The sequence below is a fragment of the Candidatus Nitrotoga fabula genome (assembly GCF_905221025.1).
Lineage (GTDB): Bacteria > Pseudomonadota > Gammaproteobacteria > Burkholderiales > Gallionellaceae > Nitrotoga > Nitrotoga fabula.
On record NZ_CAJNBL010000040.1, the window covers coordinates 56,480 to 114,150 of the forward strand.

A 57,671-nucleotide genomic window follows, 5' to 3' on the forward strand; every position below is an offset into this window, starting at 1 on the left:
TTGCGTCCACGAACTCGGCACAGGCAAATTTTACTCAGGAAGTTAGGGACCAAAACGGGCAGCGCATCCAGTCGGCCTCCGGTACCATGTTGTTCGTCCGGCCCGGGAAATTCCGTTGGGTCTATCAGAAGCCGTATGAACAGCTGATTCTTGGGGATGGCGAAAAATTTTGGATGTATGACAAGGAACTGAATCAGGTCACTGTCAAAAAAATGGATGCAGCTCTAGGCAGCAGTCCCGCAGCCCTGCTTTCCGGAAATAATGAAATCGAACGCGGATTCCGGCTGAAAGATACGGGAACCAAGGATGGTTTGGAATGGCTCGAGGCGACGCCCCGTAATCAGGACACCAGTTTCGAGAAAATTCTCATGGCTTTCGATGCGCAGTCCGCCCTGGTGGTCATGGAGCTGCAGGATTCTTTCGGCCATACCACATTGCTCCGCCTTTCCAGGCTACAGCGCAATCCGCAGCTGGCGGCACATCTGTTCAAGTTTGTTCCTCCAAAAGGGGCGGATGTCCTGGGTGAATAATCCTTTTGTGCTAACCCATTTTCCCGGGGGCGGCACCATGCAAATGCAGGATCATGGCGCTTACCCGGGATAGCCTTTTCGGTCCGACCGACCCCGTAGTTCCGCTCGCCGAGCGGCTCCGGCCCAAGCATATCGACCAGATTGTCGGACAATTTCATTTACTGGGGCCGGGGCGGCCGCTGCGCCTTGCGTTTGAATCCGGAAAGCCGCACTCCATGATTCTGTGGGGGCCGCCCGGGGTAGGAAAAACCACGTTGGCAAGGCTGATGGCCACGGCATTTGATGCTGAATTTGTTCCGCTTTCTGCGGTATTGTCGGGGGTGAAAGACATCCGTGATGCGATTGCCCATGCGCAGCATATCTTGCAGCAAAGCGGGCGCCACACCATATTGTTTGTGGATGAAGTGCACCGCTTCAACAAAGCCCAGCAGGATGCCTTTCTGCCCTTTGTCGAACAGGGCCTGGTTACTTTTATTGGTGCGACTACCGAGAATCCGTCGTTTGAAGTAAATAGCGCCCTATTGTCCCGTGCCCAGGTGTACGTACTCCATGCTCTGGCCGAGGAAGATCTGCGTCAGCTGTTGAAGCGCACGCAACAGGATATTCTGGCTGACCTGGAATTTGACGATGCGGTATGTGATCGTATCATCGGCTATGCAGACGGCGATGCGCGCCGCCTGTTGAATGTCATGGAGCAGCTGCATACCGCAGCCCGGACCGCCCGGATCAAAAGCGTAGACACCGGTTTTCTGGACAACACGCTGGCGCAAAATTTGCGCTGCTTTGATAAGGGGGGTGAAGCATTCTACGACCAGATATCCGCCCTGCATAAATCCGTCCGGGGCTCCAATCCGGATGCCGCTCTGTACTGGTTGGTGCGTATGCTTGATGGCGGGGCGGATCCACGTTATCTGTCACGGCGCATTGTGCGCATGGCATGGGAAGACATAGGCCTGGCGGATCCCCGGGCGATCCAGCTGGCGTTGGATGCTGCCCGGACTTATGACCAGCTGGGTTCACCCGAAGGCGAGCTGGCCCTGGCGCAGGCGGTTCTTTACCTGGCGGCGGCAGCCAAGTCGAATGCCGGTTATGTCGCGTATAATGCCGCCCGCGCCCTGATTGCCAGGGAAGGGTCGCGCCCCGTGCCGCTGCATTTGCGCAATGCGCCGACACGGTTGATGAAACAGCTGGGATATGGCAAGGATTATCGTTATGCGCATGACGAAAACGAGGCCTATGCAGCCGGGGAAAGCTATTTCCCCGACAACATGCAGGAGGTCAGTTTCTATCATCCGACCGGGCGGGGGCTGGAAGCAAAAATTGCAGAGAAACTGGCCCACCTTCGTGCGCTGGATGCTGCGGCAAAAAAAATGAAAAATGATTAGCGCATGCACCCCGGCCAGGGGTGTATGACGTGGGAGGAATGCATGTTAGACATACAGGTTTTACGAAATGATTTAGCCGGTGTTGCGGCGCGACTGGAGACACGGGGTTATCGGCTGGATACCGCACGCTTCGGACAGATGGAAAGCGCACGCAAGGACATTCAAACCCGCACACAGGAATTGCAAGCCAAGCGGAACACCACCTCCAGGCAGATTGGCCAAGCCAAGGCCAGGGGCGAGGATGTGGCGGCAATTATGGCAGAAGTTGCTGGGCTGGGCGAAGAGTTGAAAGCGCTGGAAGGGCAGCTCGAGCAAATCCAGCAGGAACTGCAGACCTTTCTTGCGGTGATCCCGAATATGCCGCATGCCAGTGTGCCCGTGGGCAGGACCGAGGCGGAAAATGCAGAAATCCGCCGCATAGGCAATCCGCCGGTACTGGATTTCGAAGTCAGGGATCATGTCAGCGTGGGGGAACATCTTGGCGGGCTGGATTTCGAAACTGCCACCCGGATCAGTGGCGCACGTTTCTCGTTGTTGAAGGGGCCGATGGCGCGCCTGCACCGCGCGCTGGTGCAGTTCATGCTGGATCTGCATACCGGCCAGCATGGCTATACCGAAGTGTATGTCCCGTATCTGGTCAATGCCGAATCGATGCATGGCACTGGCCAGTTGCCAAAGTTTGAGGAGGATCTGTTCGTCGTCAGCGCAGGCTCCGGGGACACCGAGCGAATGCACTCAGGGGAAGGGGTGGCCCCGGAAGGGATGGAAGGCCGGGCAGTTCATTCAAGCGGGAAGTCACAGCCCAGATTTTATCTGATCCCTACTGCCGAAGTGCCGGTTACCAATCTGGTGCGGGATAGCATTGTCCCGTTGGAGACGCTGCCGCTGAAATATGTGGCTCATACCCCGTGCTTCCGGAGCGAGGCCGGTTCCTATGGCCGGGATACGCGCGGCATGATCCGCCAGCACCAGTTTGACAAGGTGGAACTGGTGCAGATCGTGCATCCTGAACAATCTTATTCTGCACTGGAACAGCTGCTGACACATGCCGAAACGGTCTTGCAGGAACTGGACCTTCCTTACCGGGTTGTCAAACTGTGCACGGGAGACATGGGCTTTTCCGCAGCGCTAACGTACGATATTGAAGTCTGGCTGCCAGCCCAGAATACATACCGCGAGATTTCTTCCTGCTCGAATTTCGAAACCTTCCAGTCGCGGCGCATGCATGCCCGTTTCCGCAACGCACAAGGAAAGCCCGAACTGCCGCATACCCTGAACGGATCAGGCCTGGCCGTGGGGCGCACCCTGGTCGCTCTGCTGGAAAATTATCAGCAGGCCGACGGCAGCGTTGTGATACCGGAAGTGTTAAGGCCTTACATGGGAAATCTGGAGCGCATCCGCAAATCCTGACGGGTCTGGTTATCCGGCTGGACCGGACGAAATTTAGTGAATAACCAGTGTTGATGTGTCCACTTTGTGTTATAAATCGCGATTTGGTTTTCATGTCGGATTTAATGGAATATCTGCCGGATAGGCAGATATTGTTGTATTGAATAAGGAGATAGAAATGGAATTGTCGGGAATTTCTGCATTGAGCGCCATTTTGAAACGCCCTGTAGAGCCTAGAAACGATGCTCTTGCCCAACGCAGGGAATTATCGGCCGAGTTGCAGACCAGCTGCCAGCAGCTGGTGATATTGTTGAAAGATTCCTTTTACAGGTTTGTCCCGCAAATGAGCGAGGCGGACTTTCAGTTTTCTGAAAAGAAAATCATGGATCTCAAGGCGGATTGCCAGCATACGGATGGTCCGCTGCAGGAAGACGACAGCCCGATTCTGCGGCACCTGTCGATTGATATGCGGTTCAAGGATTTCGTGCAGAGTACTCTGGATTTTTACAAGTTGGCGCAACGACTGAAGCCGACCCTTAATGAATATGTACCCGACGCAGCTGCCCTTCAGGCACTGTCCAAATCGGAAGATCCGACAAAATTTATCCGGGTGTTGCAGGGCGAACTGGAGAACAAACTGGATCGGGTCAATCAGGAATACATGAAGGTCATGGCGCTGAAATTCTCCTGGTAAGGCAAATCCTGGTTCGGCACGGGATGCCGGCTGGGGTCAGAAAGCCTGCGTCCTTTGGGTTTTCCGGGCTGGACCGTTGCCAGGTGTTTTGAGGGGCGCAAGGGGTGCAGGCGAACTGGGAATTTCATCCGGAAAAACCCTGGGCCTGAGTCTATTTCAGTTTTTTCAGGGCAATGCCGGAGTCGTGCGGCGGGATCAGTCGCGGCACGGTGCCGACTGGCAGATTGTGCAGCATGTCGTGGTGCATGCGCACCGTTTCCACCAGAACAACCGCTTCCCCGCCACGGGCATAGCCGTGCCGGACTTTTTTGAAGTACGCGGGCTGTGCCAGAAGCGGCATTACCTTTTTCACGCCTATCCATCTATCCTGGTTGTATCCTTGTTGCTTTGCCAGTACGCGCGCGTCTTCCAGATGCCCTAGCCCCTGGTTGTAGGCAGCCAGTGCCATCCAGGTACGATCCGGTTCGCGGATGCGGAGCGGCAATTTTTCTTTCAATTGCATTAGGTACCTGGCGCCACCGATAATGCTCTGGCGTGCGTCCAGCCGGTTGGTCACTCCCATGCGATCGGCCGTCTGCTCGGTCAGCATCATCATTCCACGGACATTGGTAGGCGAAGTGGCCAGTGGATCCCAGTGCGATTCATGATAGGCGAGGGCAGCGAGCAACTGCCATTCCAGCCCGGTCAGCGTGGCCGCCTCTTCAAACAAGCCGCGGATATGGGGCAATACCGTGCGCGTACGGGTGATGAATGCAACCGCGTCACCCGACTCCAGACGCTTGCTGTGCCCGTAATACCGATCCAGGATGCGATTCAGGGTGCCATCCTGCTTGATCCGGGCGAAAAATTTCTCTGCTTCTGCCAGTAGTTCAGGGGCGGCGCCCGGGGAAAATGCCCATGCCAGTCTGGAAGGGGTGGCAATCTCCAGCGCGGAATCCAGATCGGGATAGTAATTGCGCGCCAATGCAAGCTGCTCCGAATTGGCGATGGTGCATTCCAGCCTGCCTTCAGCAACCTCTCCCAGCAGCCGGGAGACGGTCAGATTTTCGCTGATGTGCCAGTGCAGTGCGGGGGTGCTTTTTTGCGCCTCGTTCAGGGCGGCTTCCTGTGCAGAGCCGGAAACTACGGCGATGTTTTTCTTGAGAAGTGTTTTCATGTTGCGTACCGGGACGCCATTGCATACTGCCTGTTCACGGACGGTTTGATACACCGGGCCAAACTGTACGTGATCAGTTCCGGTGCTGCGCAGCCCGGCTGCGGCAAAATGCGCTTTCCTGTCCAGAAGGGATGGCATCACCTGGCCGGAGGGCAAAGGCATGAATTGCACCTGTACGTGCAACTGTTCGGCAAAAAGTGTGACAAGGTGTCGCTCGAAGCGCTGATCCGTATCATTTCCGTCCGGCAGCACGATCACCGCCAGTTCTTCCCGCCAGGGTTTCAGCGGGGGCTGGTCAGGGGTGCAGGCCGGCAGTAGCAGGCTACCTAGCACTGCCGGAACCAGGAATTTGTTCCGGGCAGCGGCTGCAATCAATAAGCACATGAACTTGAACATGGGAACATTTTGCCTGATTTTACGGGTTGGTGGTAAAATCAGATCGTCGGAGAGGTGGCAGAGAGGTCGAATGCGGCAGACTCGAAATCTGTTGTACGGATTTCTCCGTACCGTGGGTTCGAATCCCACCCTCTCCGCCAGTTATTAAAACAACTAATTGATTTAAATTGGTTATTTTTTAATCATGGTTTTTAACTATCAAATTGACTATCAACCTTAACAAAAATTTATAGTCTTTCAGATACTGAGAATTTTCCAGTAACAAGCCGCAATCGAGCAGAATTAGCTTGATCTTTTGCTAATTGCCAGAGAATGAAGCTTGACGGGGGGCAGGGCCCAAAGGTTTTGTGCCGTAGTTAGGGTGCGCCCACGAGAAATTTTTATTTTTTTGTAAACATCTAGCACTTCCTGGTTTAAAAAACGATTCCAGCCAATGATCGCAGGGTAAACCGGGGTTAATTTTTCTTTGGCTTCCAGACACGTGCAGTAGCTTGAGCATTCGCGCGCTGCTGTAAGGTCAAATTCTTTTCAATCAAGTCTCGATTTGTCACTGCTATCTCATTACCTTGTGCGCTTGCCAGTAAATACCAGAAATAGGCCGTTTCCTCGTCCTTAGTGACGCCTATGCCTGTGTCGTATTTGAACCCAAGATTATTTTGTGCACCTGCATCCCCCTGTTTCGCAGCTTTGCGATACCAGTGCACAGCTTGTGCATCATCTTTAGGTACGCCTATACCGTTAGCGTACATCACCCCAAGATTAAATTGCGCTCTTGCTCTCCCCTGATCGGCGGCCTTGCGAAACCAATACACGGCTTGTGCAGCGTCTTTAGGAATGCCTTCACCGTCGGTGTACATTACTCCAAGATTAAATTGCGCTCTTGCATCCCCCTGTTCCGCAGCTTTGCGATACCAGTGCACAGCTTGTGCATCATCTTTAGGAATGCCTTCACCTCTGTCATACATTCCTCCAAGATTAAATTGCGCACCTGCATGCCCTTGTTCAGCGGCCTTGCGAAACCAATGTACAGCTTCGGCTTTAGGCACACCTTCGCTAAAAAAATACATCTCACCCAACAAATTTTGAGCCATTGTATTACCTTGTGCGGCAGCCTTACCAAACCAGAAGTAAGCTTGCACATGATCTTCGGGTACGCCTTTACCTTCGAAGTACATCACTCCCAGCTCATATTGCGCATTTGCATTGCCTTGTTCAGCTTGTTCAGAAGCTTTCCTGTACTGCCTATATTGTGCAGCAAGTAATTGTTTTTGTTCCGCAGTAAATTCTTTCTGCTGGTATTCTTCCCAAGGTTTAGCAGTAGTAATAACTTGTTTTTGCTCATCAGTGAATTCTGCCGAATCCGCCACATTCTGATTAGACAAATCTGCATAAGCACTTCCGGAAAAGAGAGTGAACATTAGCAATAGTGAATGAATCAGGGTTTTCATGGCAGTAATTTGTTTTTGATTATTAGGTAAATACTATGGCGTATTTCTACAACTAATTGAATTGCATTTTATAATATCATGCAGAATTTTTTTATTGGGTGCATAATTCAAGCTATGCCTTAATGCCATATATTTTAAGTAATAAATGAAATATTCCACTTTATTTTCCGTCTTTATTTTTATTCTGAGTTCCATTTCTGGTTGTGCCACAACTGACACCCTGCAACCTGGCACAGGTGGGTCTTCGTTCGAGGTTCGCGGTAAAACTTATGATGAAATATGGAAAGCCATAGTGCGGAGCGCTGGCCGCAGTCTTACGATTGTTGAAAGCAATAAAGAAACGGGCACTCTCAAGGCAGAAAACGGTGCTGGAATGGCTACATGGGGTGAGGTCGTCGGTGTTTTTGTTCGTCCAGCGAGTAACGGTGCTTCAATGTATACAATTGAAGTGCAAAGCTTAAAGCGTTCGAGAATTCAATTAACTGGCCAAGATTGGACAACAACCATGATTACTGGAATCAAGACTGAACTTGACCAATGACATGCCTTTCTTTCCAAAAGAATCGGTAAATTGAAATTAAGATATTAATTTATTACAGGTTGTTTGGTACATTCACTGGTTTACCACCCAACTACGCGCGTGATAATCAGCCAGTTTTATAGAAAAGCAATGGGTGCCCTGCCTACAAAAACTACAGAAACTGGTTTTTGTAGTTTTTGTAGGTACCTTGTGGCCTTATTGGTTAGCAATGACCATTTATTCAGTTTTCAGGCGGCTCGAATTCAATAATATTGCATACCCTTTGCTGTGCCTCGGCCAATGCAGCGGTAACGCTTATTTGAGTTGCAGTAACTGATACATCCACGCGGTCGCCGTAAGTACGAGGCTTTAATTTGGAAGCAGCCCATTTCCTTACATCAATCTGCACCCGCAATCGTTGCACCCACGCGGATGCAGCAGGGCCATCCAGCCCTTCGGGTATCGGTGTATCCGCCAGTTCGATTAATTCTTCTGCCAAGCGGTCTGCACGATCTTCCACGGCCTGCTGATACCGGGCTTTAAGTTCAGGGTTGTACCTTAAACAATCTTTAGCCCACCAGTAAGACGGCGCGGGACTTAAACGACGAAGAGCCGCGGTCAGGGAATCTCCGTTTGCAATGTTATTAAGAATGATAGGCCATAAAGCTTCCCCGAACGATATTCGGTCCAGATCAGATAATTTCTGCTGTTCGCTCAGCGTTTGTGCCATGCCAAACAATCGTAATTGATTTAATTGCTGGTGTTCCGTTTACGGGGCATGTGCGCTTCTTGAAGCGTTTACACAAGCACGCCTGCTGAATCTTAAGTGGTATGACCTGGCAGACGGATATTCTCGAATCGTTGCAATATTATTTATGTAATATTTGCATTTTGTTCTAATTAGTACTAATATGGTTCGCGTTAGTACTAAATGAGGGGCATATGAGATTTTTACCTGTATTGCGGAAACTGGCTCAGGCCTACCAGTCCTTTGAGCATTATTCAGCCAGTCATCTGAAATCCATCGGGTTGACGATGACCCAGTTCGACATTATTGCAACCCTGGGCAACCAGCCACCAATGACGTGCAAGGAACTAGGGGAAAAAACTCTGGTTACCAAGGGAACGCTGACTGGTGTCCTGGAACGGCTGGAAGGGAAAGGGATAATCCGCCGTGAAACCAATCGGGAGGATGCCCGCAGCCAGATGGTCAGCCTGACGCAGGATGGTCAGCAGCTATTTGAAAAGGTGTTTCCAGAGCATGTTACTTATCTGGGCCGGGCATTTTGCAAGTTAACTGCCAGGGAGGTGGAAGAATTATCCGGCTCTCTGGAAAAGTTAAGAAGTATTTTTTAAGTTTACCCACTAAGAAAGGAAATAATGATGAACCAACTTTCCAACCCACTGGCACTGATAGCAAGAATATTGATGGCAGCCATGTTTGTCATGGCAGGATTTTCGAAGATTGGCGGGTTTGAGGGAACCGTCGGCTATATCGCATCCAAAGGGTTGCCGCTTGCCTCTGTAGTTGCCGTTCTGACGATCATTCTGGAAATTGCCGGAGGTCTGGCGATCATGGTCGGATACAAGGCCCGGATTGCTGCTTTTCTGTTGGGAGGATTTACGCTGCTGGCGGCGCTTATTTTCCATAATTTCTGGGCTGCTCCCGCTGAGCAGGCTTTTGTCCAGAACATGCTGTTCATGAAAAACATCAGCATTGCAGGGGGGCTGTTTTTGCTGGCGGCCTTGGGTAGCGGTTCGTGTTCCATTGACGGTAAAAGCCAGTGATTCAGCGGTAAGAACTTGAATGTATCGGTGCATTGCTCTTTGGTGCATTGCTCTTTTCGGTAAGAGACGGAGCGCGGCAATCTCTGTCCTTGCCGGCAGGATGCGCAAACCGGCCGATTTATGCTGCCGCCGGGATGAGGCTTCCATCAATGGGCTTCAATGCATTCATACACGGTAATAAATGTAATATCTACAGGAGATTGCACATGAAACAAGTGCTTGGCGTGTATAGCGCCCCACAGCAACATTGGGTAGGGGATGGTTTTCCGGTTCGTTCACTGTTTTCATACCAGAGTCACGGGAAGGAGCTGAGCCCGTTTCTGCTGCTTGATCGGGCCGGGCCTGCCGAATTTACGCCAGCCGCCAGGCCCAGAGGGGTTGGCCAGCATCCGCACCGGGGATTTGAGACGGTTACCATTGTTTATAAAGGGGAGGTTGCGCATCGCGACTCTACCGGAAAAAGCGGTGTAATCGGCCCCGGCGATGTGCAGTGGATGACCGCCGCCTCTGGCATTCTGCACGAAGAATTCCATTCCGAAGCGTTCACGCGGTCGGGCGGCATTCTGGATATGGTGCAACTCTGGGTAAACCTGCCTGCAAAAGACAAGATGGCTGCCCCGGGGTATCAGGCCATCCTGAATGCGGATATTCCTGCCGTCCCGCTTGCTGGCGGGGCAGGATCCGTGCGGATCATCGCAGGGAATTATGCCGGGCATACCGGGCCGGCGCGTACTTTTACGCCCATGAACGTCTGGGATATACAACTGAAAGCCGGGCATCAGGTTGATTTACCCGCCGTAGAAGGCTGGAATACGGCAGTGATCGTGCTGCATGGAACGGCCAGGGTGTGTGGTGATGCCACGGCCCATGAGGCCCAGATGGTGCTGCTGGGCAGCGGGGGGGAGCATTTTACCGTTGAAGCCAGTAGCGATGCTGTGATGCTGCTGTTGGGCGGCGAACCCATAGAGGAACCCATAGCCGGCCATGGCCCTTTTGTCATGAATACGCAAGATGAGATCATCCAGGCCATCCAGGATTTCAACAGCGGATATTTTGACAGATCGGCAGTTGAATTGTTTTACGGCCTTCAATATTGCTTTACTGGAGGATGCTGCGGCGATAGCCGCCATGGGATTGGCATAAGCTGTGGTTCGTATTTTTAGATCAAAATGAAAGGAACAATATGTCGTCTATTCTGTTTACCCCGACTACACTTGGCAATCTTCAGCTGAAGAATCGCCTGGTCATGGCCCCCATGACGCGTTCCCGCGCTATTGGCAATGTGCCGAACGAACGGATGGAAAAATATTATCAGTTGCGCGCGGCAGCTGGACTGATCATCACGGAAGGCACTGCTCCTTCGCCGAACGGGCTTGGCTATGCGCGGATTCCGGGCATGTTCAGCGATGCCCAGGTGCAAGGCTGGCGGCGTGTGACTGACAGCGTGCATCGGGCAGGAGGAAAGATCTTTGTGCAGCTGATGCATACCGGGCGGGTAGGCCATCCGTTGAACCTGCCTGCCGGCGCACGATTGCTCGCCCCTTCCGCCATTGCTGCGCCAGGGGAGATGTGGACAGACAACAATGGCAAGCAGCCGCACCCGGTTCCCATCCCGATGAGCGAGGCCGATATCAACGAAGCGATCGGCGAATATGCAGCCGCTTCAGGCAGGGCGATGGAAGCAGGATTTGACGGGGTTGAACTGCATGGAGCAAACGGGTATCTGATTGACCAGTTTTTAAACACGGCTTCCAACCATCGTACAGACCGCTGGGGCGGCAGCATCGAAAACCGGATTCGCTTCGCCGTGGAAACGGCCAGGGCTGCCGTGGATGCCATTGGAGCAGATCGCGTTGGCTTGCGACTTTCGCCTTATGGAGTGTCGGTTGGTATGGCCCCAGATCCTAAAATGGACCGTCTTTATGAACAATTGATCGTGGAGTTAAACCCTATTGGTCTGGTGTATATTCATATAGCCGATCACAGTTCAATGGGTGCGCCGGAAGTCAGCCCTGCGCTGAAGGCAAGGTTGCGCGCTACTTTTAGCGGAAAATATATTCTGTCGGGCGGTTATGACCTGGCCCGCGCAGAAGCCGATCTTGCACAGAACCGAGGTGATCTTGTCGCATTCGGACGCCCTTTCATATCCAATCCCGATCTGGTGGAGAAGCTGCGCAGTGCAATCCCGCTCACGGCGCCAGATCCAGCCACGTTCTACACTGCGGGCGCAGAGGGATACATTGATTATTGATTGCGTGCCCATTTTGCATGGGGCCGGATGGTGATCCCATCGGCCCAGGAGTCCCATTTTCATGCGTTCCTGGTATGTCCGGGTAGTGAACAATTGCTAAAATAAACATTAAAAATATATATTATATACATTTTTAATGTTTATGCATCCTGGTTTTCCATGAGCAGAAACAAAGTAGGAAGATTTCAGAAATTTATCTTTAATTATCCACTTTAAGCTGCCACGTCGAGTGGCAGGCAACACATTTTTCCAGTGTACTGGATAGCATGCCCAAAATTTCCTGTGCGGCCATTTTGTTTTCTGCGGCATTTGCTATGGCATCCATATCGCGATGAACGCTCATGCCCATGGTTTTTAATTCAAGCGGCAGTTTTGCCATCAGAATAGGGGTTGCATCGGCAGCAACCGCCATGCCAGCGGCACTTGCGGCTTCCTTAACCTGTTTCATGTCGCCCCGGCTCACACCTGCGATGATTCCCTGGGTAGAAGATAGCAGGTGGCGCATTTCGGACAGGATCAGATCGCGTTCGCTGGCCTGCAGTAGAATTGCAGTTCTGCCATCGGTTCCCGAAGTGGTGTTTCCCCGGATAAAAAACCATGCAAATACGGAAATGGTGAGAGTCCAGAGAAGAAGGGCAAGCAGTGCAAGTTTATTGGATTTCATTTTTTTTAATAGAAATGGTATGTTATTTTTTGGTTAAATCGTATGGTCAGTATCAGGATTTTCCGGTCTATGGATTGTCTCATCGGATGTGATCCTTTTCAGGCGAATACTAATACGAAAGGGGATATCCGGGTCGAAAATTTCCGGAGTATAACCGGCTGTATGGTGTGGGTCTGTTGGCATTAGGGATCGCTCCGCTCCTCTTTCTTTATTTGATCTGGTCGCCGTTTGCGTCCAATATCCGGACCTCGATGGGAATTCCCTGCCGTACGCTCTGCGTAACTGTACAGAAGGATTCGAACTGATCCAGTGCACGTTCAAGATGCTCTAGCTCAGAAGCTTTTGTACCCAGAGTGATTTCGGCAATTATTTTCAGTACCCGTATGCGTCCTTCAGGATTCCTTCCGGTGATGGCCTGCACTTGCGTGCGAACCGGTTCCGGTGACTGTTTGAATTTGCGCAGGGCGAACAACAGCGAATCGCTCAGGCAGTTGCCGACGGCGGCTGCCAGTAGTTGCACCGGGGAGGGACCTGTACTCCCCCCAAGTGGGGAAGGCTCGTCTCCAAAAATGGAGGGAACCGGTTCGCCGAATTCAATCAGAAAGCGATAATCCTGTTGCTGGATCAGTTTCACGGTGATGCCGGAGTCGTTCATGACGCATGTCTTTTCGCGGATGAGTTCGGGAGCTTAAACCTATTCAGGTGGACAGTTCAATAGGATTGCAAAAAATCATGAAAGCCGGCTGCATCTGAAGTTACCGATAGCCTGCTGGAACGACCCACAATAATTGGCATGTCTTAATGTAATTGCATCATGGAATGATGGAGTGCAAATCCACTTTTCCAGAGCTGTGATCATATTCTTACCTAATACCGGATTGGACTGTTTTGTGACGGTGTTTGCAGGCTTGTGCAGGTGAAATTTCCTTCATGCGACAATTTGTCGCATTCCAACAGGGCATGGATTTGGTTAACCTTGCGTCCGGATTTTGCTGGGAGAAACGGGTATTTTGATTTTATATGAACAATGAATATTCGGAATGATTTGTTTCGTATGACATTTTTTCTGTATGAGCGCTCCACTGCAACCCGGAGTAGGGCCATAAATCAAATAACCAGTCAAACATGCGGTAACGAAATGACTGTGCAGATCATTCCTGTAAAGTAATTGCCGGTGTTTGGGATGATCGCAGGCACAAAAATTTTGGCAGAAATCCCAGTGGATGGAAGCCACAGCATGAGCCAAAGGCCTGCATGGCAACCTGTATCGGGGAGATTTTTTGAAGTGAAATTTTGTATGATAAATCATGGAAATACAGTTATGACTTACGCTTGCCGATTGCTGTGTTGGTTCGTTCTGGCCGCGATTCCCGGGCTCGCACGTGCGGATCATATCGTTATTGACCCGGATTCCATGCTGCCTGAAATCAGTGTTTCTGCAAAACGTGATGAACTGGGTGCGTCAATGACGCAACCGGATATCAAGCGAGCAATCCGCGAAATTAATCAAACACCCGGTGGCGTGACCATTGTGGATGCTGAAAAGGTTCGCGAGGGCAGGGTATCCAATTTTAACGATACCCTTGGTCTGGCTACCGGGGTTTTTGCACAATCACGCTTTGGTGCGGAAGAAACGCGGTTGTCCATACGCGGGTCAGGTTTGCAGCGCACCTTCCATGGCCGCGGAATCAAGCTGATGCAGGACGGAATCCCGGTCAACCAGACCGACGGCAGTTTTGATTTTCAGGCAATCGAGCCGATGGCTACCCGGTACATGGAAGTTTATCGCGGGGCCAATGCGCTCCGGTATGGATCGACCACCCTGGGTGGTGCGGTCAATTTTGTTTCACCTACGGGGTACGATAGCCCCAGATTTGAAGCTCGTGGGGAAATCGGAAGTTTTGATTATAAGCGTCTGGGCCTTTCTACGGGTGGCGTGAAAGGGGACATGGATTATTTTGTCAATGTCAGCACATTCAGCCAGGACGGTTTCAGGGATCATGCCAGACAGGATGCAAAGCGGGCAAATACGAATATTGGTTATCGAATCAACGCGGATCTGGAAACCAGGTTTTATTTAGGATATGCAAACAGCGAATCCGATTTGCCTGGCAATCTGACCAAAGCCCAGTTGAGGTCTGATCCCAGTCAGGCCATTCTTAGCCCGTTCACCCTACAACAGAAGCGGGATATTGAGGTCGTGCGCATAGCCAACAAGACCACTCTGCGTATGGACAAAACCCGTCTTGAAGTAGGGGTTTTTTATGCCGAGAAAAACCTGTTTCACCCAATTTTTCAGGTAATCGATCAGGATAATCAGGATTACGGATTGGAGGCCCGCCTGATACAGGATGGCCAGCTATTGGGTTATAAAAATGAATTTGTGCTTGGTTTTACTCCCACCCGGGGGGTGACCAATGAAGACCGCTGGGTAAACAACCAGGGTAGCCGTGGCGCGCGCACTAACCAGTCTGACCAGGTTGCCACCAATATGGGACTGTATGCGGAGAACCGGTTGTATGTGTTGCCCAAGCTTGCAGTAATCGCTGGCCTGCAATATACGAAATCCAAGCGCGAATATATGGATAAGTTTTTCGCTACACCAGATCAGAACGAAAGTTTCAAGCAAAGCTATACACAGGCCAGCCCGAAAATCGGATTGTTATATAGCCCGCTCCCTAGTGTCCAGCATTATGCGAATATCTCGCGGAGCTTTGAACCTCCTTCTTTCGGGGAGCTGGCTGGAGGCCTTAAACCTAATATTGTACGGGCGCAGAGCGGCACTACTTTTGAGGTGGGCACCCGGGGCAACAGTGCAAAAGTTGACTGGGATTTTTCCGCGTATCATGCAAAATTGGATGACGAATTATTGCAGATAGCCGTTTTTGCCGGCGGGAATAACCCGATTCCTGCAGCACAGACTACCAATGCTTCCCGGACCGTGCATGCGGGCATTGAAATGGGGATGACCGCGCGCTTGCCATACAATCTGGAATGGCGCCACAATCTGCTGCTCAATGATTTTCGTTTCGATAATGATCCGGTTTTCGGTAATCGCCGCCTGCCGGGTATTCCAAGGACATTTCTGCGCGGGGAGCTGCTGTACCGTGCAAACAATTTCTACGCGGGTCCGACCATCGAATTTTCGCCTCAACGGTATGCAGTGGATTTTGCAGAAACGGTTTACGCAGACGGATATACAATCTTTGGGCTGAAAATGGGCCAGAAACTGACAAGAGAACTTTCATGGTTCATTGAGGGGCGCAATCTTGCCGACCGCAAGTATGTGGCGACCACCAGTGTGGTGCTGAACCAGCGTGGAGCGGATGGTCCACTTTATCTTCCGGGGGATGGGCGTTCGGTTTACGCCGGCCTGCAATGGAGGTATTAGTGGCCGATCATCCGTGGCAATATCCTGTCTAACCCCCCCTGGGTGGGCTGGCACGCCGGTTAAAGGATCAAATGGACTAAGACGGGGTTACTGCCGTGCAGCGGGGTTTCCCAGAACCCGCCACTACATTCGGCGACGAGTCTGGGCTGGGCAGCAGGATTCCGGCAGCAGGCATCCCCCTTTCTGACAGCACTCAGTAGCCAGAAAATTCTTCCGTGCGGATGTTGTCCTCATCGACTCCTGCCTCGCCCAGTAATGTCTGCATTGCAATCACCATTGCAGGCGGACCATCGATATAATAGATCGGGAGGGTCATGTCTCCGATGTATTTCTGGAGCATGGCCTTGCTGATGTGCCCTGTTTCTCCATCCCAGTTACTGCTGGATTTTTCTGTCTGTGTCATTGTAGCGATGAAGGTATAGTCCAGACTGGTTTCGCGGAGTTCCCTCAGTTCGTTCAGGAATGCGGCATCTTCCGGCCTGCGGTTGGAATAGAATACTAGAATCCGGCGTGGTACATTTTCGTGCATGGCTTGAAGGACGATGCTTCTCACAGGGGTAATGCCGATCCCGGCGGTAAGAAAAACAGCTGGAATGTTTACATTGTTGTGAAGCTTGAATGAACCATAGGGTGCATCCAGGTTGAGTTCGGCACCCGGCGCCATTGTTTTCAATGCTCTTTTGAAAGCCGTGTCACGCATCCTTGTGGCCAGGATCAGGTCGCTTTCATAAGGAGCGCTGGCAAATGAAAATGCTCTTGAATCGCCTTCGGAATCTGTCTCAGATGGGGCGATCAGGGTGCAATCCGCGAATTGCCCCGCTTTATAGATAAAACCATCTGGCTTTTCAAAATGAAATGCCATCGTACCTTCTGCGATTTCTGTTTTATTTTTTAATTTGACTTTGTAATTGGGCATGGCATTTTCCTCGTTCTTGTTAAAATATTGTGCGTCCGGCAGGGTTGAGTATTGTGGCTGAATGTGTGGCTCAGGCAATCTCTTGCCGGACTGCATCTCTATTAGTGCGCTTTTGTTCTTTCGTCAATAGAAGCGTCATTCCTTAAAAATAATACTGGTTTATTGGTTTGTATGGGAAATTGCCAGGTATTCCATGGAATTTTTTCTCATGGTTAATCAATGTTATGCTGCTTGTGTGCTTTGTAATGCATTTTCAATGATAATATGCACCGGATATGCATTTTAAATGGCATGGCTGAAGGTTGCCAGTATTCCCGGAGCTGCCTGGGTATTGCGTGTGGTATTGCAAGCTGGTGATCATAAGGCAGGGATATGCCAACTTACATAAAATATTCCATCTTGAAAACCGGCAGGCGTGTTGTGTGGCAACACAGTTTCGATAATTGCGCATGACCATTTCATCCGGGTACATGCATGCCCTATGTTTATAGGGGGTCTGGCAGTATCTATTGCTGTTATTGTTCAGGTATTAATCGAAGGAGTACCATGATAAACATACTGAATGTTTTGCTTTTGACGATATTTTTAAATCCTACGGCAGAAGCGGCATCACCGAATATGCTGGAATACAGTAAGGAAGGGGTAATTCCGAGCGAAGTGGAATACCGCCCTAAAATGGTGAAATCTGATAAGCCGGATCAAAGGCCGGAAGAAAAGATATTCTGGCAGAAAAATAAAAATAAACTTATTTACGTAGGAAGTACACCGGGCGTTTATAGAATTTGCCGGGAGGCCGGTCTGGTATCTCAGGATGATATTCTTATCTATGCCGATAAAGTCCTGGTTTCCAGGCTGGCTGCTACGGACGGCATAAGAAACTGTATTGATGTGGGAGGTAAAAAAATTGAGATACAGAGAAAAAATGCGGTCGGTGTTTATAATGGAGAGACCTTCCAGAGATTGTAGTCTGCCTGTTTTTTCCGGGGGGTGATGGAAAGAGCATGGCGGAAGAAAATTTCAGCAGAACCGATGTTGAAACCCGCTGGGAAGCACCGGAATCCAGGGCCAATGTCGGTTCGGAAATGGGTGACCCGCGTTCAAGTGGGGCGGGACCACGGGGCAAAGTGGTTGACGCTAGGTATAAGGAAAACAGATAAAACAAGGAGTATCTCTTGATCCCATTTATTTGAATGGATCGGGCAGTCAGCCAGCTTATCGGTAATCAAAATATCATCATAATCCCGTTCAGGAAAAATGGCCACACACTTTTTACTTTCGCCGCAACAGCTGCATCATCCATGCGATCCGGATCAATTTACATTCCAGACTAGCGATGACCTTGCGGATCTGTCGGAAATTATTGGACAGGTGCGGGCCATGGATGCGGTACGCTTTGGAACAGGCATCCGGCATGAGGGTTACAACCTTTTTGTCCTGGGTCCCGCAGGCATGGGGAAACGGAGCATGGTGCGGCAGTTCCTCGAAGAAAAAGCCAGTGGAGAGAACAAATCTGCCGACTGGTGTTACATCAACAATTTCTCCCAGCCGCATAAACCTCAGGCGCTCAGGCTGCCATCTGGCAGGGGCGAGGAATTGAAACGATCGATGGAGCAGTTGGTCGATTACCTGCGAAGTACCATACCTTCGTTGTTTGAGAGCGACGACTATCATGCCAAGGCGGCTGCGATTCAGGATGAGTTCAATAAACGTCAGGAGCAGGCGTTTGAAGAGTTGCACGAAGAAGCCGAAAAACAGAATGTCGCACTGTTGCGGACGCCTGATGGCTTTACTCTGGTTCCTATCCGAAACGGGGAAGTGATACCGCCCGTCGAATATGAGAAGCTGCCGGATGAGGAGAAGCAACGAATAGAGGCCGCGATTGCTGTGCTTCAGGAGCGGCTGGAAAAAATTCTCCGGCAAATTCCGCAATGGCGCAGGGAGCGACATGAACGGATCAAGCAGGTCAACCGTGAAATTACTCAGTCTGCCGCGGGGAATTTTCTGGATGAGCTAAGGCATGTTTATGCTGATCTGCCCGGGACTTTGCAATACTTTGACATGGTGCAGAAGGATGTGGTGGAAAACTTTGATGCTTTCCTCAAGCCGGAGGAGTCCTCTACCATTGGCGGAATGACGATTGTTACCCATCAGAGTTTTCACCGCTATCGGGTGAATGTGCTGGTGGGCAATTCCATGCAGCCTGGGGCTCCCATTGTTAGCGAGGATAATCCAACCTATGGAAATTTAATCGGGCGGATAGAGCATGTTTCCCGTTTTGGCGAGCTGGTTACCGACTTTACGCTGATCAAGGCGGGCGCACTGCACCGGGCGAACGGCGGCTATCTGCTTCTGGACGTGCGCAAGGTATTGACACAGCCGTTTGCCTGGGAAGGTTTGAAGCGGGCAATGCAATCTCGCGAAATTCATATCGAATCCCTGGGGCAGATATATGGCCTGATCAGCACCATGTCACTCGAGCCCGAGCCTATCCCGCTAAATGTGAAAATCGTGTTGTTCGGAGACCGCCTCTTTTATTACTTGCTGCAGGAATTTGACCCGGAGTTTGGGGAGCTGTTCAAGGTGGCAGTAGATTTTGAGGAATACATAGAACGCAATGCTGATGCCCACCTGCTTTATGCACGGTTAATTGCAACCCTGTCCCGCAAGGAGTCCCTGTTGCCTTTCGACCGCGGTGCGGTGGCCAGGGTAATCGAACATGCAGCGCGTCTCGCTGGAGACAAGGAAAAACTCTCGACCCACATGCGCAGTGTTGCAGATTTGTTGCACGAGGCGGACTACTGGGCACGTGAAGCAGGGCGCGCTGTTGTGGGGGCGGTGGATGTACAACGCTCGATCGATACCCAGATTCGACGCCATGACAGACTGAGAGACCAGATGTATGAGGCAATTCTGCGTGGTACCCTGATAATTGCCACCCAAGGGGAGGTGACGGGGCAGATCAATGGGCTTTCCGTGATTGAGCTGGGAAGTTTTGCATTTGCACTGCCCACCCGAATTACTGCAACTACCCGTCTTGGGGAAGGTGATCTGGTCAATATCGAGCGGGAGGTCAAACTTTCGGGAGCCATCCACTCCAAGGGGGTTCTGATTCTTTCGTCGTTTCTTGCCGCGCGGTACGCCAGGAATCAGCCACTCGCGCTTGCGGCGAGTCTGGTATTTGAGCAATCCTATGGTCTGGTCGAGGGGGACAGCGCTTCCCTGGCTGAGTTGTGTGCACTGCTTTCCAATCTGGCGCATGCACCGATTAGCCAGGCTTTGGCAGTAACCGGTTCTGTGAATCAGTTTGGACAGGTTCAGGCGATCGGTGCAGTGAACGAAAAAATCGAGGGTTTTTTTGATATCTGCTCAGCGCGGGGGTTGAGTGGGGAACAGGGGGTATTGATTCCGGCCTCTAATGTCAAGCATCTGATGCTGCGTCGCGATGTGGTGGAGGCCGCAGAAGCAGGAAAATTCAGAATATATTCCGTGGAAAATGTCGATCAGGCCATGGCTATTCTGACCGGCCTTGAGGCCGGAGAAGTAAACTCCGATGGACAATATCCGAAGGGAAGCATTAATCAAAGGGTTGTGGAAAGGTTGGCCGAATTGACCGGGATCAGGGAAATGTTCGCGCGCCGTTCCATAACAAAAATTGATGCAGAGGATCCCCAGGGCTGACCCGCTTGCTCTAATTTACAGGGCTGTACCTGGTGCTGAGCGCGTGGTGCGCGTTTGTGGATATTCCTGTTTTCTGGATGAGAACCGATGTGTTCAGGGTGAACAATTATTTCTGCGCAACGAGATTATTATGATGTGCTTGGAGTTGTCAAAGACGCCGGGCAGAGAGCAATCAAGGATGCATTCCGCAGCCTTGCCTTGAAATATCATCCAGATCGTAACAAGGAACCAGGGGCCGAGGAACGTTTTAAGGAAATTGCCGAGGCGTATGCTGTCCTGTCCGACCCTAAGAAGCGCGCTGAATATGATGCCCGTGGCTTCTCCGGAGCGCAAGGATTCAGCAAGGAAGATTTGTTCAGCCGGATCAATTTCGACGACTTGTTTGGCGGGCTGAATTTCGACTTTAGCGGCGCCAGTCCGTTCGAGAAGTTTTTTCACCCGGGCGCCGCAAGGGGCCCGTGCAGGGCGAAAATATTGAAGTAGAGCTTTTTATTCCTCTGGAGCGGGTAGCCAGCGGAGGGGAAGAGGAAGTGCGGCTGAATCGTCCGGCTCCTTGTCGTGCATGTCATGGTACGGGCACGGAAGGCGGGGTGGCGCCAAAGATTTGTACGGCATGCAATGGCACCGGGCGTGTAACACGCAGCACTCGAAAGGAAAAGGAGCATATCCTGTTCCAGCAGATCAGCATCTGTCCAGTTTGTCATGGACGCGGCAGCATGATCGAGCATCCCTGCCCTGAGTGCCAAGGCAGAGGTAACATGGAACAGGAAGAGAGCTTTACGGTAACAATCCCTCCAGGAATCGAGGAAGGCATGGCACTTCGCATTCCGGGAAAAGGGATGGCCAGCCCGGAAACTGGCGGTGCAAGCGGAGATTTGTTTGTGGTCGTGCGTACGCGGAGAGATTCACGTTTTGAGCGAGCCGGGGCAGATCTGCTACGGCAGCATATCATTTCACTGACGGATGCAGTGCTTGGAACTACGCTGGAAGTGCCTACCCTGGGGGGGGCGGTCAGCGTGACGGTTCCACCTGGAATACAGCCTGGAGAGGTGTTGCGTATCAGGGGAAAGGGTCTGCCGGAATTCGGGAGCGACCGCCATGGCGAACTGTATTTGCGCATTGAGGTGGCGATCCCTGTGCATATTACGCGTGAGGAACGGGATCTGTACAAGCGTCTGCATGCGATAGAAAAGGAAAGGGATGATTCATTCCTGACGGGAAAATGAAAATGGCCGCGGGTCTCTGGACGATTCAGCCGGCTGTTGATTTTGGCTGCCAGCAGTAGACACTTTTTGCCTGGTAAATTTCCAAGAGGGGAACAACTGGTTTTAGAATCTGGAAAGTCTGATCAGGAATTGGGACAGAGTTATGAAATTGAATAGCCACAATGACTGGTCTCCGCTTAAGGAGATTATCGTCGGATCGGCCAGGAATTATACTGCGCATGATCGGGAGCTTTCTTTTGATGTTTTTTTCCACGAACATCTGTTCCGGTCGGACTGGGCTTATCCGCGGCTGAAAAAGTCTTCCGGCCCTAGTGCAGGTACCCGGTGGCAGATCCATGAGCGCTATGTCGAAGAACTCAATGAAGATGTGGAAGGGCTGGCAGATACCTTGCAGAAGCTGGGCATTATAGTACACCGCCCGGTGATTCTGCCGCCGGATGCTCCGGCAATCAGAGGTTTCGGCTGGGAGGCAATGCCTGTTCCAGCCCTTAATATTCGTGACAATACCCTGATTTTGGGGGATGAAATTATTGAAACCCCGCCGGCTATTCGTTCCCGCTACCTGGAAACACGACTATTAACCCCGTTGTTCAAGAAATATTATGATGAGGGTGCGCGCTGGACAACCATGCCACGCCCGGTTCTGACCGATGCTTCTTTCGATCTGTCCTATGTCAGGGACACGCAGAATACGATGGGAGGTCCTACCGAGCCAGTTGAAAACCCGCTTCCGTCCCCCTACGATGTCGGTTTTGAAATGATGCTGGATGGAGCGCAATGCCTGAAGCTGGGGCGCGATATCATCGTCAATGTTGCGAACGCCAATCATGCGACGGCCTTTGAGTGGCTGCGCCGGCATCTGGAGGACAGGTACAGGCTTCACCAGATATACCGGATGAGTGACAATCATATCGATACCATGCTGCTGGCCTTACGCCCCGGGGTTTTTCTCGCGAGACACGAAGGAATTCGGGAGATGCTTCCAGATCCCTTCCGAAAATGGCAGTTTATTGTTCCTCCGCCGCCTGAGTCGGACAGTTTTCCAAAGTATGACGAGAGTGATCTTGTCCTGACGAGCCCCTACATCGACCTGAATGTGTTGTCTCTCAGCCCGACCGACGTGCTTGTGAATCAAGCGTGCGCCGGGCTGATCAGGGTTCTGGAAAATGCCAGATTCAATGTTATTCCGGTACAGCACCGACATCGGCGATTGTTTGGTGGTGGATTGCATTGCTTTACTCTGGATACCGTGCGTGACAGCGTGCTGGAGGATTTGCAGTAATCGGGAAGGATGAGCTGTCATGTACAGGTTGTTCAGTAGAGTTATGGATTCAAAGCATGGATGCCGGTGTCTGCCTGGTTCGGTCCGGCAGCGAAGCGTTTCAGACTCTGAAAGTTAATCTGGTCGGCCTGGCAGGGGATGCCGTCAGTAAATAATGAGCAGATCAATTTTTTCATTTATTGGCAGGGTTTGTGTCAGGTATGGTGGAAAGAGAAACCGGCATCTTGCCTTGTGAACATAATGTGCGTCGGCGCACAGACGTTGTTCCAATTTGTGATTAACCTGTAAACAGTTATTCATCCAGGAGGATTTATGAACCCGTTAAAAATAGTCCGTGCAATTCTTATTGCGGTGATCACTCTGATTAGCGGTTGTGCGTATAATGACCCTGGCGCAATGACGTCATCTTCCCCAGCGGTTATCAATCCGGCTCACGCATCTGAAAGCGGCCCGGGGACGGTTCCGCCTTCTTCTTCGCCTGTCACGGGAACAGAGCAGTCATCATCGTCTGCAGAGACCGGCGTGGCTTATGGCGTGATTGAAGTGATCGAACCGCTTGGTGGCACATTTGATGGGATCGGCGGCAGTGGCATAGGTATTGGTGCAATCATTGGTGGTGTAGTGGGCGGACTCATCGGACAGCAGGTAGGCGGAGGGTCGGGCAAGGAGGCCGCAACCATGGCTGGAGTGGTAAGTGGTGCTCTGCTGGGCCAGGAGATTGAAAAAGAGATTGAGAAGAGGAAGACCCAGAATAAAGACGGTCAAAAAACTGACGGATACCGCATACGTGTACGGCTCGACAATGGAGGAACCCAAGCCGTGGAGCAGAAAATAACAGAAGATTTGCATGTTGGCGACCGGGTTTATATCAGGAACAATAGTGTTTATCGTGTCTACCGCAATGGATAGATGTTTCATTGTAGATCGTAGCTGTATGCCTGTGTGCTGTTTCAATCTGAAAGAGGAAAAAACAATATGAAAAACTTACAAACCATTTCAACTGCCTTTGGCATGGCTTTTTTGACCTGGGCTGGCATAGTTACTGCAGACGAAGTCACAAAGGAAGGATATGCGATTGACAGCAATCGCAACCTGATTAAGAACAGTTACAATGAGTGCCTGAAAGCAGGGCACTGGACGCCGGCCATGGCGATATTTGAATGTGATCCGGGGCTGGTAAAAAAAGAAGAACCACCTAAGGCAGAAATTGCTCCGCCACCCGTTGAGTCTTCCCCTTCCCTTGTTGCCGCACCGGAAGAGCCCGTTTTTGTCCCGATTACCCTGCAGGCCGAGAAATTGTTTGATTTCAATCAGTCCGTTATTCGCCCAGATGGGCAAAAGGTGCTTGCAGGAGAGGTGGTCAGCAAGCTGAGGACGATTCCGGAATCTGAGGTAATTGTGACAGGGCATGCCGACCGTATCGGGAGTGATGCCTATAATATGGGATTATCCCAGCGACGTGCGGATGCGGTTAAGGCTTATCTGGTTGAACAGGGTATTGAAAGCCATCGTATTCAAACTGTAGCAAAAGGCGAGACTGACCCGGTTGTATCCTGCAAGAATGTGAAGGGTGAATCCAGTTCAAGGAACAGGGTGTTGGTAGAGTGTCTGCGTCCTAACCGCCGGGTAGTGGTAGAAGTGAAGGGCCAGGAGCAGGTTCACAAATAATCTTGCAAATTTTCTGGTAGCCTAGTCCGTGCGGCCGAAATTCTATGGTTGGCCAGCCTTACATGATGCAGTTACAGGGTGTGATTGTAATCCTGTGTAATTCGATCAACCTGTATAAATGATCTATGGCAAATGAAAATAAAGTCACTGTTCTGGGCGTTATTGGTGGTAGCGGTGTCTACGATATTGAAGGTCTGACCAACAAGCGCTGGCAGAGAGTGGAATCGCCATTTGGCGAACCTTCGGATGAACTCTTGTTCGGGGAACTGAACGGGCAGACAATAGTGTTTCTTCCGCGTCATGGGCGGGGGCATCGGATTCCGCCTTCCGAGATCAATTTTCGAGCCAACATTGATGCCTTAAAAAGAGCTGGCGTGACAGACGTAATCTCGGTCAGCGCAGTCGGCTCATTGCGTGAACATTTGCGGCCAGGCATGTTTGTGATTGTTGACCAGTTCGTAGATCAAACCTATGCCCGTGAAAAAAGTTTCTTTGGCAAGGGTCTGATTGCGCATGTCTCCATGGCACATCCTGTTTGCAGCCGGCTTGGCGACCATGTTCAGACGGCTGCCATTGGGGCAGGGATTGAGGTAATACGTGGAGGTACATATCTGGTTATGGAAGGTCCGCAATTTTCCAGCCTTGCCGAATCGGAACTGTACCGGAGCTGGAATTGTGATGTGATCGGGATGACCAATATGCCCGAGGCAAAACTGGCCAGGGAAGCGGAGCTTTGTTATGCGACCGTAGCCATGGTGACTGATTTTGATTGCTGGCATCCCAACCATGATGATGTAACTGTGGATGAAATTCTCAAGGTTGTGCTGGCCAATGCGGACAAGGCGCGCACCCTGGTCAGACATTTGGCTCTTGGGTTACAACCGGATGCTAAGGCAGCCGTTTGCCGGTGTCGCAATGCCCTCGATCACGCATTGATTACTTCGCATGATGCGCGGGATCCTGAAATCATCAAGCGTCTCGATGCCGTTGCTGGCCGAGTGCTGGGGAATCAGTTTGCCTCCTGACTTGCTATTTCCGGATACCCGGAGTATTTCACGGCTTCGTCAGAAAATGACCGAAATGGTTCAGAAACTGGTCATACTGGGTTTGAATCGCGGCACTTCCGGGAACATAGGGGTCAGGTGCGGTGATTTTTTTCTGGTGACGCCTTCCGGGGCTGGGGCAGAGGATATGAAGCCAGAAGATATGGTTGCAATGCGTTTTTCGGGCGAGGTGATTGGCTCGGGCAGTCCATCCAGCGAATGGCTGTTTCACCGTGATATTCTGGCATCACGCCCGGAAGTGGGCGCAGTGATACACACCCATTCCCGGTATGCGACGACATTGGCCTGCCTGAACCGTGAAATTCCTCCATTTCACTATATGATTGCAGCCGCTGGCGGAAACACGATTCGATGTGCGCCGTATGCTCTGTTCGGAACCCAGGAGCTGTCTGATGTGGCGTTGCAGGCACTCCAGAACCGCAAGGCATGCCTGCTTGGTAATCATGGCATGATTGCGCTTGGGGAAGATTTAACCGATGCCCTTGCCGTGGCAGTTGAAGTGGAATCTCTTTGCGAACAGTATTGGGGTGCCTTGCAGGTGGGAGAACCCAATATTCTTACGGATGGGGAAATGCAGGAAGTTCTCCGGAAATTTAAATGTTATGGTCGGAAACGTCAGGGATGACCGGGATTCGTTTTGTTAAAAGGGAAAGCAGGATGCCAATAAAATCGCGTATTCGGACGATTCCTCACTATCCGAAGCATGGAGTGATGTTCAGGGATATTACTACGCTGTTCAAAGATCCAGTAGGTTTCCGGGTTACGATCAATGAGCTGGTAAACCGCTATACCGGAGTAAAGATTGACCGGATTGCCGGCATTGAAGCCCGTGGTTTTATTGTGGGATCGGCCCTGGCATTTCAGCTTGGTGTAGGGTTTATTCCCATTCGCAAGAAGGGCAAGCTGCCTGCAGAAACAGTTGGTCATGACTATGAACTGGAATATGGTACAGATCGTATCGAGATGCACGTGGATGCGATTTCTCAGGGGGATCAGGTGCTGCTGGTGGATGATCTGATTGCTACAGGTGGGACTGCTGTTGCGGCTAGTGATCTCATCGAAAGCATGGGGGGCAAGATTGTGGAATGTTGCTTTGTAATTGATTTGCCTGATCTAGGGGGAAGGGCACGACTGGAAAAACTCGGACAGAAAGTGTTTTCGCTTTGTGAATTCAAGGGTGATTGAGGATGCTGGGGTATGCGCATGGTTTGAACACGGCAGTGGAGACGCTGAGGTGGCGTGAAGGTTCCCTTGAAATGATTGATCAAAGGGTTTTGCCGGATCGTTTTGAGTACCTGTCCTATACCTCTGCTACCGAAGTAGCTGAAGGAATCCGCTCCATGGTGGTTCGTGGTGCGCCGGCAATCGGCTGTGCCGCAGCTTATGGTGTGGCGCTGGAGTCAGCGCGACTGATTCATGCCTGCAGTGAGGTTTTTGACGCCGGCATGGAGACTGGATTTGAAGTGCTGGCGACAAGCCGGCCTACGGCAGTAAATTTATTTTGGGCTCTGAATCGAATGCAAACTGTCTGGGATGCCAACAGGCATCGCTCGAAAAGGGAAATTGCAGATTGTATGCTCGCCGAAGCGCATGAAATATTTTCTGAAGATGTGCGCAATAATCGAGCGCTGGGGGCGTACGGTGCAGCTTTGCTGTCTGACGGGGCGAGAGTGCTTACCCATTGCAATGCTGGCGCCCTGGCTACAGCCGGGCATGGAACAGCATTAGGCATAATCCGTTCAGCGGTGGAAACAGGAAAAAGCATTTCTGTTATCGCAGATGAGACCAGACCCTTTTTGCAAGGCGCCCGCCTAACTGCATGGGAAATGGTGCAGGAATGTATCCCGGTAACGTTGATTGCGGATAACATGGCGGGACACTTGATGAGCTGCGGAGAGATTGATGCCGTAGTGGTTGGCGCTGACAGGGTTGCAGTGAACGGGGATGTGGCGAACAAGATCGGCACATACATGGTGGCAGTGTTGGCGCAACGCCACAATATTCCTTTTTATGTGGCATGTCCGTTATCCACTATCGACCCGGGCATGCCAGAAGGAGCTGCCATACCTATCGAGGAACGTTCTGCAATGGAAGTTACCGGGTTCAGGGAGTGTCAGTGGGCGGCAAAAGGAGTCCAGGTTCGTAATCCTGCTTTTGACATTACTCCTGCAGGGCTGGTGACAGCGCTAATAACAGAAAAAGGGATTGTAAGCTGGCCGAACGCTGAGAAGATTATGCGTTTGTTCGGGGTGTAACTTGCTGCAGGGTTAACCCCCCGTGATGTGGTAATTTGAAATCTTATACCAAAGAGAACGTTCACTGATTTCAAGTAAACGTGCTGCCTTGCTTTTGTTTCCTCCGGTTTGCTTCAATGCTTCTGCAATCAGCTTGCGTTCAAGGGATTCAGTCGCCTGTGGAATGGATAGGTTCCCGGTTGGTATCACGGGATTTTCTGTTAAACCATGCCCCGAAGCAGAGACTGTCTGCTGGTCAGCACTCCAGCCTATATCTAAAGACAGATGTTCAGTTTTAATGAGGTGGCCTTGGCTCACAATAGTGGCACGTTCCAAGACATTTTCAAGCTCACGTACATTTCCTGGCCAATCGTAAGTGCCCAGTTTTTCCATTGCGGGCAAGTCGATTTCACAGCCGCGCTTTGCCAAAAAATGTTTCGCCAGTACGGGTATATCTTCGCGGTGCTTACGTAGCGGGGGTAAATCAATGCGAAATACATTTAAGCGATAATACAAATCTTCCCGAAGCAAACCTTCTCGAACTGCCTGTTGTGGGTCTCGGTTTGTGGCTGCAATTACCCTGATATCAACTCCAATGGGCCCGTGGCCTCCTAGTTTCTCTATCGTGTTTTCCTGAAGTGCGCGCAATAATTTGGCTTGCAGGTTGACGGGCATTTCAGTAATTTCATCCAGGAACAATGTGCCGCCATCGGCTAATTCAAATTTACCAGTGCGGCTTTTAATTGCGCCAGTAAAAGCGCCCCGCTCGTGTCCGAATAATTCAGATTCCAGCATTTCACCAGGAATAGCGGCACAATTTACGGCTACAAATAACCCATTCCGGCGGTTGGAATACCGATGGATGGATTGTGCAGCCAATTCCTTGCCAGTTCCTGTTTCCCCGACCAGAAGCACCGTAGCTCTCTCTGGTGCAACCTGGCGCATGGCCTGTTCAACCTGTTGCATGGCAGAAGAATGACCCACAAGCCTTGAATGCTGCTTTTCTACCTCAATACGCAAGAATGAATTTTCAGCTTTCAGACGGGAGATGGATAGCGCACGACTGATGGCTATTTCCAGCGTTTCTAAATCAAAGGGACGTAAAATGTAATCAGAAGCCCCCAGTTTCATTGCGCTTACGGCAGATTCGATTTCTCCATGGGCTGTGACAATAATTACCGGTGTGGCAAGTTCGGCTTCGCGCACGGCAGAGAGCAGGGAAATTCCATCCATGTCGGGCATATGCAGATCGCTAATAATCAAATCGGCCCCCTTTCTCATCAATATATCCAGCGCTTCTTTGCCGTTGGCTGCAATAAATGCCTGGTAACCAGCCTGTTTCAGCATGATTTCCAGGAGTCTGCGCATATTGGGCTCATCATCTACTGCTAAAACTCTTTTGTTCTGATTCATTTTGACTGGCTCTTTATCCGGGGCAGGCGAACAGTGAATGATGCGCCGCCTAAATGACTGGTAGAAACGGAAATGCTTCCATGATGTGCTTCTATGATTTGTCTGACTACTGCTAATCCCAGGCCGATCCCTCCCGAACGAGTGCTAAAAAAAGGATCAAATATACGTTCGTGAGTTTCAGGCGCGATACCGGGGCCGTTATCCGCTACTTCAATTACAGCCTCATCCCGGTCAGCATATAAATGGATTTCTACCTGACCGTTATTCCCTTTAATGATTTGCATCGCATTTATAATAAGATTCAGTAAGACTTGGGTAATCTGTTCACGATCGCAATTGGACCAGAGAGAGCTTTCTCCAGTCATTGAAATGGCAACTTTTTTCTTTTGCGTTTGCGCGGAGAGCATGGCAATAGTTCGCTCAGTTGTTTCCACCAGATCCGTAGCCTGTAGCTCGGGATTGCGGACACGTGCCGAGTCTAGTAACGTATCAATCAGCTTGTTCATGCGGTCCGTTTCCGAGAGTATGAACCCACAGACTTCTTTTCCTTCCGTGCTCAGGCCCCGTTCACGCATCAGAATTTGGGCGGAAGACTTCAGTATGCCCAGGGGAGTTCGCACTTCATGGGACATTGCTGCAGCCAGTTCACCTACAACTGCCAGTTTGGCGGCGCGTGTCAGGTCTTCCTGTGATTTTCGTAAATCTTCGATCATTTGTTTAAAGGCAACAGAAAGTTCCTGTACTTCGTTTGGTCCCCCCGTGGGTACCGAGTCGGCTTTAGGCTGCGACTGGAAGTTGCGTGCAAACGCAGAAAGCCGGCGTAAGGGTTTTGCAATACTGGCGGCAATGGGTAACGCAGCGAGACTGGCAATCGCTGCGACTACCAGCAAAAATAATAAGAATATTCCACCCAATTTGCGTATGGGTGAAAAGGCAATGGATTTGGGTTGTTCAATGCGCAACTGCCATTGGAGGGATGGAGCCCCTTGATAGCCTTGTGAGGTGGCGGTAGCGATGATTGCGGAGCTATGCTGATAATTTTTCCAATGTCTGGTCTCGGCAATACGTTCATGATGACGGTTAAACAGTGCAGCTGAGCGACTGTCGCCCGTTGAGCGTTCCAATATTTTTTCAATTGTTGTCCAATCGAAAATTGCATATAGCTTGCCAGTGACTTCTCCGGTGATCGGGTCGATTATTGCTGAAGTCAGAGGCAACTGGTTTTGACTTGGGAAAAGCTTGGACGAGGCAATGGGGGGAGAATAATGCTGCCCGATTTTTCCTGCTTCGCTGGATGCAATAATCTGATTGGCCGAATTTACTGCGTGAATCTCAACATATATGCCGCGATAGGCTGATTTAAGCTCGTCCAGAAACCTTGATAGGCGCTTATCCACATCGCCAATCCGGAGTTCGTTCATGATTTCCAAATGACTCCATGAATTCACGTTTTGCATTCTTTCGAACATCATTCGGTCGATTTCAGCCATGGTGGCCTGTGAGCGTACCTCAATATCTTGGCTGATTTCGTGTTCTAGCGCATGACGCGCTTGCGCGAAGGCCATGGCAGTAAATATGATCAAAGGCAGCAAGCTGGCCAGGGCGAAGGCGATCGGCAATAAATACTTTATAGAGATGGGTTTGCCGAACATGGGATGTTAAAAATAAGCAAGCAGGTTTGAAAAAAATAGGGATTTAAGAAGGAAGAGCCCGTTGGTGAGTATAATTTACGACATTATGATCGTTGCCTGAACAGGGTAGTAGGTGGCCATGCAATTAATCCGGATTTTCATTGTTGTAAGTTTACTCGTCGCCCAACTGGCTGGCAATCCGGCCTGCGCCGAGGTTCCTGCATTCATCAATAATATTGATGTTGGTGGTTATTCCAGTGTGAGGGCACAAAAAAATCGTGGCGGAAATGCGGAAGCTGCCATTAATGAAGTAAGCCTGATTGTAAAGTGGGATGATCAGGATCGCTGGCGTTTCTTTGCTGAAATCGAGGTGGAAGAACCCTTGTCATGGCATGAAGGAAAAGGAGTCAGTACTAGGAATGCGGCATTGGATATAGAACGTTTCTATGCAGACTATACTTTCACTGATCAGTTAAATATTAGAGCAGGCCGCTATCTGACGCCGGTCAGCCGCTGGAACCTGTTACATGCGGCTCCTTTGGTTTGGACTACAACCAGACCAGTGTCCACCTATCGGTTGTTTCCCATGGCCCTGAATGGCGTGATGATGCATGGCATCAAACCCTGGGGAGATGCGACATTCGAGTATGCTGCATTTGCAGAAACCTTAAAGGACCAGCAGGAAGACCGACATGAAATTCGTTATAAAAATGCATTTGGTTTGAGGGGGCTTTATTCGGGTTCGGTTGATGCCAGTATCAGTTACATGGAATTCGATGAGGATGACCTGCTGAAGCGTCAATATCGTATGGTTGGGTTGGATTTCTTTAAATCCCATGATGGATGGGAATTAAGCGGGGAAGCTTTCTATCGTCGCACAAAGGATCTGGGCGAAAGCAGCGGCGGGGCATATTTGCAAGGGGTTGCTCCGCTGGGAAAGAAGTGGTTTGGGATAGCTCGCGTAGAAAGTTTTAAAGCGTCCATGCAGGAAAATAAAAAGCGTTATGTTTTGGGGTTGGCATGGCGCTACCGTGATAATCAGATATTTAAAATTGAATATGCGGGCGGACATCAGGAAGGCATATATATCCCTTCTGGTTTATTCACTTCGGTTGCGATACTGTTTTGAGGTACTGGCTTGCAATCATCGTAAGTTTTATTGCGGGCTGGGCGCAAGCCGGGGAAGCCTCTTTGGCGGTTGTGGTCGCGCAAAGTTTTGACGGGAAACCGCCAACGATAAGAGAGCTGGCGCTGATTTATAAAAGAAAAATGCTTTATTGGGAAAATGGAAACCGTATTTATCCAGTCAATTTATCATTGGATAGTGCATGGCGGCGAGATTTTTCCTTGAGTGTGCTTAAAAGTTTGCCTGATGCTCAAACCCAGTACTGGAATAATCTGTATTATCATGGCATTTCTCCCCCTTATGTCCTGCTTTCGGAAGAGGCGGTTTTGCGATTTGTTTCTGAAACAAGGGGAGCGATCGGGTATGTCTCTGCCTGTGCCGCAGACAATCGTGTGAAAGTGATTTTCTGGATTGACAGGTCAGGTGTTATGTCATCAGTCAAGCCGGAGTTTACTTGCCCTTCGTGATGCAGGTGCCCCCGGATATTCCAGGTTTGTTACGGGTTTGGTATTGTTCTGATGAAAACGACCGAACGGTACGCATACCGGTAAATCCGGGGTGGATAAATTCCATTAATCAGGTTTGGGTTCTATACCAGACGTCTGCAATCAGAGCATTCTAAGACATCGGTTCTTACGGGTTCTTTTGTTCATCGTGCAAAGTTCTCATGTTTCCTGCAAAAAATGCGCGTGGGAAACGCCTTGTAATGAATCCACCAATAACGGTTTGTTCGTCGAATATTAACTATAAGTAGTTGAAATTGTATTATATATTGCTTGGATAGTTAATTTTGGCACGGAAATTGCTTGTATATGGATAGTTTAACTAAAAAGGAATTCCATGTTGCAGGCAATTATTACCCCCACGGTTCTTAAACGGCGCTCATGTGAGCCAGTTCTTGAAATTGACAATGAAACTGCATATCGCGCGGAAACGGCGTTAATGTCTTCCGATTTGTGTGGATTGTATTCACCGGATCGTCCAGAAGTAGAAAAATTTATTCAACGTATCTTCAGGCAGGCATATGGCGCAAATGTCAGAAATTTCATGCCAAAAATATTGTGTTTAAGGGATACACAGCATCATTTGCGGGCTGTTGCAGGCATGCGTTATGCGGAAAAGGAAGATTTGTTCCTGGAGCGATATCTGGATAAGCCTGTTGAGGACGTTATCGCATCCCACGCTGGTGTCGCGGTATTTCGTCACGGAATTGTAGAAATTGGCAATCTGGCAGTGGAAGACCCGTTGTATACGCGTCTGCTAATGGCGGTATTGGGCAGGTATTTTTACAGTACGGATTCGGAATGGCTTGTATTCAGCGCACTGCCAGTCGTTATTAATTCGGTAGCCAGGATGAAACACAGTATGCTGGTATTAGGGAATGCCAGCCTGGATTGTATTCCACCGGAAGAGCGTGCGGATTGGGGTAGTTATTACCAGCATCGTCCAAAAGTGGTTGCGCTGCGCCGGCATAACTGCTCCAGTATGAAAGATTGATCGGTATGAGTGTGTGCACGATCATGCGTGCAATTGAATATCATGCGGGGGTTAAACCCGATTCGATTGCACTGGCAGGGGAAAACTGTCAGGTTAGCTATCAGGAGCTGTTCAACGATCTGCGTTCGTCCAATATGGATTTTGGTTTGCGAATGGCACATGTTGTGGGCCTTGCAATGGATAATTGTCCGTGCTGGGCAATGCTGGATTTGAAACTTGCCAGTACTGGCTTGCCGTGTGTACCTTTGCCATTATTTTTTTCTCCCGGTCAGATTTTGCATGCTATCCGTGACGCTGGTGTGGATTGCGTTATTACTGATCAGGTAGAAGTCTATGTCACGTTGCTGCAGTCTGCCGGACTGGAAATTGTAAGTCACCATCCGCATGAACTATACGGCAAGAAGTTCAGTGTGCTGTTTTTATGCTCAGATCGGGTCAGTTCCTTACCAGAAAATACAGCTAAAGTTACGTTTACCTCTGGCACGACAGGTGAGCCTAAAGGGGTATGCCTGGATGAGTATTCCATGATGCAGGTGGTTCTTTCCCTATATAAGGCAACCAAAGCCAATGATCAGGATAAGCATCTGAGCATGCTTCCGTTGTCAACATTGCTGGAAAATATTGGAGGTTTGTACGTTTCCTTAATAGCGGGTGCCACTTGCATATTGCCTTCTATGTCGAGTATCGGTTTGCTAGGGGCATGCAGTCTGAATAGTAAAAAAATGATAACAGCATTGAGCCAATATCGGCCTACTTCAGCTATTTTGACTCCAGAGTTGCTATTTGGTCTGGTTACTGCCATTGAATGTGGCGAAGCAAAACCTGAGTCCTTGCGGTTCGTGGCGGTTGGGGGCGCTTCCATTTCAACGCATTTGCTACAGCGTGCCCAAAATTTAGGGTTGCCGGTTTTTGAAGGGTATGGTCTGTCGGAATGCGCATCGGTTGTGGCGGTAAATACACCTGAAGCATGCCAGCCGGGAAGTGTGGGCAGGCCTCTGCCTCATATTCGGATACAGGTTGCTGAAGATGGTGAAATTCTGGTGTCAGGAAATGTACTTCTGGAGTTCGCAGGAAATAAACCTTTGACTGTCAGAGACTTCTGGCCGACCGGTGATATTGGATATCTGGATCAAAACGGATTTTTATATATTACGGGACGAAAAAAAAATATTTTCATTACTTCGTTTGGAAGAAATATTTCACCTGAATGGGTCGAGCGTGAATTGGTGCTGCACCCGGCTATTGCACAGGTCGCTGTATTCGGGGAGTCAAGGCCGTTCAATGTTGCAGTGATCGTTCCCATGCCGGGGCAGGAACCAATACAGATTCAGATGCAGGAAGCTATTGCGCAAACGAATGCCCTTCTTCCTGATTATGCAAGGGTTTCAAGATGGGTCATTGCCGATATGCCATTCACTTATAAAAATGGTTTGACGACAAGTAATGGCCGTTTGCGGCGGGAAGAAATTTTCAAACGTTATCAGAATGACATCCAGTCTTTATACGAGGGAACATGCCATGCCGTTTTATGAAAATTTAATTGCAGCTACTGAAAAAGAGCGCAATACCCTCCTTTCTTTGCCTATATTGCATCGGGGTGTGAGCGGCCAGATCACCCTGGAAGCATACATAGGATTCTTAACCGAAGCCTATCACCACGTAAAGCATACCCTGCCATTGTTGATGAACTGCGGTGCGCGACTGCCGGAACAATATGAATGGTTGCGTGAGGCGGTTGCAAAATATATTGAAGAAGAAACCGGACACCAGGAGTGGATTCTGAATGACATCAAAGCTTGCGGTGCTGATAGCGAAGCGGTCCGAGTTGGGGAACCATTTTTGCCAGCAGAATTGATGGTTGCGTATGCCTATGATGTGATAAACCGTATTAATCCAATCGGTTTTTTCGGCATGGTGCTGGTTCTGGAAGGGACGAGTGCAAAAATCGCATCTGTGGCAGCCCAGGCGATCAAAACCAGCCTGGGATTAAAATCGAATGCCTTGACCTATCTCAGTTCACACGGCGCCCTGGATACAGGCCATACAGCATTCTATGCAAGCCTGATGAACAGGCTGGATGAGAAAAAGGATCAAGCCATAGTGATACACTGCGCCAAGGTTTTTTACAGACTTTATGGGGATATTTTCCAGGATCTCAGTCAGCGGTTTTATCCTGGGAGACAGGCATGAGAATAGAGGGTCAGCGGATATTGCTCACAGGAGCTGCTGGCGGGATAGGAAGCCAATTGGCAGTTGCGCTGGCAAAAAAAGGGGCGAAACTGGTATTGCTGGGGCGAAATGCAAGCAATCTGATTGCGTTGCAGCATCAACTCGAATCTTGCAATGCAAAAGTCCAGATAGTCATCGGGGATTTGTCGAATGCCGATTTTCCGGTCCAGGCTGTAAATGAAGCTTACGAGCGCATGGGAGGACTGGATGTGTTAGTCAGCAGCGCGGGTGTTTCTGACTTTACCGACTTTGAAACACAGTCTCCTGCAAGCATATCTTCCCTGATGCAGATTAATGCGGTTGCTCCGATGCTGCTGGCGCATGCGGCCCTGCCTATCCTGAAGGCCCAGAAAAAGGGCATGATCGTTAATATTGGTTCGATGATGGGTTCGATTGGTTTTCCGCATTATGTTTCGTACAGCGCAAGTAAATTTGCTGTACGTGGATTTTCTCAGGCTTTGCGTCGGGAGTTGGTAGATACCGGAATTCAGGTTTTGTACGTAGCACCGCGTGCGACCAGGACCAGGATGAATAAAGCGGCGAGTGTGGCGTGGATGGATCGGCAGGGAACGGCAATGGACAGCCCTGAGTTTGTCGCAAATAAAATCGTGGCGGCAATGGAGATTGGTCAGCAGGAAACATTTATCGGGCAACCTGAATCGTTTCTTGCATATGTAAATAGTGTGTTGCCCGGGTTGGTAGATGCAGGACTTAAGAAACAAACACGTGAAGCACGTTTGTTTTGCAAGAAGGCAAATTAATAAATAAGGAAAGGAAGCAATTATGAAACATTGGCTGATCGCGTGTTTTTTGGCATTGATGATGCATACATCATCGTGGGCAACAGAACATCTGGATGCATCTATTGTTCAGTTACAACACGGATGGGCGCAGGCGAATTATCAGACACCGTTGAATGCCCAGGAAGCAGCATTCAGGATATTGGCTGAAAAAGCAGCGGCGGTTACTGCAAGCAGCCCGGACAAGGCAGAGGCGATGATTTGGGAAGCGATTATCTTGTCTGGATATGCTAAAGCAAAAGGTGGGCTTGGAGCGTTGAAGCTTTTGGATAGAGCAAGGGAGTTGTTAATAAGCGCTGCAGCGATGAATCCCCATGCGCTGCAAGGGTCAGCCTATACCTCTTTGGGATCTTTATATTATAAAGTACCAAGATGGCCGATTAGTTTCCGTGATAAGGATAAGGCACGAGAATATCTTGAAAAAGCGCTTCAAATGAATCCAACTGGAATAGATCCCAATTATTTTTATGCGGATTTTCTGTTAGAAGAAGGAGATTATGCAAAATCAATTCAGTTTTTTGAAAAAGCCTTGGCAGCGCCAGCCAGAGCAGGTAGAGAAGATGCAGATAAAGGTCGTCGTATTGAAATCAGGGAAGGTCTGGCGAAGGCAAAACAAAAGATTGGTTAGTGACGAATTTGCATAGTAACGTATGTGGCAGGGTAGACCAGGTAAGGCTGCTTGGGTCAGGAATGCTGTCAGTTTTTTAGAGCAATCAATCCATCTGCCAGTGGTACAGGGTTACATGACGGATAGTTAAAGCCATGCGAACCCGGTGGAATAATTGTGCAGGATATGGACTTTAGGTAGTTTGTGTGGGCCTAGACTCGTTTTTTGAGGCAGTTGCATTGAGATCAAGTTGGGGGGATTGAAGCTCGATATATTTATTGAATGATAATCATTATTGATTGTATAATGGTTCCTGTATGTATATTTCTAGCTGGCTTTGTAACTGATACGGGTATCGGATAAACGTCAGGATGGAAAATTTATTTTTTACCTTTACGTACAAGGAGAATGATTATGGCAATTGTGATTTATAGCGTGAATACTGAAGAATTTAAACACCGGTATGTAAATCGGGATGATCTGCATATGTACCAGGCATTGGCAGCAAGTCAGCTGGTATTTCATTGTGGTTCTCTCACCGAGGCAAGAGAGAAACTGGAAAAAATCATGGGGCCCAACTTTATTCTGCATGAAGGCGGGCATTATCTGGCAATTCTTCTGAGATATAACGGCACGGTGGGAATTCCGCTTGTCAAGCTGTTTTCCACCAGTGATAAAGGACCCCATCAGTGGGGTGCCCTGCAGGAGCTATCCCTTCTGGCGGCATGAGGTAAGCTTTGGCATATCAGAAGAAAATAGGGAGGAGGGGAAGCTTTGTTTAACTTGGTGTTGCATGGATTATGTTCCATGCGGTAACCAATTGAAATATAAGTAATTGTATTAATCGTGTTGACAAGCCGTCTGGACAATGTGATCAATCATTCAATCTGTCATGTCTTGCGTGAATACCAGCTTTGTGTACGGTTCAGGACGTTCACAACCAGCAGCATGAGCGGAACCTCAATCAGCACGCCGACTACGGTGGCCAATGCCGCTCCGGAGTGAAAGCCAAATAGACTGATTGCCGCTGCCACTGCCAGTTCAAAGAAGTTGGATGCTCCAATCAGTGCAGAAGGACAGGCCACATTATATTTTTCCCGCACTGTCCGATTCAGCCAGTAGGCGAGGGAAGCGTTGAAAAATACCTGGATAGTAATTGGAATGGCCAGTAATGCAATGATTAGCGGTTGCCGGACAATAGCCTCGCCCTGAAATGCAAATAATAAAATCAGGGTCGTCAGCAGAGCGGATATGGACCAGGGCCCAATTTTATTCATGGCCGCTTCTAGTGCGCCTGCTCCCTTGGAAAGCAGTTTTTTTCTCCAGAACTGTGCAATCATCACAGGAATCAGGATGTACAGGGCGACTGAAATTATGAGCGTTTCCCAGGGAACGGTGATTGCAGAAATGCCCAGTAACAAAGCGACAATGGGTGCAAAGGCAAATACCATGATGGTATCGTTCAGTGCCACTTGGGACAGGGTAAATAATGGATCCCCGTTTACCAGGCGGCTCCACACAAATACCATGGCAGTGCAGGGTGCCGCAGCCAGCAGGATCAGACCTGCAATATAGCTGTCCAGTTGGTCGGCAGGAAGATATGGTGCGAACAGATGGCGGACGAATATCCACCCTAATAAAGCCATGGAAAATGGCTTGACCAGCCAGTTCACAAACAGGGTGACCAATATCCCGCGCAAGTGCTGCCTGACTTCATGCAGTGCCCCGAAATCCACCCTGATCAGCATGGGTATGATCATTACCCAGATTAGCAAGCCTACCGGGATGTTTACGTGCGCAATTTCCAGGTTTCCAATTTTCTGGAACAGAGCCGGGGTAATCTGTCCCATTGCAATCCCCGCAATGATGCACAGGAATACCCAGAGACTTAAGTAGCGCTCAAAAATATTCAATTTGGATACCTTTAATTAAATGGAAGGCTGCGCCAGTTTTTTCAATTCCTGCTGCATACTCATTGAATCCAGCTTTCCCAATGGGAGGGAGGCCAGCAGATCCATCCGCAGCCTGATACCCATCATGACTTCCCGGAATGCCTGCCTTTTTATTTCGTCGCTGCCTGTCACTTGCGAAGGATCCGGAAATCCCCAGTGTGCAGTAATCGGATTGCCTGGCCATACCGGACATATTTCTCCGGCCGCACTGTCACAGACCGTGATGATAAAGTCCATTTTCGGTGAATCAGTTTTTTCGAATTCATCCCAGCTTTTGGAACGAAGTTTGCTGGCCGGGTAACCCATTTCCATGGCCAGTTCAGCAGCGAAGGGATTGACCGCCATGCCGGGAGAGGAGCCCGCTGAATGGGCTATGAACATTTGGCTCGGGTGAGTAGATGCTATGGCTTCAGCCAGGATGGAACGGGATGAATTGTGGGTGCACAAGAATAGGATGTGGAAACGGCGCATCAGATTTTACCTTTTGAGGTTTGGGCGACTGGAATACAAGGTTTGCCGCCACAGCAATTTTCCAGCAAAAAATCAGAAATTCTCTTCACCAGGTCTGCATTGGGCCGGTAAATCAGGTTGCGACTGCGGCGTTCAACCAAAACCAGATCGGCATGTTGCAGTTCCTTGAGATGAAAACTCAAAGTGGCATTGGGTATTCCAAGTATCTCTACTATTTCACCTGGCGTTACACCGATATTGCCACGCTGGACAGTCAGGCGAAATATATTCAGGCGGGTTTCCTGTCCGAGGGCCAGGAATACTGAAATGGCTTCTTTATTTTTCATATTTCCAATTATATGGAAATATTAAGAATGGGTAAAGTTCTTACAGAATTCAACCTGCCATAAATTCAGGAAGCAGATGTTTTGTCTCTTTAGATGGTTACTCGATGTTCTCTGGATCATCGTTGCGGCGGGCTGAACTTTTTTATCCTTGATCTGGCGTTCCGTCAAGTGCCCAGAATTTCTTGAAGCGCAGGAAAATGTTTGCCCCGCCCGTTTTGATCGGTTCCCTGCATTTCACAGCCCCATTGCGTTAAAGCTTAGTCCTTCGCGGAACCGAATCCTTCCCGGAAGGCGTTTTCCATACCGACCAACTCGTCATCCTTCAGGTACTTGAAGTGCGATTCTCTCTTTATCGCCGAAAGACGACCATGGTTCTGCCCGCAGAGTCGGATAAACAATTCGATTTCGCGGTTGGGCATGTCCACGATTTCCTCAATGGCCTGTTTCGTCCGGTCATATTTTTCCAGAAAATCGAATTCTTTCACCAGTTCGTGCTCGATGGTGATATTGATAAAATCATATAATGCCTCCGCTTGGGCGGTCATGTCGATATACCTATACAGATGTCCTGTCTCATTCAGCACGGTCATCTGGCCGTCATCGTCCAGATCGTATTCAATCAGGCGTATTAGTGGGACTGAGAAGGTCTCCAGGGAGCGATCGTAAAGTACCGGGTGCTTTAATATGGCGGCGGAGACCGGAAACATGAGCCCTTTCGGGGTCGCTCCGCTTAGAAACAGGATGTTGTGAATCAGAAACCGGTGAATACGGCTGTTGCCGTCCTCGAAAGGATGCAGGAAGACGAATCCGTAGGAGATGGCAGCGGCATGGATAATGGCAGGAACTGCGCCTTCCTTCATTAACTGGTGAGCCGTGAGCAAACCTTCCATCAGTTCCGGGAGATCGACGGGCTTCGGGCAGATATAATGAATGCGCTGTCCCTGGAAGGAAACAGTTTGACCGACGTAGTTCTGGTTGGTCCGGTAGTCTGTGTCCCGGAACCGGGGATCGACGATATGGTTTTGTGCTTCGATCAGGAGAGGCTTCTCGCAGAAGTCCTTGTACTCGGCCATCTCCAGCAAGCCGATGAATTTTTCAGCCTTGGAGGCGCTCGGCTTGAGATGTTCGATTTCGAATGAGGACTTGGTCTCTTTGCTATACAGGTGGTTCAAAGCTCGTCTGATAAGTTCCGGTGGATAACGATCCACGACTTTTTCGCAACTTTTCCGCAGGTCGACCTTCTCCAGGGTGGCGAGTTTTTTGGTGCGCCGGATGATGGGGCAGAAATTTTTCCGCCAAGCAGATTGTTGAAGACCCTATGACGCTGCATGCGCTGACCCGGCGCTGTGGTGTAGTACAGATCCGGTTCGAGCAGTTCGATGTAATTCCCCTTGGTCAGATCCGGCAAGGGGAGTGTCCGTTCGGTCAGGAACTCATACAGGAACCAGATCCTGCGGGCGTATTTTCCGGTCGGTTTCGAACTGATCCAGTTTGCTATCTCGTCTGCCGGTGTCATGTCGAACAGGGCCGACAGCAGCCCCAGGTTGACGCCATCGTATTTGAGGGCAAACTCCAGATGGTTTCCTGTACCGTCTCCAGGCCAATAAGACTGAGGATAGATGGATTTCGTCTGCCCATTCTCAGTGGTTGAGCGTAGCGCTCCGGTTAGGCTGACGGCGGAGGTGTGCCAGTTCGGCAAAGCGCTCAATCCGTGCTGCTTGATCAGAAACGCATATCCTGCTAGCCGGTTGTGTGTCGTGTCAGATGTCATCGCACCTCAAAAAATCGTTACGGTTTTTAAAAAATGGTTAGCATGAGCCATTGTATGAAAAATATAGTTAAAAATGCGGCAATTTTCAAGATAATTGTTTGAGTGACTGGATTGTGGTTAAAAACCGGGGAGTTCTTGAAAAACGTGTTTGCATCTTGAAAAACGATTATAAACAGTTGTTGTTTGAATAAAACAGTTACAAAAGCTGTTGGCATCCCGGTAACCGCTGTACATCCTGCATAGAATGACTCCCCCATGTAGCAGGACTTTTCAGGATTGCTTCCCGGTTTTCCCCCGCGCCTGCGGGAATGTTTAAACCGGATGTGTCTAGCGTTAGACACCTGGGTGGTTTTCTGGAGTTGCCGCACCCGCGGGAATGTCCTACGCTCAGTAGTTCAATTAAACCACTCCTTCGTACCCCCACCATGTCCGCGGGAATATCCTAAAAAATCCTAAAAACCTGACTGTCCTAATTAGGACAGTACCCTTTTCCTCCGCACTCGCGGGAATGCCCTATCTAAAATTGTGTTCGGTATCGAACATACTTGAAATTGAATTCAGCATATTCTGATAATTGACCAGAAGTGTCCGGGTTGTGCTGGATTGCTCGGTTTCTGGCAATGAGCAGCCAGAAAATTGAAGTATAGGCTGGCAGGCAACTGTCATGACAATAAGGAGATATCGATGACCAGGATTCTTGTTCTATATTACAGCATGTACGGTCATGTTGAACTGATGGCGCGGGCCGTGATGGAAGGTGCGAAAGAGGTGGATGGCGTGGAGGCTGTAATCAAGCGGGTGCCCGAAACCATTCCCGAAGAGCAGGCGCGGGCAATAGGCGTGAAACTTGATCAGTCCGCCCTGATTATGGAGAACGTGGAAGAACTGGCTGATTATGATGGAATTATCTTCGGCACACCGACTCGCTTCGGCAACATGACTGCGCAGATGCGGAATTTCCTCGATCAGACCGGAAAATTGTGGACGAGAGGCGGGTTGATCGGAAAAGTCAGTAGTGTCTTTACTTCCAGTGCAACACAGCATGGCGGGCAGGAAAGCACGATCCTGTCTTTTCATAACACGTTGCTGCACCATGGCATGATTCTCGTGGGTTTACCCTATTCCTGTGCATTACAGATGCGTACCGATGAAATTACCGGCGGCTCGCCCTATGGAGCCAGCACCATTACCGGTGGGGACGGTATGCGAATGCCCTCGGCCAATGAACTGGATATGGCTCGTTTTCAGGGAAGACATGTTGCAGAAATCGCAAAGCGTCAGTCTGGAGGTTGATTGCAGGAAGTATTGTGATGAATCGCCTTGTGTTTAGGTAAAAAGGATATTTCATGGATAGCAAAAGTCATATCGCCTACTTTACGATGGAAATCGGGGTGGAGGATGGCATTCCGACTTATTCAGGCGGACTGGGGATACTTGCCGGAGATATGGTGCGTTCGGCAGCGGACCTGGAAGTTCCAATGGTAGCGCTGACCCTGCTGCATCGTAAGGGGTATTTCCGGCAAAAACTGGATATATCCGGCACGCAGATTGAGGAGCCGGTTTTATGGCCGGTGTCTGAGATGCTGATTGAAACAGAAGCGCGTTGCAGTGTGGAGATCGAGGGTCGCACCGTTTACCTACGGGCATGGAAACGCGAGGTAAAAGGGGTGAATGGTTATGTTGTTCCCGTTTTTTTTCTGGATGCCGCATTGCGGGAAAATTCGGAGTGGGACCGTACGCTGACCGATTATCTTTATGGTGGAGATGAGCACTATCGTCTTTGCCAGGAAATCATTCTCGGGATTGGTGGCGTGAGGATGCTGCGTGTTCTGGGCTACCGCGAAATCAAGCGTTACCATATGAACGAAGGACACGCCGCTCTGCTAACCCTGGAACTTGCCCATGAGCTTGCCAGGAAGGCGTGGGAATTGGCTTATGAGCCGGTCAGGCAAGTTGTGACCGCTGAACTGATCCATTTGATCAAGCCAATGTGTGTTTTTACAACCCATACCCCTGTTCCAGCAGGGCATGATAAATTTCCTCTGGATCTGGTGCATCGCGTTCTTACCGATTATCACAGTGCTTTCGGTGAACGTGAAAAAGAATATTGTCCGGAAGGAATGCTGGACTTGACGTCTCTGGCAGTGGATAACAGCCACTATATCAATGGGGTAGCCAAACGGCATGGCAAGGTTACCCAGCGTATGTTCCAGGAGCACAAAATTGATTTCATTACCAATGGGATACATGTCGCCACCTGGACATCACAACACGTGGCCAGTCTTTTTGACCAGTACATCCCTGGGTGGCGTGAAGACAATACCAGCCTGCGCCATGCGATCAATATTTCCACGCAGGAAGTCTGGCAGGCGCACCGGCGGGCAAAAGTGGAGCTTTGTTGATCAGATAAACCGGAATATTGCTGTCGGCCTGGATTTCGACACGTTCACGCTTGCCTTTGCCCGGCGCATGACCGCTTATAAACGTCCCGAACTGCTGTTTCAGGATAGTGCAAGGCTGGTAGATATCGCTGAAAAATCGGGTGATATTCAGATTATTTATGCAGGGAAGGCTCACCCCAATGATCAGCAAGGAAAGGATATCATCCGGCACCTGCATCAGATCAAGGAAGCGCTGAAAGGGAGGTTGAGAATCGTTTATCTTGAAAACTACAGTATCAATCTGGCCAGATCGTTGGTGGCAGGTGTTGACCTCTGGCTGAATACACCGCAGCCTCCGCTTGAGGCATCGGGTACAAGCGGCATGAAGGCCGCCATCAATGGTGTTCCCTCCCTGAGCGGGCTGGATGGCTGGTGGGTCGAGGGATGTATCGAGGGGGTGACAGGATGGGCCATCAGCCAGGATCAAGGACTGGAAGAGCTCGACAGGAGGGCGATGGATGCTCAGTCCCTTTACAGCAAACTAGAGACGACCATTATTCCCATGTTTTACAATGAGCAAGACCGATATGCAGAGGTGATGCGAAGTGCTATTGCACTGAATGGCTCGTTTTTTAATACTGAACGCATGTTGAACCAGTATGTTGCCAAGGCCTATTTCAAGTAAATGTACCCTATCCGGCCATTCAGACCGGAAATATGATATTCGTGTTCCGTATGGTTCAGATTACAGAATCCATGATGGCTGAGCAAGTTGCCAAACTGGTGGTTCTTCCAGACAACTCGTCATCCACCTCGGTGATTACAGCAAGTTGCTCTGGAGCATGGACCATGCGGGGGATTGCTCGGCTCGAACGCCAGCTGGATACCCTATCATGGCCTGGTGGAAGCAGCTTCGTGATCGATGGCTCAGCTATATCTGCGCTGGATACTACAGGCGCGTGGTTATTGCACCGGATAGTTCGCGCAATGGAAGGTCGCGGGTCCGCAGTAAAAATTTTTGGTTTGCGTCCCGAATTCAGTGTCCTGCTACAGTTGGTCGCATCGCGATCTGTGTTGCAGGAAAATGGAGCCCCGCCCCGGGACAGGTTTTTGACGAGAATCGGGCAGCGGTACTGGCGTGGTGTAGCAGGGCTTTTCGCCATGCTTTCGTTTATCGGTGAAACTTCGTTTATCCTGCTGCGTTCTCTTGTCCGGCCACGCATTATCCGCTGGCGGCCGATCCTTCATAATATTCAAGTTTCCGGATTTGAGGCATTGCCGATTGTGGGTTTGATATCGTTCCTGATGGGACTTGTGATTGCCTATCAGGGCGCGGATCAATTGCAACGCTTTGGCGCGAATATTTTTATTGTTGACCTGGTAGGGTTGTCGATGATGCGCGAACTTTCTCCGCTGCTGACGGCGATTATTGTTGCCGGCCGTTCTGGTTCTGCTTATGCTGCACAGATCGGTACGATGCAGGTTACGGAGGAAATTGATGCCCTGCGCACCATCGGGATTGGTGCCATTGAGATGCTGGTGCTTCCCAAAATGGTTGCGCTGATCATTGTCCTGCCGTTGTTGACAGTCTGGGCCGATATTGCCGGGGTATTGGGCGGCATGGCAATGGCCAGCTTCAAGCTTAACGTAGGGTATGGCGTTTTTATCGATCGTATCGGTAGTGCAGTGAGCCTTTCCTCATTTCTTACGGGTGTTGGCAAAGCGCCGGTATTTGCTGCGATTATCGCAATGATTGGTTGCTATCAGGGTTTCTGTGTTACTGGCAGCGCTGACAGCGTCGGCCGCCAGACAACAGTGAGCGTGGTACAGTCCATTTTTCTGGTGATTCTGACTGATGCTTTGTTTTCGGTTGTGTTTAACTGGCTCAATATATGAATGACGGGAAGAGGCCAACGCAAAGTTCCGCTGCAGTGATCGATATTTGCGATCTAAGGACTCGTTTTGGTAACAGGGTAATTCATGACAATATAAATCTGAAGGTCTATCCGGGGGAGATATTCGCTCTGGCGGGTGGCAGTGGCAGTGGGAAATCGACATTGTTGCGTACTATTATCATGCTGTTGCAGCCGGAATCAGGTTCGATCCGGGTGTTTGGCCGGGAAGTGGTTGGCCTGAACGACGAACAGGCTTTGCCTTTGCGGCGGCGCTGGGGTGTGATGTTCGAGCGCGGGGCATTGTTCGGTTCACTTACTGTAATCGAGAATGTCAGTATGGTGTTACGTGAGCATACATGTCTCAGTGTCCGCATGATCAAAGAGATCGCTGCGATGAAGATTGCACTTGCAGGCTTGCCTGCAGATGCGGGGTGCAAATATCCCGGTGAATTGAGCGGGGGGATGCGCAAGCGTGCCGCTTTGGCACGAGCCATTGCGCTGGATCCGGAATTGCTGTTTCTGGACGAACCTACCGCGGGTCTTGATCCTCTTAGCGCGAGTGGCATAGATGAACTGGTGCAGAGCCTGCGAAATGCGCTTGGATTAACCATTATGATGATCACGCATGATCTGGATCTGCTGTGGAGGACGGCGGATCGTGTAGCGGTACTGGGGGATGGGCATATCCTGGGATTGGGATCCATGCAGGAACTCTCACGGTTGGAACAACCGGTCATCAGGGAATATTTTTATGGACCGCGCGGTCGTGCAGCATGGGAGCAGGCATGGAAGAAAAAATAAACCTGGCTGTGATTGGGGCTTTTGTGCTGGTGTTGGGTGCAGCCACCATCGCTGGAGTGCTCTGGTTCAGCAGCGGGAAATATTTTAATAAGGATCAAGATTTTTATCTTACCTACATAGACGAGTCGGTATCGGGATTGAAACTCGATGCGCCGGTGAGTTACAGGGGGGTAGAAGTTGGTCGTGTGCATAAGATCATACTGGCGCCGGGAAATGTCGAACAGGTACAACTGACGCTGGCTGTCGAACATGGTACTCCGGTTAAAATCGATACTGTGGCTACCCTTCAGACACAAGGATTGACGGGCCTGGCTTTTATTGAATTGAGCGGAGGGGCCAGCAGTTCCCCTGAATTGCAAAAAAAAGCAGGTGAGGAATATCCTGTGATCAAATCAGGATTTTCTCGTATTAAACGACTGGATGTTGCGCTTACGGGTCTGATTGCCAATGTCGGCCGGTTTAGTGAGAATCTCAATGCCTTGATGGGTGAGGATAACCAGAAGGCCGTGAGAAGTGCTCTGGCAGATATCGAGGTTTTGTCCCATACCCTTGCAGCACGTTCGGTTGCGATCGATTCCAGCCTGGTTAATGCGGCACGCACCCTGGAAAATACTGCACAAGCAAGCAAAGAACTGCCGCTCTTGGCGCAACGTATACAACGTAGTGCAGATTCATTTGACCGCATGACTAATGAACTCGCCCGGACAGGGGTGGGCGCGCGGAATGCGATTGACGGTACCCGGCAATTTACCAGTGAGACGCTACCGGAACTGCATCAGATGGTTATTGAGTTGCGTGCTTTAACCGGTTCATTGCAGCGATTCAGCAGTGAACTGGAACAGAATCCGGGTGTCCTGTTGCAAGGCAGGCCTAAAACGAGGCGGGGGCCAGGGGAATGATGTCATTAATTTTATTCAGTGATCATTGGATCAAGCCATGAGACTGCATTCACCAAAGTGCAGTGTTCTTCGGATTTTCCTGGTCTTCACATATGCCATGCTGTTAGCCGGATGTAGCATTCTGCAGACGTCTCAAGTGGAAAATCACCGCCTTTATCTGCTTGATTCAGATACATCTGTCAAGACGCTTTATTCAAAGCGGGATGCTGTCCTGGCAGTCAGCATGCCGCGTGCGCGCCCTGGATTTGATACGCCCAGGATGGCATATCTGCTGCAACCTCACGAACTGGAATATTTTGTGGTTAACCAGTGGGCAGATGCCCCATCGCGCATGCTGGGGCCATTGTTGGCTCAAACGCTTGACCAGACGGGAAGTTTTAGAGCGATTGTGCTGAACCCAAGCTTAGTCTCTGTTGATTTAAGATTAGACACTGAACTGGTGCGTCTGCAGCAAGATTTCGGAACAAAACCGAGCAGGGTGAGATTCACGCTGCGCGCACAATTGATTGATGTCGCTGGCAAGAGAGTAATTGCAGCGAGGGTGTTCGACGAAACGGCAAACGCTATTCAGGATGACGCATATGGTGGTGTTATCGCGGCGAATCAGGCAGTTCAAGGTGTGCTGATTCAACTGGCCGAATTTTGCATCAGTGAGTCAGGACGACGATGGTCTGGTGAGTTGCACCCGCAAGAGATCAATGGTGTACCCATGCGCCATAAAAATGGCGGTGAAATGAAATAAACAGGTATGAAATGTACCGGGTATGCAGTGATCTTTTAGTAAAAGGATGAAAATTTCATCCATTGGTACTATGATGAAAGTACTGGGAAGGAGATACAGTTTTATTTCGGGCAACTACATGCTTTATCAGTTGTTTTAATCGCGGGTGAACAATCATGGCACGGGGCGAAACCAGCGGGATGCTTTTCAGTGAATCAGGGAATAATAATATCTATATTAGGGAGGTGAACATGAAATATTCAGGATTAGCCGTATCCTTTGCTGTATTGATGATGTCTGCTTGCGGGAATAAGAGCGAACAGGAGCCTTCATCAGTTACAGCCCCGCCATCTCCCACTGAACAAGATTCCAGGGTTGCTGTTGAGCAGCCTACACCTTCACCTGCTATCATCACTCAGGCTCCGGTAACGACTGAACAGCCTGCAAAGGGTGATTCATCTTCCATTTCTGCAAAGAAACCCGAGAAAACAGAGTCCTCCCCCATCGCTCCGAAACTTGTCCTACCTGTGAAACCGCAAAAACAACCGGAAGTAAAGGCAGCGGAAAAATCAGAATTGGCTGTCAATGCTGTGAAAGCGCCTGTTCCGGAAAAAATGGAAATTCCAGCCAAGGCAAATGCCGAAGGGAAAGAAGGGGTGCTTGGCCGCGAAGAAGGCTTGGCTCTGGCGAATAAGAGCGGTTGCCTGGCTTGTCACAAGATAGAAACAAAACTTGTGGGTCCGGCGTGGCGGGATGTGAGCAAGCGTTACCAGGGTGACCCGGGCGCCAAGGCGCATTTGATATCCAAAGTAAAATCCGGTGGCAAGGGTAACTGGACAGATGTAACTGGAGGAATTGCCATGCCGCCGTATTCTCCCCGTGTTTCAGATGCAGACATTGAAAAGTTGGTGTTGTTCATTTTGTCACAGTGAATGGACCTAAGCCATGGTTGATGGAGTTTGACTAATTTTTCAGGCGTGAGGGCAATTGGCTGAACTACTACGGGAAATTTTGCAAACGAATGGACATAGAGCCTGTTTTCTGCAGAAGTTTCCTGTGTAGTCACATGTGGTGTGGGCACATGTGCGTTAGAGTCTGGCCTGTATATTTGCATAATTTAATGTCATCAAAGTGTTATTAGGGATGACTGCATTCGTGGCTACTGAAATTGAGCTGAAACTGACCATTGATCCTGCGCATGTAACTCGCTTGCGAAACCATCCCATGCTGAAAACGGCGGGACAGGAAAAATCTCGCCGTAGAAAACTATACAGCGTCTACTTTGATACGCCCGATCGGGATTTATACCAGTCGGGCATTGCTCTTCGATTGCGCCGCACAGGAAGATGCTGGATGCAGACTGTAAAGGGAGGAGGAAGTTCGGAGGGAGGGATGCATCAGCGCCAAGAGTGGGAGTGGCCAGTGCAGGGCATGGAGCCTGAACTGATACCGGACGCAGCCCATGCTCCCGCCAACCTACTGACGCCAGACATACTAGTACGGCTGCGGCCGCTGTTTATCACTGATTTCTGGCGTACTGTATGGAAGCTTAGAACAATCAATGGTGACGAAGTCGAGCTGGCGCTGGATCAGGGGGCGGTGTTTTCCGGAGAAAAAAGTTTTCCGATTAGCGAGGTAGAACTTGAACTTAAGGTGGGCGCTGCATCAAGTTTGTTCGAGGTGGCCCTAGCCATACAGGAGCATGTCTTTCTTCGGGTAGAAGACGTAAGCAAGGCCGAGCGCGGATATCGTCTTCATGGCGGAGAATTGCCCTTGCCCCGTATGTCGCGGGAGGTTGAACTGGTATCAGAAATGTCTGCAGAGCAAGCCTTCCGGTGTATTGTACGGGAGTGCATCGGGCAACTGCAGGGCAATGTGGCGGAAATTGGGCGAATCCATAATCCGGAATATCTGCATCAGGCACATGTCGCGACCCGAAGATTGCACATGATCCTCGGGTGGTTGGCTGTTCGGCTGCCTGATGCCACCGATAATGTAATGGAGGAATTGCGATGGCTGATGGGCTGCCTTGGGAAAGCAAGGGACTGGGATGTGTTCATCAGCCAGACGCTACCGCAAATTGCTAATGAGATGTCTGATAATCAGACGCTGCAGAGGTTGCGGGAAAATGCTGTCGGGTTATGTCATGCCCAGTATCAGGAAGTGGTCGGAGCAGTTCTGTCGCAGCGTTACACACGGCTGGTGTTGAAACTCGGGCTCATAGCCGTGCGTCAGGCAGACCAGGATGGAAAAAGGGCCGCGATATTAGAAAGGCTGGCCGGGCAGATTCTCTCCCGCCAGTACAAATGTCTACGTCGCAAGGGACGCAAATATGCTGCGATGAGTCCGGCTGAATATCATTCCCTACGCATAGCGGCCAAGAAGCTTCGTTATGCTGTAGAGTTTTTTGCTTGTCTTTATCCGCGAAAGCGAGCCCGACATTTTCTTTCGGTACTGGCTGCGCTGCAGGACTCGCTTGGAGAATTGAATGATGCTGTGGTTACACAGAGACTGCTTGGCGAACTGCATGTTACCCGTGGGTATGGCGCGGGTATCGTTTACGGATGGACTGTCTGTTCAGCCAGGTGTGGCTTGCAAAAAATGCATTTAGTATGGAGTGAGCTCATGCGGAGAAAACCGTTCTGGCAATAGGAATTCCGTTGAAAATAAGGGGTGTTTTTGATTTTTTAAAGTCTATAGCAAATATTATCAATGTCAGGGAAACAGCATGAAGCTTGAAGTTCTGGGCTGCAGTGGAGGTATCGGGGGGGATCGGCGTACCATGGCGCTGGCTGTGGGGCAGGGGATCCTTATTGATGCCGGGTCCGGTGTGGGTGATCTGAGCCTGGAACGAATGATGGCGATTGAGCATGTGTTTCTTACTCATTCCCATCTGGATCATGTAGCTTTCTTGCCTTTTCTATGTGATGCCACTCTGAATTTGCGTCAAGGACCGCTTACTGTCCATGCGTTGCCGGAAACTATAGCGATGCTGAAAAAGTGTCTCTTTAATTTTATTTTATGGCCTGATTACAGTGTCATGCCAAGCCCGAGTAATCCTTACATTGTGTTTGATCCAGTTGAAGTGGGCCGGAAGATGCAGATTGGTTCTTGTGGCATTATTCCACTTCCAGCTCAACATTCCGTGCCGGCAGTGGGTTACCAACTGGACAGCGGCAGGACAAGCATGGTCTACAGTGGGGACACTACCCTGTGCGCAGCGTTCTGGAAAAAGCTTGAAGCGATAGACAACCTTACTGGCTTGATCATTGAGAGCACGTGTCTGAACAGTAATGCGGAGGGAGCAAGGATCTCCGGCCACATGACCCCTGATTTGTTGGTGCTTGCATTGCGCCAGTTTCGGCGCAATATAGATATTTATGTCGTTCACATGGAACCTGGAAGGGAGGATGAAACCATGCGTGAGATATATGCAGCCATAGGCGTGTTGCGCCCGGTAATGCTGAAGCGCGGTGATGTACTTGAATTCTGAATAATTTGTGAATAACGGGTATGTATCCACTATGCAGGCTGATTTTTTTAGTTTTTGGGGGGCGGTTTGGATCTGATTTTATGGAGGCATGCGGACGCTGAATATGGCATGCCGGACGAGGCAAGGAAACTGACCGCAAAAGGTGAACGGCAGGCACAGCAGATAGGGCGATGGCTTGCATCCCAACTTCCGGAAGATGCACGTATTCTGGTCAGCCCTGCAAAACGGGCTCAGCAGACTGCGTGTGCCCTGAATCGGCAGTTCGAAACCCGTGGAGAGGTTGGGACCGGGGCATCGGTTGAATCGGTACTGGAGATAACAGACTGGCCGAAAACTGTGGGTGCGGTGGTTGTGGTCGGGCATCAACCTACTATGGGGCGTATCGCAGCTACCTTGCTTTCTGGAACTGAGGAAAACTGGATTGTAAAAAAGGGCAGTGTATGGTGGCTTAGCAGTCGCGTGCGTGAAGGCAGGCTAGAAATCATACTGCGTGTGGTGATGTCTCCGGAGTTTCTGTAGCTCAGGAAGTCAATCGAATTTTAGTTTTCAGGGTTGGATAATTCTGGATTACGGATACGCCCATTTATTGCGACATCTGGACTTAAATAGAATTTCACTTGTCGTGCAGGAGAAAAAAATATTTTCAGTCTATGAACATGTTTGCTGGCCAGTTTGATTAAGGGTGAGGATCTGGCTTGATTCTTGGCTGGCCTTTGGTGGTAGGCTGATAGGTATGCCCAGTATCCAAGTAAGATAGTTTTTCATTTCAAATGTATTGATCACGTGAAAGAATAACTTCATTAAGGATAAATTCTGGTCAACGGTTGTTTGAATACTGCGTTTTCTAAGAATAACCTGCCTGGGACTCGAACCTGGAATTGTTTGATCTTGTTCAGCATAACGATTCAGGCAGAGGGTAATTCATAAATCAATTTTTCGTGCTTGAAAATATGGGGAGATCATGAGAACTTCGAAAATAAACCGTCCTGTGATGATTATCACGATTCTTTTATTGTGTGTATCGACCATCGGGACTGCTTTTGCCGGGGGACGCCATGGGCATTTCGGCATTTATCTCGGAGCGCCTGTTGGTTTTGGCTATTATCCATATTACAGGACCCCGTATTTCGGAGCACCATATTATGGTTATCCATATTACGGGGGAATGCCGTATTATTATCCTGCCCCCGCATATTACCCACAGGTTCAGTCTGCCCCAGTAATATATACTGAACGAAGCGATAGTCCGCAAACAACCAATATCCAGACTTCTCCTGGAAATGTCTCTCAAAACGTTCAGCAATCTTGGTGGTATTACTGCGCGGATACCAAAGCTTATTACCCCTATGTTCAGCAATGTTCAGGAGGTTGGATGAGGGTTGCACCGCAGCCTGCCCCCGGCTCAGGCAATCAGCCAGCAATAATAAATGCACCTGCACAATAATTTATTGATTAAATAATACAAAATTTCAGGAATGGTTGTTTTGGCGTAAGCCGATAACCGTGCCCGGAAAATATCTGGAATTGTATTCATCTGATGTGAGAAGGGAGCAGTCACTCTTGCTGCATAGCCGGAAATATATGCTGGCTTAGGGACAGTGTTCCTGAAATCTGTCAGCAAGAGGATTTCAGGTAAGAAAATGAGTAAATTGTAAGCGGTCTGTATCGAATTTATCTTCATGATGGTTCTTTTATCGCTGCCCGGGCGAAATTTTTCAGGTTATTTAGAGCAGCATACTTAACGCGCCTTCAGAAATCGAAGGCTCCTGGTGTCCTATAAGTGTTAACTATAAGACTATCCATATACCCAATTGGCCATTCGTTTTCCATCTCTTGGCATATCACCTGAATCGTGAACTTTATGCAGAAGATCACTTTGTACCGCCTTTAGCAGAATAATTCGGTAAGATTGTGTCTGTAGCGTATTATCTGGTTAGCGTGCGAAATTAGGGTAAGAAATTAAACATGAAAATTCACGAGTATCAGGCCAAGGACATCCTGCGCCAGTATGGTGTCTCGGTGCCGAGAGGAGTTGTTTGCTTCAGTGAGCACGAGGTCATTGCTGCAGTACAGCAGCTGGGCGGTTCCAGATGGGTGGTGAAAGCTCAGATTCACGCTGGTGGGCGCGGGCAGGGGGGCGGAATCGGAGTGGCGAATACGATTCAGGAAGTAAGTCAGTTTGCTGGGAAGTTTCTTGGGATGAAACTGGTTACGCATCAGACAAATGCAGATGGGCAAGAGGTTCGGCAGGTATTGGTTGAAGAGGGTGTGCAGATTGCAAAAGAGTATTATGTAGGAATGGTAATCGATCGGAGCAGGCAGCGTATTGTTTTAATGGCAAGTAGTGAAGGGGGGATGGAGATCGAAGCTGTTGCTGTCCGCTCGCCTGAAAAAATTCATAAGGTATGGATAGATCCCGGGACAGGGTTGACAGATGGAGAGATTGATAATATTGCGAGGCTGATTTGCATGCCAGCTAATGCACTGGATCAGGTACGTATCTGTCTGCATGGATTGTACCGTGCTTTTGTTGAAAAAGAAGCAATGTTGGTGGAGCTGAACCCTTTGGTGCTAACGGAAAATAAGAATTTGCTGGCGTTGGACGCAAAAATTAATTTTGATAGTAATGCGTTATTTCGTCACCCGGAGATTGTAGCGTTACGTGATCTGAATGAAGAAGATCCCGCCGAAGTGGAAGCTTCGGCATTTGGTTTAAGTTACATTTCGCTGGATGGGAATATAGGTTGTCTGGTAAATGGTGCCGGATTAGCCATGGCAACCATGGATATCATCAAATTGTATGGAGGATTGCCGGCGAATTTCCTGGATGTTGGCGGGGGGGCGAGCAAGGAAAAAGTTACAGAGGCATTCAAGCTGATGTTAAAAAACCCGGATTTGAAGGCTATTCTGGTTAATATATTTGGCGGGATCATGAAATGTGATGTGATTGCCGAAGGCGTGGTGGCAGCAGCGCGCGAGGTTCATTTGAATGTGCCCTTAGTGGTGCGGCTGGAAGGCACGAATGTGGAGATCGGGAAAAGAATTCTCGCTGAATCCGGTCTGCCCGTTATTTCGGCCGGCAATATGGCAGAAGCGGCAGCGAAAGCTGTTGCAGCCGCAAAGGGAGCGTCATGTCCATTTTGATAAATAAGGATACCAAAGTTATCACCCAAGGTATGACAGGGAAGGTCGGCCAGTTTCATACTATGCACTGCAAGAATTATGCAAACGGAGCCAATTGCTTTGTTGCCGGGGTTACTCCAGGAAAATCCGGGCAAAGCTATGAAGGTATACCAATATTCAACACCGTGGTAGAGGCACGCAGGGAAACCGGGGCTAGTGTGTCGGTGATTTATGTGCCCCCTGCCCATGCTGCCGCCGCGATTGACGAGTCCGTGGAGGCAGAAATGGAACTGGTGATATGCATTACGGAGGGTATTCCGGTACACGACATGCTGCGTACACGTTATAAAATGCAAGGTAAAAAGACGTTGTTAATTGGCCCGAATTGCCCCGGATTGATCACTCCGGATGAAATCAAGATTGGTATCATGCCCGGTCATATCCACCGCAAGGGTCGCATTGGAGTGGTCTCCCGTTCTGGAACGCTGACCTATGAGGCAGTCTGGCAGCTGACAGAGCTAGGGTTCGGGCAATCTTCCTGCGTAGGAATTGGCGGTGATCCGATCAATGGCATGAAACACTTGGATGTAATGAAGTTGTTCAACGATGATCCGGAAACGGATGCAGTGGTAATGGTGGGAGAAATTGGCGGCAGTGATGAAGAGGAATGTGCGCGCTGGATCAAGATGAATATGCAAAAGCCTGTGGTTGGTTTCATTGCGGGTATTACAGCCCCTCAGGGCAAACGTATGGGGCATGCCGGGGCAATTATTTCCGGGGGACAGGGAGGCGCAGAGGCCAAGCTGGCAGTGATGGAAGAATGCGGTATACACATTACCCGTAATCCTGCGGAAATGGGCAAAATGATGAAGCAGGTTTTAAAGGGGTAACCCTGGAATGCCTGCTATGATCCATAGACAGATTGTTGTGGACAAATATGAAACAAGAATCATGTGTAATTTGGTAGTTTCGATTTGATCTGAAAGTAGGGCATTGTTGGTTTTTCCAGGTCGTTGGAAATCTTCAGTGCCACATGTTGTGGATTTGCGCAGACGATGATTAAGTATTTGTTCCTGTTAATCGTACCCTGAAAACAGGGTGGTGCCAGTGTCTGCCGTTTCTATCTTGGAAAGTATGGGCCTGAATTAATTAAGGTGGATCAGTGTCCGTTTGGTAATGCTTTCATCTCTCTGTTATTGCAGTGCAGGAGTCATACATGCTGGTCTTCAAACAGCCAGCGTGCTTAGATGATTTTCAATTCAGGCTGTTTGGAAGATAGCCTTTACTGTCGAGTTAAATCAGCAGGAACTTCGTGTTTGAGCCAGTACATTTTTTTAACAAGTCAGGAAACCGCCGCTTGCCGGAAGTTCGAACCAGAAGACGCTTCCTGTGCCTACCGTGCTGTCTACACCGATGGTTCCACCCATTTGTTCGGTAAGTTTTTTTGCCAGTACCAGGCCGATGCCCGTACCCTCTATTGGGCCGGTTTCCTGCCCCAGGCGATTAAATGGCTGAAACAGTTGCTCCAGTTTGTTCGCAGGTAATCCTTTTCCGGTATCCCTGATGCTGATGCGAGCCTGATTTGGGGTACTTGCAGGATTGCAGGCTATTTCAATTATTCCGTTTTCACAGTTATATTTGATCGCATTGGAAAGAAAATTGATCAAAACTTGCTTTACACGAATCCGGTCAGCATAAAGCAGCAGTGATTGGTCGGGCTGATAAAAGCTGATGGTAATGTTGCGCAGTTTCGCCTGTGTCTCCATCATGGTTACACATTCCAGAAGAAGATCGTGCAGTGGTATCCACATTAGCGATAGTGAAATTCTGCCGGATTCGATTGCCACCAGGTCAAGAATTTCATTGATCAAATCCAGTAAATACCAGCCGCTGCGAACAATTTCCTTGATTCGCCCCGTCTGAATTAGGGTCGGCGCAGGCGGACCCTGCTCCAGCAACTGGGCAAAGCCAAGGATGGCGTTGAGCGGGGTACGGAGTTCGTGGCTCATGCTGGAAAGGAATTCCGATTTGGCACGGCTGGCATTTTCTGCAGCAATTTTAGCGTTGCTGAGTTCAGTGATGTCGATGTAGGAACCTACATAATGAGTAATGTTATTGTTTTCTCCCCTGACAGTGGAAATTGTAAGCCACTTAGGATATAGCTCTCCATTTTTGCGCCGTCCCCAGATTTCTCCGTGCCAAGTCCCAGTATGGGTAATGGTCTCCCACATCGTATGGTAAAAATCTGTATCATGACGGCCAGATTTGAGCAGCCGCGGGGTCTGCCCCACAGCTTCTTCAGCAGTATAGCCGGTGGTTTCGGTAAAAGCCCTATTGACTCGCAGAATTATTCCGCTGGCGTCGGTGATCATAAGGCTTTCTTGCGATTCGAAAGCTACTGCAGCGATTCGAAGTTCGGCTTCTGTCCTTTTTCTTTCAATTTCATTGGCCTGCAACGTGTTTTGCATTCTTGAGAGGCCGGCAATCACGCTGTTTTCCATGCCGGGTTTGATGGTGGTGTCTGTGGAAAAGTCACCGCGTTCAATTTTGCTGATCTGCGCTTGTACTTCGTCGGCAGAGCCACCGAGCGTTGCGTGTAGGGACGCATAGGATCTCCAGAGCATGAGGGAGACTGCAAGTGCGGCTACAATTAAACCCAGTCGTAATTGGAAGGCATTTTTCTCGGCATCATTGACGGCAGCCAGCGTTCTTTTATTGATTAAAAGGTAGACGTCGTTGATGGGTTTCATGACTTTAGCCATGGCTTTGTGATAATTTTCATCACTCAGGATTTGAAATGCTTGCTTGTATCTGTCAGCTGCATTTGTGCTGTTATTTGCTTTACCCTGTTCCAT

Annotated in this window: 57 protein-coding genes and 1 tRNA gene (2 of these 58 running past the window's edge); 44 read left to right on the forward strand and 14 right to left on the reverse strand. The window is 49.7% G+C overall.

All coding sequences use genetic code 11. From position 1 onward, the window contains the following. The 4 genes from lolA to KJA68_RS08655 all read left to right on the forward strand — a co-directional run. On the forward strand, positions 1 to 530 hold the 3' portion of the coding sequence (gene lolA / locus KJA68_RS08640) for an outer membrane lipoprotein chaperone LolA (RefSeq protein ID WP_213036535.1). The gene continues 91 nt to the left of window position 1, outside the view; the window shows 530 of its 621 coding nt (coding positions 92-621); the start codon falls outside the window, past its left edge; it ends in the stop codon at positions 528 to 530. 53 nt (positions 531 to 583) lie between these two features. Beyond that, positions 584 to 1,915, forward strand: a complete 1,332-nt coding sequence (locus tag KJA68_RS08645; protein ID WP_213036536.1) for a replication-associated recombination protein A — start codon at positions 584 to 586, stop codon at positions 1,913 to 1,915. Positions 1,916 to 1,957: 42 nt separating this feature from the next. After that, positions 1,958 to 3,325: a serine--tRNA ligase gene (gene serS / locus KJA68_RS08650; protein ID WP_213036537.1), complete on the forward strand. Its 1,368-nt coding sequence runs from the start codon at positions 1,958 to 1,960 to the stop codon at positions 3,323 to 3,325. Between the two features lie 157 nt (positions 3,326 to 3,482). Continuing rightward, a complete protein-coding gene (locus tag KJA68_RS08655; protein WP_213036538.1) occupies positions 3,483 to 3,998 on the forward strand; it encodes a hypothetical protein in 516 nt (171 codons plus the stop codon). A 151-nt stretch (positions 3,999 to 4,149) separates the two neighbouring features. Here KJA68_RS08655 and mltF read toward each other — a convergent pair whose 3' ends face one another. Next, on the reverse strand, positions 4,150 to 5,538 hold the full coding sequence (gene mltF, locus KJA68_RS08660) for a membrane-bound lytic murein transglycosylase MltF (protein WP_213036539.1): 1,389 nt from the start codon (positions 5,536 to 5,538) through the stop codon (positions 4,150 to 4,152). A 60-nt stretch (positions 5,539 to 5,598) separates the two neighbouring features. Here mltF and KJA68_RS08665 point away from each other — a divergent pair. Then, a tRNA-Ser gene (locus tag KJA68_RS08665) sits at positions 5,599 to 5,690 on the forward strand. Positions 5,691 to 6,005: 315 nt separating this feature from the next. Here the strand turns inward: KJA68_RS08665 and KJA68_RS10985 are convergent. Continuing rightward, positions 6,006 to 6,998, reverse strand: a complete 993-nt coding sequence (locus KJA68_RS10985; protein WP_213036540.1) for an SEL1-like repeat protein — start codon at positions 6,996 to 6,998, stop codon at positions 6,006 to 6,008. Positions 6,999 to 7,143: 145 nt separating this feature from the next. Here KJA68_RS10985 and KJA68_RS08675 point away from each other — a divergent pair, with 145 nt between their 5' ends. Continuing rightward, positions 7,144 to 7,539, forward strand: coding sequence for a hypothetical protein (locus KJA68_RS08675; RefSeq protein ID WP_213036541.1), 396 nt, complete (start codon positions 7,144 to 7,146; stop codon positions 7,537 to 7,539). Positions 7,540 to 7,759: 220 nt separating this feature from the next. On the opposite strand, the gene KJA68_RS08680 is transcribed toward KJA68_RS08675, so the two are convergent. Beyond that, positions 7,760 to 8,248 carry a terminase small subunit-like protein gene (locus KJA68_RS08680; protein ID WP_213036542.1) on the reverse strand — a complete coding sequence of 163 codons (489 nt, stop codon included), beginning with the start codon at positions 8,246 to 8,248 and terminating at the stop codon, positions 7,760 to 7,762. 212 nt (positions 8,249 to 8,460) lie between these two features. On the opposite strand from KJA68_RS08680, the gene KJA68_RS08685 reads away from it, so the two are divergent. The 4 genes from KJA68_RS08685 (at position 8,461) to KJA68_RS08700 (ending at position 11,557) form a co-directional block, all read left to right on the forward strand. Beyond that, a complete protein-coding gene (locus KJA68_RS08685) occupies positions 8,461 to 8,874 on the forward strand; it encodes a MarR family winged helix-turn-helix transcriptional regulator (protein WP_213036543.1) in 414 nt (137 codons plus the stop codon). Positions 8,875 to 8,898: 24 nt separating this feature from the next. After that, positions 8,899 to 9,306 (forward strand): DoxX family protein, encoded by a 408-nt coding sequence (locus KJA68_RS08690; RefSeq protein WP_246487128.1) that lies wholly within the window; start codon positions 8,899 to 8,901, stop codon positions 9,304 to 9,306. Positions 9,307 to 9,512: 206 nt separating this feature from the next. Further along, entirely contained in the window at positions 9,513 to 10,469 is a 957-nt protein-coding gene (locus KJA68_RS08695) for a pirin family protein (protein WP_213036544.1), read from the forward strand. Positions 10,470 to 10,489: 20 nt separating this feature from the next. Then, positions 10,490 to 11,557: an alkene reductase gene (locus KJA68_RS08700; RefSeq protein WP_213036545.1), complete on the forward strand. Its 1,068-nt coding sequence runs from the start codon at positions 10,490 to 10,492 to the stop codon at positions 11,555 to 11,557. Between the two features lie 199 nt (positions 11,558 to 11,756). Here the strand turns inward: KJA68_RS08700 and KJA68_RS08705 are convergent, their stop codons facing one another. Then, positions 11,757 to 12,221 (reverse strand): hypothetical protein, encoded by a 465-nt coding sequence (locus KJA68_RS08705; RefSeq protein ID WP_213036546.1) that lies wholly within the window; start codon positions 12,219 to 12,221, stop codon positions 11,757 to 11,759. A gap of 208 nt (positions 12,222 to 12,429) precedes the next feature. Further along, positions 12,430 to 12,876 (reverse strand): OsmC family protein, encoded by a 447-nt coding sequence (locus KJA68_RS08710; protein WP_213036547.1) that lies wholly within the window; start codon positions 12,874 to 12,876, stop codon positions 12,430 to 12,432. Positions 12,877 to 13,542: 666 nt separating this feature from the next. On the opposite strand from KJA68_RS08710, the gene KJA68_RS08715 reads away from it, so the two are divergent. Further along, positions 13,543 to 15,612, forward strand: a complete 2,070-nt coding sequence (locus KJA68_RS08715; protein WP_213036548.1) for a TonB-dependent receptor family protein — start codon at positions 13,543 to 13,545, stop codon at positions 15,610 to 15,612. 193 nt (positions 15,613 to 15,805) lie between these two features. On the opposite strand, the gene KJA68_RS08720 is transcribed toward KJA68_RS08715, so the two are convergent. Beyond that, on the reverse strand, positions 15,806 to 16,528 hold the full coding sequence (locus tag KJA68_RS08720) for a ferredoxin--NADP reductase (protein WP_213036549.1): 723 nt from the start codon (positions 16,526 to 16,528) through the stop codon (positions 15,806 to 15,808). 546 nt (positions 16,529 to 17,074) lie between these two features. Here KJA68_RS08720 and KJA68_RS08725 point away from each other — a divergent pair. The 12 genes from KJA68_RS08725 (at position 17,075) to mtnA (ending at position 27,701) form a co-directional block, all read left to right on the forward strand. After that, positions 17,075 to 17,494: a hypothetical protein gene (locus KJA68_RS08725; RefSeq protein ID WP_213036550.1), complete on the forward strand. Its 420-nt coding sequence runs from the start codon at positions 17,075 to 17,077 to the stop codon at positions 17,492 to 17,494. A gap of 35 nt (positions 17,495 to 17,529) precedes the next feature. Then, the gene (locus KJA68_RS08730; protein WP_213036551.1) at positions 17,530 to 17,685 is read left to right on the forward strand and encodes a hypothetical protein; all 156 of its coding nucleotides are present in this window, start codon (positions 17,530 to 17,532) and stop codon (positions 17,683 to 17,685) included. Positions 17,686 to 17,782: 97 nt separating this feature from the next. After that, a complete protein-coding gene (locus tag KJA68_RS08735; protein ID WP_213036552.1) occupies positions 17,783 to 20,206 on the forward strand; it encodes a Lon protease family protein in 2,424 nt (807 codons plus the stop codon). Positions 20,207 to 20,341: 135 nt separating this feature from the next. Next, on the forward strand, positions 20,342 to 20,689 hold the full coding sequence (locus tag KJA68_RS08740; RefSeq protein WP_246487129.1) for a DnaJ domain-containing protein: 348 nt from the start codon (positions 20,342 to 20,344) through the stop codon (positions 20,687 to 20,689). After that, positions 20,665 to 21,432, forward strand: a complete 768-nt coding sequence (locus KJA68_RS08745) for a DnaJ C-terminal domain-containing protein (RefSeq protein ID WP_213036553.1) — start codon at positions 20,665 to 20,667, stop codon at positions 21,430 to 21,432. The genes KJA68_RS08740 and KJA68_RS08745 overlap by 25 nt, the downstream gene beginning before the upstream one ends. 142 nt (positions 21,433 to 21,574) lie before the next feature. Next, a complete protein-coding gene (locus KJA68_RS08750; RefSeq protein ID WP_213036554.1) occupies positions 21,575 to 22,714 on the forward strand; it encodes a hypothetical protein in 1,140 nt (379 codons plus the stop codon). Between the two features lie 312 nt (positions 22,715 to 23,026). Continuing rightward, entirely contained in the window at positions 23,027 to 23,623 is a 597-nt protein-coding gene (locus KJA68_RS08755; RefSeq protein WP_213036555.1) for a glycine zipper 2TM domain-containing protein, read from the forward strand. Between the two features lie 66 nt (positions 23,624 to 23,689). Further along, positions 23,690 to 24,382, forward strand: a complete 693-nt coding sequence (locus KJA68_RS08760; RefSeq protein ID WP_246487130.1) for an OmpA family protein — start codon at positions 23,690 to 23,692, stop codon at positions 24,380 to 24,382. Between the two features lie 125 nt (positions 24,383 to 24,507). Next, complete coding sequence (locus tag KJA68_RS08765) at positions 24,508 to 25,407, forward strand: S-methyl-5'-thioadenosine phosphorylase (RefSeq protein WP_213036556.1); 900 nt, start codon at positions 24,508 to 24,510, stop codon at positions 25,405 to 25,407. A gap of 46 nt (positions 25,408 to 25,453) precedes the next feature. Beyond that, a complete protein-coding gene (locus KJA68_RS08770) occupies positions 25,454 to 26,071 on the forward strand; it encodes a class II aldolase/adducin family protein (RefSeq protein ID WP_213036557.1) in 618 nt (205 codons plus the stop codon). A gap of 32 nt (positions 26,072 to 26,103) precedes the next feature. Further along, positions 26,104 to 26,631: an adenine phosphoribosyltransferase gene (locus KJA68_RS08775; protein ID WP_213036558.1), complete on the forward strand. Its 528-nt coding sequence runs from the start codon at positions 26,104 to 26,106 to the stop codon at positions 26,629 to 26,631. Between the two features lie 2 nt (positions 26,632 to 26,633). Continuing rightward, positions 26,634 to 27,701 (forward strand): S-methyl-5-thioribose-1-phosphate isomerase, encoded by a 1,068-nt coding sequence (gene mtnA, locus KJA68_RS08780; RefSeq protein WP_213036559.1) that lies wholly within the window; start codon positions 26,634 to 26,636, stop codon positions 27,699 to 27,701. A 12-nt stretch (positions 27,702 to 27,713) separates the two neighbouring features. Here the strand turns inward: mtnA and KJA68_RS08785 are convergent, their stop codons facing one another. Together KJA68_RS08785 and KJA68_RS08790 are read right to left on the reverse strand one after the other, a co-directional pair. Next, a complete protein-coding gene (locus KJA68_RS08785; protein WP_213036560.1) occupies positions 27,714 to 29,093 on the reverse strand; it encodes a sigma-54-dependent transcriptional regulator in 1,380 nt (459 codons plus the stop codon). After that, positions 29,090 to 30,745, reverse strand: a complete 1,656-nt coding sequence (locus KJA68_RS08790) for a sensor histidine kinase (protein WP_213036561.1) — start codon at positions 30,743 to 30,745, stop codon at positions 29,090 to 29,092. The genes KJA68_RS08785 and KJA68_RS08790 overlap by 4 nt, the downstream gene beginning before the upstream one ends. Positions 30,746 to 30,863: 118 nt before the next feature. On the opposite strand from KJA68_RS08790, the gene KJA68_RS08795 reads away from it, so the two are divergent. The 8 genes from KJA68_RS08795 (at position 30,864) to KJA68_RS08830 (ending at position 37,712) form a co-directional block, all read left to right on the forward strand. Then, positions 30,864 to 31,853: a hypothetical protein gene (locus KJA68_RS08795; RefSeq protein ID WP_213036562.1), complete on the forward strand. Its 990-nt coding sequence runs from the start codon at positions 30,864 to 30,866 to the stop codon at positions 31,851 to 31,853. Continuing rightward, positions 31,850 to 32,317, forward strand: a complete 468-nt coding sequence (locus KJA68_RS08800) for a hypothetical protein (protein ID WP_213036563.1) — start codon at positions 31,850 to 31,852, stop codon at positions 32,315 to 32,317. The genes KJA68_RS08795 and KJA68_RS08800 overlap by 4 nt, the downstream gene beginning before the upstream one ends. Positions 32,318 to 32,690: 373 nt before the next feature. Next, positions 32,691 to 33,347 carry a thermostable hemolysin gene (locus KJA68_RS08805; protein ID WP_213036564.1) on the forward strand — a complete coding sequence of 219 codons (657 nt, stop codon included), beginning with the start codon at positions 32,691 to 32,693 and terminating at the stop codon, positions 33,345 to 33,347. 23 nt (positions 33,348 to 33,370) lie between these two features. Then, the gene (locus tag KJA68_RS08810) at positions 33,371 to 34,879 is read left to right on the forward strand and encodes an AMP-binding protein (protein ID WP_246487132.1); all 1,509 of its coding nucleotides are present in this window, start codon (positions 33,371 to 33,373) and stop codon (positions 34,877 to 34,879) included. Continuing rightward, positions 34,866 to 35,537 carry an iron-containing redox enzyme family protein gene (locus KJA68_RS08815; protein ID WP_213036565.1) on the forward strand — a complete coding sequence of 224 codons (672 nt, stop codon included), beginning with the start codon at positions 34,866 to 34,868 and terminating at the stop codon, positions 35,535 to 35,537. Before KJA68_RS08810 ends, KJA68_RS08815 begins: the two co-directional genes overlap by 14 nt. Next, positions 35,534 to 36,337 carry an SDR family oxidoreductase gene (locus KJA68_RS08820; protein WP_213036566.1) on the forward strand — a complete coding sequence of 268 codons (804 nt, stop codon included), beginning with the start codon at positions 35,534 to 35,536 and terminating at the stop codon, positions 36,335 to 36,337. The genes KJA68_RS08815 and KJA68_RS08820 overlap by 4 nt, the downstream gene beginning before the upstream one ends. Positions 36,338 to 36,359: 22 nt before the next feature. Then, positions 36,360 to 37,004, forward strand: a complete 645-nt coding sequence (locus tag KJA68_RS08825; RefSeq protein WP_213036567.1) for a tetratricopeptide repeat protein — start codon at positions 36,360 to 36,362, stop codon at positions 37,002 to 37,004. A gap of 393 nt (positions 37,005 to 37,397) precedes the next feature. Then, on the forward strand, positions 37,398 to 37,712 hold the full coding sequence (locus tag KJA68_RS08830; protein WP_213036568.1) for a hypothetical protein: 315 nt from the start codon (positions 37,398 to 37,400) through the stop codon (positions 37,710 to 37,712). Positions 37,713 to 37,873: 161 nt separating this feature from the next. Here the strand turns inward: KJA68_RS08830 and arsB are convergent, their stop codons facing one another. The 5 genes from arsB to KJA68_RS08855 all read right to left on the reverse strand — a co-directional run bounded on the left by arsB (position 37,874) and on the right by KJA68_RS08855 (position 41,503). Further along, on the reverse strand, positions 37,874 to 38,896 hold the full coding sequence (arsB, locus tag KJA68_RS08835; protein ID WP_213036569.1) for an ACR3 family arsenite efflux transporter: 1,023 nt from the start codon (positions 38,894 to 38,896) through the stop codon (positions 37,874 to 37,876). A gap of 15 nt (positions 38,897 to 38,911) precedes the next feature. Next, positions 38,912 to 39,406, reverse strand: a complete 495-nt coding sequence (locus KJA68_RS08840) for an arsenate reductase ArsC (protein WP_213036570.1) — start codon at positions 39,404 to 39,406, stop codon at positions 38,912 to 38,914. Next, the gene (locus KJA68_RS08845) at positions 39,406 to 39,732 is read right to left on the reverse strand and encodes an ArsR/SmtB family transcription factor (protein WP_213036571.1); all 327 of its coding nucleotides are present in this window, start codon (positions 39,730 to 39,732) and stop codon (positions 39,406 to 39,408) included. The genes KJA68_RS08840 and KJA68_RS08845 overlap by 1 nt, the downstream gene beginning before the upstream one ends. A 257-nt stretch (positions 39,733 to 39,989) precedes the next feature. Continuing rightward, a complete protein-coding gene (locus tag KJA68_RS08850) occupies positions 39,990 to 40,940 on the reverse strand; it encodes a Fic family protein (RefSeq protein WP_213036572.1) in 951 nt (316 codons plus the stop codon). After that, the gene (locus KJA68_RS08855; RefSeq protein ID WP_213036573.1) at positions 40,901 to 41,503 is read right to left on the reverse strand and encodes a hypothetical protein; all 603 of its coding nucleotides are present in this window, start codon (positions 41,501 to 41,503) and stop codon (positions 40,901 to 40,903) included. Before KJA68_RS08855 ends, KJA68_RS08850 begins: the two co-directional genes overlap by 40 nt. Positions 41,504 to 42,187: 684 nt before the next feature. Here KJA68_RS08855 and wrbA point away from each other — a divergent pair. The 13 genes from wrbA to sucD all read left to right on the forward strand — a co-directional run bounded on the left by wrbA (position 42,188) and on the right by sucD (position 55,706). Beyond that, positions 42,188 to 42,796 (forward strand): NAD(P)H:quinone oxidoreductase, encoded by a 609-nt coding sequence (gene wrbA / locus KJA68_RS08860; protein ID WP_213036574.1) that lies wholly within the window; start codon positions 42,188 to 42,190, stop codon positions 42,794 to 42,796. Positions 42,797 to 42,849: 53 nt separating this feature from the next. Next, a complete protein-coding gene (glgP, locus tag KJA68_RS10990; protein ID WP_213036575.1) occupies positions 42,850 to 43,905 on the forward strand; it encodes an alpha-glucan family phosphorylase in 1,056 nt (351 codons plus the stop codon). Beyond that, positions 43,838 to 44,569, forward strand: coding sequence for an alpha-glucan family phosphorylase (glgP, locus tag KJA68_RS10995; protein ID WP_213036576.1), 732 nt, complete (start codon positions 43,838 to 43,840; stop codon positions 44,567 to 44,569). The genes glgP (KJA68_RS10990) and glgP (KJA68_RS10995) overlap by 68 nt, the downstream gene beginning before the upstream one ends. Before the next feature lie 50 nt (positions 44,570 to 44,619). After that, the gene (locus KJA68_RS08875) at positions 44,620 to 45,780 is read left to right on the forward strand and encodes an ABC transporter permease (RefSeq protein ID WP_213036577.1); all 1,161 of its coding nucleotides are present in this window, start codon (positions 44,620 to 44,622) and stop codon (positions 45,778 to 45,780) included. Continuing rightward, positions 45,777 to 46,580, forward strand: a complete 804-nt coding sequence (locus KJA68_RS08880; protein ID WP_213036578.1) for an ABC transporter ATP-binding protein — start codon at positions 45,777 to 45,779, stop codon at positions 46,578 to 46,580. Before KJA68_RS08875 ends, KJA68_RS08880 begins: the two co-directional genes overlap by 4 nt. Further along, positions 46,565 to 47,479: an MlaD family protein gene (locus KJA68_RS08885; RefSeq protein ID WP_213036579.1), complete on the forward strand. Its 915-nt coding sequence runs from the start codon at positions 46,565 to 46,567 to the stop codon at positions 47,477 to 47,479. The genes KJA68_RS08880 and KJA68_RS08885 overlap by 16 nt, the downstream gene beginning before the upstream one ends. Positions 47,480 to 47,615: 136 nt before the next feature. Beyond that, positions 47,616 to 48,221 (forward strand): ABC-type transport auxiliary lipoprotein family protein, encoded by a 606-nt coding sequence (locus tag KJA68_RS08890; protein ID WP_213036580.1) that lies wholly within the window; start codon positions 47,616 to 47,618, stop codon positions 48,219 to 48,221. A gap of 230 nt (positions 48,222 to 48,451) precedes the next feature. Beyond that, on the forward strand, positions 48,452 to 49,132 hold the full coding sequence (locus KJA68_RS10945) for a c-type cytochrome (RefSeq protein WP_246487133.1): 681 nt from the start codon (positions 48,452 to 48,454) through the stop codon (positions 49,130 to 49,132). Between the two features lie 223 nt (positions 49,133 to 49,355). Continuing rightward, entirely contained in the window at positions 49,356 to 50,852 is a 1,497-nt protein-coding gene (locus KJA68_RS08900; protein ID WP_213036581.1) for a CYTH and CHAD domain-containing protein, read from the forward strand. A 76-nt stretch (positions 50,853 to 50,928) separates the two neighbouring features. Continuing rightward, complete coding sequence (locus KJA68_RS08905; protein WP_213036582.1) at positions 50,929 to 51,693, forward strand: 3',5'-cyclic-nucleotide phosphodiesterase; 765 nt, start codon at positions 50,929 to 50,931, stop codon at positions 51,691 to 51,693. A 66-nt stretch (positions 51,694 to 51,759) separates the two neighbouring features. Next, a complete protein-coding gene (sixA, locus tag KJA68_RS08910) occupies positions 51,760 to 52,212 on the forward strand; it encodes a phosphohistidine phosphatase SixA (protein WP_213036583.1) in 453 nt (150 codons plus the stop codon). 1,446 nt (positions 52,213 to 53,658) lie between these two features. Beyond that, on the forward strand, positions 53,659 to 54,837 hold the full coding sequence (gene sucC, locus KJA68_RS08915; protein WP_213036584.1) for an ADP-forming succinate--CoA ligase subunit beta: 1,179 nt from the start codon (positions 53,659 to 53,661) through the stop codon (positions 54,835 to 54,837). After that, positions 54,825 to 55,706, forward strand: coding sequence for a succinate--CoA ligase subunit alpha (sucD, locus tag KJA68_RS08920; RefSeq protein WP_213036585.1), 882 nt, complete (start codon positions 54,825 to 54,827; stop codon positions 55,704 to 55,706). Before sucC ends, sucD begins: the two co-directional genes overlap by 13 nt. 444 nt (positions 55,707 to 56,150) lie before the next feature. Here the strand turns inward: sucD and KJA68_RS08925 are convergent, their stop codons facing one another. After that, positions 56,151 to 57,671, reverse strand: the 3' portion of a protein-coding gene (locus tag KJA68_RS08925; RefSeq protein WP_246487134.1) for a PAS domain-containing sensor histidine kinase. Its footprint extends 474 nt past the window's final position; only the last 1,521 of its 1,995 coding nucleotides appear in the window; its start codon lies off the right edge, out of view; it ends in the stop codon at positions 56,151 to 56,153.

Coding starts and splice junctions, on each gene's coding strand:
- KJA68_RS08815 (WP_213036565.1), top strand. CDS start 34,866: ATGCCGTTTTATGAAAATTTAATTGCAGCTACTGAAAAAGAGCGCAAT.
- KJA68_RS08705 (WP_213036546.1), bottom strand. CDS start 12,221: ATGAAATCCAATAAACTTGCACTGCTTGCCCTTCTTCTCTGGACTCTC.
- KJA68_RS08655 (WP_213036538.1), top strand. CDS start 3,483: ATGGAATTGTCGGGAATTTCTGCATTGAGCGCCATTTTGAAACGCCCT.
- KJA68_RS08680 (WP_213036542.1), bottom strand. CDS start 8,248: ATGGCACAAACGCTGAGCGAACAGCAGAAATTATCTGATCTGGACCGA.
- KJA68_RS08885 (WP_213036579.1), top strand. CDS start 46,565: ATGGAAGAAAAAATAAACCTGGCTGTGATTGGGGCTTTTGTGCTGGTG.
- KJA68_RS08825 (WP_213036567.1), top strand. CDS start 36,360: ATGAAACATTGGCTGATCGCGTGTTTTTTGGCATTGATGATGCATACA.
- mtnA (WP_213036559.1), top strand. CDS start 26,634: ATGCTGGGGTATGCGCATGGTTTGAACACGGCAGTGGAGACGCTGAGG.
- KJA68_RS08810 (WP_246487132.1), top strand. CDS start 33,371: ATGCGTGCAATTGAATATCATGCGGGGGTTAAACCCGATTCGATTGCA.
- KJA68_RS08760 (WP_246487130.1), top strand. CDS start 23,690: ATGAAAAACTTACAAACCATTTCAACTGCCTTTGGCATGGCTTTTTTG.
- glgP (WP_213036576.1), top strand. CDS start 43,838: ATGCGATCAATATTTCCACGCAGGAAGTCTGGCAGGCGCACCGGCGGG.
- serS (WP_213036537.1), top strand. CDS start 1,958: ATGTTAGACATACAGGTTTTACGAAATGATTTAGCCGGTGTTGCGGCG.
- KJA68_RS08645 (WP_213036536.1), top strand. CDS start 584: ATGGCGCTTACCCGGGATAGCCTTTTCGGTCCGACCGACCCCGTAGTT.
- KJA68_RS08700 (WP_213036545.1), top strand. CDS start 10,490: ATGTCGTCTATTCTGTTTACCCCGACTACACTTGGCAATCTTCAGCTG.
- KJA68_RS08855 (WP_213036573.1), bottom strand. CDS start 41,503: ATGACATCTGACACGACACACAACCGGCTAGCAGGATATGCGTTTCTG.
- wrbA (WP_213036574.1), top strand. CDS start 42,188: ATGACCAGGATTCTTGTTCTATATTACAGCATGTACGGTCATGTTGAA.
- KJA68_RS08845 (WP_213036571.1), bottom strand. CDS start 39,732: ATGAAAAATAAAGAAGCCATTTCAGTATTCCTGGCCCTCGGACAGGAA.
- KJA68_RS08690 (WP_246487128.1), top strand. CDS start 8,899: ATGATGAACCAACTTTCCAACCCACTGGCACTGATAGCAAGAATATTG.
- sucC (WP_213036584.1), top strand. CDS start 53,659: ATGAAAATTCACGAGTATCAGGCCAAGGACATCCTGCGCCAGTATGGT.
- glgP (WP_213036575.1), top strand. CDS start 42,850: ATGGATAGCAAAAGTCATATCGCCTACTTTACGATGGAAATCGGGGTG.
- KJA68_RS08720 (WP_213036549.1), bottom strand. CDS start 16,528: ATGCCCAATTACAAAGTCAAATTAAAAAATAAAACAGAAATCGCAGAA.
- KJA68_RS08775 (WP_213036558.1), top strand. CDS start 26,104: ATGCCAATAAAATCGCGTATTCGGACGATTCCTCACTATCCGAAGCAT.
- KJA68_RS08790 (WP_213036561.1), bottom strand. CDS start 30,745: ATGTTCGGCAAACCCATCTCTATAAAGTATTTATTGCCGATCGCCTTC.
- KJA68_RS08795 (WP_213036562.1), top strand. CDS start 30,864: ATGCAATTAATCCGGATTTTCATTGTTGTAAGTTTACTCGTCGCCCAA.
- KJA68_RS08685 (WP_213036543.1), top strand. CDS start 8,461: ATGAGATTTTTACCTGTATTGCGGAAACTGGCTCAGGCCTACCAGTCC.
- KJA68_RS08755 (WP_213036555.1), top strand. CDS start 23,027: ATGAACCCGTTAAAAATAGTCCGTGCAATTCTTATTGCGGTGATCACT.
- KJA68_RS08905 (WP_213036582.1), top strand. CDS start 50,929: ATGAAGCTTGAAGTTCTGGGCTGCAGTGGAGGTATCGGGGGGGATCGG.
- KJA68_RS08715 (WP_213036548.1), top strand. CDS start 13,543: ATGACTTACGCTTGCCGATTGCTGTGTTGGTTCGTTCTGGCCGCGATT.
- KJA68_RS08840 (WP_213036570.1), bottom strand. CDS start 39,406: ATGCGCCGTTTCCACATCCTATTCTTGTGCACCCACAATTCATCCCGT.
- sucD (WP_213036585.1), top strand. CDS start 54,825: ATGTCCATTTTGATAAATAAGGATACCAAAGTTATCACCCAAGGTATG.
- KJA68_RS08880 (WP_213036578.1), top strand. CDS start 45,777: ATGAATGACGGGAAGAGGCCAACGCAAAGTTCCGCTGCAGTGATCGAT.
- KJA68_RS08875 (WP_213036577.1), top strand. CDS start 44,620: ATGGTTCAGATTACAGAATCCATGATGGCTGAGCAAGTTGCCAAACTG.
- KJA68_RS08675 (WP_213036541.1), top strand. CDS start 7,144: ATGAAATATTCCACTTTATTTTCCGTCTTTATTTTTATTCTGAGTTCC.
- KJA68_RS08750 (WP_213036554.1), top strand. CDS start 21,575: ATGAAATTGAATAGCCACAATGACTGGTCTCCGCTTAAGGAGATTATC.
- KJA68_RS10985 (WP_213036540.1), bottom strand. CDS start 6,998: ATGAAAACCCTGATTCATTCACTATTGCTAATGTTCACTCTCTTTTCC.
- KJA68_RS08830 (WP_213036568.1), top strand. CDS start 37,398: ATGGCAATTGTGATTTATAGCGTGAATACTGAAGAATTTAAACACCGG.
- KJA68_RS08785 (WP_213036560.1), bottom strand. CDS start 29,093: ATGAATCAGAACAAAAGAGTTTTAGCAGTAGATGATGAGCCCAATATG.
- mltF (WP_213036539.1), bottom strand. CDS start 5,538: ATGTGCTTATTGATTGCAGCCGCTGCCCGGAACAAATTCCTGGTTCCG.
- KJA68_RS08725 (WP_213036550.1), top strand. CDS start 17,075: ATGATAAACATACTGAATGTTTTGCTTTTGACGATATTTTTAAATCCT.
- KJA68_RS08735 (WP_213036552.1), top strand. CDS start 17,783: ATGGCCACACACTTTTTACTTTCGCCGCAACAGCTGCATCATCCATGC.
- KJA68_RS08770 (WP_213036557.1), top strand. CDS start 25,454: ATGACCGAAATGGTTCAGAAACTGGTCATACTGGGTTTGAATCGCGGC.
- KJA68_RS08730 (WP_213036551.1), top strand. CDS start 17,530: ATGGCGGAAGAAAATTTCAGCAGAACCGATGTTGAAACCCGCTGGGAA.
- KJA68_RS08805 (WP_213036564.1), top strand. CDS start 32,691: ATGTTGCAGGCAATTATTACCCCCACGGTTCTTAAACGGCGCTCATGT.
- KJA68_RS08710 (WP_213036547.1), bottom strand. CDS start 12,876: ATGAACGACTCCGGCATCACCGTGAAACTGATCCAGCAACAGGATTAT.
- KJA68_RS08765 (WP_213036556.1), top strand. CDS start 24,508: ATGGCAAATGAAAATAAAGTCACTGTTCTGGGCGTTATTGGTGGTAGC.
- KJA68_RS10945 (WP_246487133.1), top strand. CDS start 48,452: ATGAAATATTCAGGATTAGCCGTATCCTTTGCTGTATTGATGATGTCT.
- KJA68_RS08820 (WP_213036566.1), top strand. CDS start 35,534: ATGAGAATAGAGGGTCAGCGGATATTGCTCACAGGAGCTGCTGGCGGG.
- KJA68_RS08695 (WP_213036544.1), top strand. CDS start 9,513: ATGAAACAAGTGCTTGGCGTGTATAGCGCCCCACAGCAACATTGGGTA.